We start from the raw sequence: 55,619 nt of genomic DNA, 5'->3' as shown, positions 1-55,619 counted from the left end.
CACGGTGAGCGACTCGGCCTCGCGCAGCGACGGCGCCCCGGCGGCGAACCGCTGGGAGAAGCCGCCCACGAGCTTGAAGTGCTTGGTGTCCAGGTCCACGAGCGGCGCGGGCGCCGTCGCGACGAGGCGGAAGTCGTCCGTGAGCTCGTACACGTCGGAACGGAGCACCAGCAGGTCGTTCGTCGTCTTGACGGGCAGGAACCGCTCCCGGCCCACCTCGATGGCGACTGCGCCGTCGAACACCGCCACGGCCGCGCCCATGGCGGACTCGATCTGGACCACCTTGGGCGACGACGGGTCGGCCGGGTCCACCGTCTTCTCGTTGCGGATGAGCGGCAGCTCCAGCACGCCGCCCGTGCGGTCGAGCTCGGCGGCCAGGGCCTCCAGGTCGAACCAGAGGTTGTTGGCGTGGAAGAACGGGTGCTTCGACGCGTCGAGCGCCGCCGCCATGTCGTCGGGATGCGTCTGCGCGGTCTCCCGCTGCACGATCCGTCCGTCCGACGTCCGCACCACGAGCTGCCCGCCCTTGACGTCCGCGGGTGTCTTGCGGCACAGCTCGGCGGCGTACGGGGCGCCGGAGGCGGCGAACCAGCCCGCGATCGCGGCGTCGGGCGCCGCGCCCAGGTTGTCCGAGTTGGACACCGAGGCGTACTTGAAACCCGCGTCGAGCAGCGCGCGGACCACGCCCGACGCGTGCAGCGCCGGGTACAGGTCGCCGTGACCCGGCGGGCACCACTCCAGCGACGGGTCGGCGGGCCAGGACACCGGCTCCAGGGTGTCCGCGAGCAGCTTGGGCTCCCGGTTCTGCAGGAAGTCGAGCGGCAGGCCGTCCACCGCGAGGTCCTCGTACGGGGCCAGGGCGGAGAGCGTGTCCTCCTGGGTGCGGAACGAGTTCATGAGGATGAGCGGCAGGCGCGCGCCCGTCGCCTCGCGCGCCGCCTGCACCTGCCCCACGATCACGTCGAGGAAGGTGAGCGTGCCGCCGTCGGCCACCTGGCGCACCGGCAGGAGCGACTTCGCCTGGTCCATCCCCATGGACGTGCCCAGGCCGCCGTTGAGCTTGATGATCGCGGTCCGGGCGAGCGCCGCGGCCGCCTCGGTCTCGTCGACGTCGAGGTCCGCGTGCCGCGGGATGTCGGTCAGGGGCTCCACGTCGCTCTCGCGCAGGAGGCCCGACTCGCCGGACTCCAGCAGCCCGTAGAACCGCGTGAACGTCTCGATCGCGGCAGGCGCCACGCCCGCGTCCGTCATCTTCTGGCGGGCCTGCTCGAGGCCCGTCGCCGAGGTCGTCATACCGCCCAGGCTACTGGTCCCGCCGGGCCCGCGACGTCCGTGCTCGCCCCACCGCCAGGCCCGCGCCCCGGCCCGGGCGAGGCGTTCGTCACTCGAACCGCGACGGGTCCCCGGCTCCCACCCGGACCACCTCCGGATAGCCGGCCGACCAGTCCACCACCGTCGACGGCTCCGCCCCCACCTCGCCCCCGTCCACGACAGCGTCGAGCACGTGGTCGAGCTCCTCCTTGATGGTCCACCCGTCCCTGAGCGGCTCGGACGCGCCCGGCAGGATCAGCGTCGACGACAGCAGCGGCTCGCCCAGCTCCCGCAGCAGCGCCTGCACCACCCGCGAGTCGGGGATCCGCACGCCCACCGTCTTCTTCTTCGGGTGCGCCAGCCGGCGCGGCACCTCCGACGTGGCCGGCAGGATGAACGTGTACGGCCCCGGCGTGGACGCCTTGATAGCCCGGAACGCCGCGTTGTCCAGCTTCACGAGCTGGCCCAGCTGGGCGAAGTCCGCGCACACCAGCGTGTAGTGGTGCTTGTCGTCCAGACGCCGGATCGCGCGGATCCGGTCCACCCCGGCGTGGTAGTCCATGCGGCACCCCAGCGCGTACGACGAGTCCGTCGGGTACGCGATCAGCGCGTCCTCACGGAGCATCGCGACGACCTGCCCCACCACGCGGGGCTGCGGGTCCACCGGGTGGACGTCGAAGTAGCGGGCCATGCTCGCGAGCCTATGCCCGGTTTGCCCCCAGCGCGGCCCGGACGGCGCCGGCGCGGCCCGCGAGTCCCGGCATCACGCGCCCAGGCAGCGGCGCAGCTCCGCCGCGCTCGCGTTCCCCCCCGGTACACACCACGCCCACCCGGCGCCCCGCGAACCGCTCCCGCTGCCCGACGACGGCCGCCAGGGCGGCAGCCCCCGCCCCCTCCGCGACCGTGCGCGCGGCCGTCAGGTACAACCGCTGTGCCCGGGCGATCTCCTCGTCCGTGACGAGCACGAAGTCGGCCAGCCGCCCCCGCATCACCTGCTGCGTCAGAGCGAAGCCCGTCCCCGTCGCCAGCCCTTCGGCCAGCGAGACGTTCGGCCGGGCAACGAGCTCCCCGGCCCGGAACGAGTCGTGAGCGGCCGGCGACGCCGCCGACTGCACCGCCACCACCTCCACCCCGGGCGACACAGCCTCCGCCACCAGGCACGCCGCCGCCGCACCGGAACCGCCACCCACCGGCACCACCAGCACATCGAGGCCCGGCGCCTGCAGGAACGTCTCCAGGTACAGCGTGCCCACGCCCGCCACGATCGCCGGCTCGTTCGCCGCCCCCACCAGCCGCGCCCCCGACCGCCCCGCCAGCCGCTCCGCGTACGCCCGCGCGTCGTCGAACGTCGCCCCGTGCAGCACCACCTCCGCCCCGAGGTCACGCACCGCCCGCTCCTTGACGGGGTTCGGGCCCTCCGGCATCACGATGGTGCAGCGCGTCCCCGTGTGCCGGGCCGCGTACGCCACACCCTGCGCGTGGTTCCCCGTCGAGTACGCCACCACCCCCGTGCGCCGCACCGCCTCGTCCAGCGTCAGCAGCAGGTTCAACGCCCCGCGCGCCTTGAAGGCCCCCGTACGCTGCAGGTTCTCGTGCTTCACCACCACGCTCGCACCCGCGACCCGGTCCAGCTCCGCGTACGACGCCACCGGCGTACGCTCGAGCAGCCCCGCCAGCCGGGCGCTCGCGGCCAGGACGTCGGCGATGCCGGGCTCGGGCCAGGGCGGGCTCGGCGCGGATGGCGCGGACGCGGCGGGGTGCGCGGTGCGGGTCGTCATGCCCACCAGCGTCGCCCGGCCACGACTCATCGGTCCAATGCCTGTTCTCGCTCACCGCGATCAACTGCATCGATGAGTTGGGCGTAGCCTGAGAACATGTCCGCAGAGCTCGACCTGACCCGCCTGCGTGTCCTGGCGGCCGTCGCCCGTACTGGCTCCGTGACGGCCGCCGCGCGCGATCTCCACTACGCCCAGCCGTCCGTGAGCCACCACCTGTCCCGCCTCGAGGCGGAGGCAGGGATCCCGCTCCTCCAGCGCGCCGGCCGCGGCGTGCGCCTCACCGAGGCGGGCAAGCTGCTCGCCAGCCGCGCCGAGGAGATCCTCGGCCGTGTCGAGGGCGCCCGCCGCGAGCTCGACGCCCTCGCCGGCCTCCGGGCCGGCCGCGCCCGGCTCGCCGCGTTCCCCTCCGCCCTGGCCACCCTCGTGCCCGAGGCCGTCCGCCTCCTCACGCGCGACCACCCCGGTCTCTCCGTCAGCCTCCTCGAGGCCGAGCCCCTCGAGGCGGTCGCCGCGCTCTCCGCGGGGGACGTCGACGTCGCCCTCGTCTTCGAGCACACCGACGTACGGCACACCCGCTCCGTCGAGGACCTCTCCCGCTTCCAGGTGACGCCCGTCATGGACGAGGCGGTGCACCTGGTGAGCGCGGCGGCGTCCGACCCTGCGGACGAGCACCCCACCCACGGGCTGTCCAGCACGCCTGCCGACCTGCCGCGTGCCCGCGACGCCGTCACCTACCCCGCCCAGGTCGACGGGCTCGCCGCCCTCGCGGACGCCGAGTGGATCGCCGGGTGCGAGCGGTGTCGCGCCGACCTCGTCGCGCGCTGCTCGGCCGCCGGGTTCGCCCCGCGCATCGCCTTCGAGACGGACGACTACGTGGCGGTCCAGGCCCTCGTCGCCGCCGGGACGGGCGTCAGCCTGCTCCCGGGCCTCACCCTGCGGGCCCACCGCAACCCGGGCATCACGACCCGGCCGCTCGACGGCGCCGTCCGGCAGATCCTGGCACTGACCCTCGGCGAGCCGTCCCCGCCCGCCCGCGAGCTGCTCGACCGCCTCGTCGCGGTGGGTCGCGAGGTGGGGGAGCAGCAGCAACCCGCGCCTGCCGACCCGGCGACCAGGTAGCTGTTCCCCGTCTCGGCCGCAGACGGGGAACAGCTACCTGGTCGGCGCCGGTGGCGGAACAGCTACCTGGTCGCCGGGTCGGCCGACCGGGGGGCAGCCCGGCGACCTACCAGCGTCCCCGCTAGCGTGGAAACATGCCCGACTGGCTCGGCTGGTGGTCCACCGCCGACTACGACGTGGCGCGCGAGGTGCTCCAGCGCGGGTTCGGCGCGCTGTACGCGCTCGCGTTCTGGGGCGCGCTGCGGCAGTTCCGGCCGCTGCTCGGCGAGCGGGGCCTCACCCCCGTCCCGCGGTTCGTCGCCCGCACCCGCTGGCTCGACGGGCCCTCCCTGTTCCGGTGGCGGTACTCCGACCGCCTGCTCGCCGTGTGCGCGTGGTGCGGGGTGCTGCTCGGGGCGAGCGCCGTCGTCGGGCTGCCGCAGGCCGGACCCTGGTGGGTGCCGATGCTCGTGTTCCTTGCGCTGTGGTGGCTCTACCTGTCGCTGGTCAACGTGGGCCAGACGTTCTACGGGTTCGGCTGGGAGACGCTGCTCTGCGAGGCAGGGTTCCTCGTCGCGCTCCTCGGTTCGCACGACGTGCCCGTGCCGTTCCTCGTCGTCCTCGCCGCCCGCTGGCTCCTCTTCCGCCTCGAGCTCGGCGCGGGCCTCATCAAGTGGCGCGGCGACCCCGCCTGGCGCGACCTCACCGCCCTCGACTACCACCACGAGACCCAGCCGCTGCCCGGCCCCTTCTCCTGGCACGCCCACCACCTGCCGCGCTGGTGGCACCGCACGGAGGTGGTCGGGAACCACGTGACACAGCTCGTGCTGCCGTGGTTCCTCCTCCTGCCCCAGCCGCTCCCGTCCGTGGCCGGGATCGCCGTCGCCCTCACGCAGGGCTGGCTCGTGGTCACCGGAAACTTCGCGTGGCTCAACTGGGCCACGATCCTCCTGGGCGTCGCCATGATCGACGACGGCACGTGGGCCTGGTTCGGCGGCCTGGCCGGGCTGCCCGACGACGTCCCGCCCGCCCCCGTGGCCACAGCCCCCGACGCCCCGCTCGCCTACGTGATCGTCGTGACCGCGGCGGTGCTCCTGCTCGCCGCCCTCTCCGTGCGGCCCGCGCTCAACCTCGCGTCGCGCCGGCAGAAGATGAACGCCAGCTTCGAGCCCTTCCGGCTCGTCAACGCCTACGGGGCGTTCGGCTCCGTGACCCGACGGCGCGACGAGATCGTCGTGGAGGGCACCCTCGCCGAGAACCCCGGACCCGACGACTGGGTCGAGTACCCGTTCCGCGGCAAGCCCGGCGCCCTCGACCGGCGCCCGCCCCAGGTCGCGCCGTACCATCTCCGTCTCGACTGGCTGATGTGGTTCCTGCCGCTCGGGCACCCGGCCGGCTGGTTCCAGGTCTTCCTCCGCCGCCTGCTGGAGGCCGACCCCGACACCCTCCGGCTCCTCGCCCGCGACCCCTTCGACGGGCAGCGGCCACGGGCCGTGCGCGCCCTGCTGTACCGGTACCGCTACACCACTCCCGACGAACGACGTCGCACCGGCCGCTGGTGGGCACGCGACCTCCTCGGCACGGCGGTGGACCCGGTCGAGCTCCCGCGCCGCTGAGGTCCCGTTGTGGGTATGGCTGTGGCGTGAATTCGGCCGGGAGTTCACGCCACAGCCATACCCACAACGGGGCGCCGGCTCAGCGCGCCGGCACGTCGACGATGCGCTCCGCGCCCACCACGGGGGCGAGGCTGCCCGCGGAGGCGGCCGCGACGTCGTCGTGCAGGGCGGCGAGCTGCCCGGGCGGGACGAGCAGGCGGAGGTGGGCGACGGCGTCGTACGCGGGGGTGCCCATGACCGCACCGTGGCTGCCCGCCCAGTCGCGCAGCACGTTGTCCAGGCGGCCGGCGTCCGCGTGGGGGACCGGGACCTCCACCTCGGTGAGGATCTCGCGGCGCAGGAGGAGGCCCTGGGCGTCGGCGACGTCGAGCGCCTCGGCGACCGCGCCGGAGTATGCGCGGACCAGGCCGCCCGCACCGAGGAGCACGCCGCCGAAGTAGCGGGTGACGACGGCGACGACGTCGGTCACGTGGCGGTGGCGCAGCACCTCCAGCATGGGCACGCCCGCGGTGGCGGAGGGCTCGCCGTCGTCGGTGGAGCGCTGCTGGTCGGCGTGCGGGCCCACGACGAGGGCCACGCAGTGGTGGCGGGCGTCCCAGAGCTGCTTGCGGAGGCGCGCGACGACGGCGTCGGCCTCCTCGACGCTGCCCACCGGGGCGACGTGGGCGAGGAAGCGGGACTTCTTCACGACGAGCTCGTGGTCGACCGGGGAGGCCAGGGTGCCGGGGAGGGAGCTCATCGCACGAGCCTACGGGGGACGACACGCCCGCCCGCTTCCCTCACGAATAGTGTGCCAAGCGCCAGACTTGACCGCATGACCGACCTGAGCCCCGCACCCGGCCCCGAGACAGAGGGGCCCGCTGCCACGCCGCCGGCTGACGAGCGTCCGGCCGACGGCGCCGCCCGTTACCCCCGACCGACCGTCTCGTTCGACGAGGCCGAGTGGATCTGGCGCGAGCTGTCCGTCGAGGCGCTACGGCCCGGGTCCAAGCCGGAGCTGGTGCGGCTCGCGGTGATCACCGGCCTCGTCCGGTCCACGGGCTCGCGGTACGGCGACCTGCTGCGGGTGCGCGTGGAGGACCTGGACCTGGGCCCCGTGGGGGCCCGGGCGGGGGAGGGGAGCGTCCTCGTGAAGCACGGGAAGCACCGGACGGAGCGCCGGCACCGGCTCCCCGCCGAGGTGGTGCTCGTGCTCAAGCACTGGATGACGGTCCGTGAGGAGCTCGCCGCCGACCTCGAGGGGTCGGTGCCGCGGGCGCTGCTGCTCACCGTGCACCACACGCACGACAACGGGACCACGGTGTCGAGCGGTCTGCCCATCACACGGCAGGGCCTGGTGCTGTCGTGGCGGCGCTTCGTGCACCGGACGAACGCCCGCTACGGCGCCCTCCGTCCGCCCCTGCCCACGAGGTTCGAGCAGGTGCGCCGGGTCTGGGCGGAGAGGCTGGCAGAGGACGAGACGACGACGTCGGCGGACTCGTCTTCTCCTGGGAAAAATAGTGTGCCAAGCGCGTAGAAACGCACCTCGAGGCCCGCGCAAACACGTCACCACAAAAGCCCGGAACAACGGCGTCAAGCGCGATCAGGCGATTGCGCAGCGATTCTGGCCGGAATCGCTGCGCAATCGCCTGATCGCGGGGACGGGCCGAGGGAAGGGGGGTGGGCGTCAGCTCGTCGTGATACCCAGCAGCGGTACGTCCTGGCGGTGCGACGGCAGCTCGACGAAGCCGTACCGGTCGTAGAAGGCGCGCGCGGCGACGTTGGCGGGGTCCATGCCGAGGTGCACCCCAGGCACGCCGCGCTCGGCAAGGGCTGCGCGGAGCGTGTCGAGGAGCCGGCTGCCGAGGCCCTGGCGTTGCGCGTCGGGGAGGAGGTCGATGTGCAGGTGCGCGGGGTAGGCGTCGAGCTCTTCGGCCGAGATCCCGGTGATCATGCGCGTGGGGTCGGCGCCGGACTTCACGAGCGCGGCCTCCGTGTACGCCGGGTTGTGCCCCGTGGGCGGCCCGGGCTCGGGGTGCCGGGCGACGAAGCCGGGTGCCCACTCGCGCTGCCACCACTCGACGAAGGCGCGGGTGTCGGCGACCCCGACGACGTAGCCGACGGCGCGGCCGTCCTCGACGAGCAGCCGCTCGTCGCCCGGCTCGACCGTGCCGCCGGGGACCACGACGGTCCATGCGAGGTCAGGTGCCGCGTCGACGTAGGGGAGGGCGTAGACCTCGGGCATGAGGTCGTCGGACGAGTAGATCCCGCGGCAGTCACCGCCGCCCGCGGCGGTGCGGACGCAGATCTCGGCGATGGCGTCGCGGTCGCCGAGGCGGTACGGGCGGATCACGGCAGGGGTGATAACGGTCACGCGGGAACGCTACCGCCCCCGTTCGCCGCTGTGGGTACGCAACTGGTCGCCGACTCGTGAGAATCGGTGACCAGCTGCGTACCCACAGCGAGATGCGGGAGGGTCAGTCGGTGGCCTTTGCGCCCTTCCGTGCTGCCTTCGCCGCGTCGAGCTCCGTCGCGGCCTCGCCGGTGGACAGCGCGCCCGACGCCGACTCCAGGTGCGCCCGCACGAACCAGTGGAACTGCTCGAGCTCGTGGAGGTGGCCGACGAGCAGGTCGTTGGTCACCGTGTCGAGCTTCTCGGTGTCCTCGGCGGCCTGGCGATGGTCGGTGATCACTCCCTCGTACACCTCGTCGAGCGCGCCCAGGTGCTCGATCGCGGTGGCGCGGCCCAGGTGGTAGTCCTCCCAGGTGCGGGCCGCTACGAGCGCGCCGGGCGTGCCCATCGGGGCGACGCCCAGGGTGGCGATGCGCTCGGCGATCGCGTCCACCATGAGGCGGACGGCGTCCACCTGCGGGTCGAGCATCTCGTGGACGCCGATGAAGTGCGGCCCCACCACGTTCCAGTGGATGTGCTTGAGGGTGAGGTGCAGGTCGTTGAGCGAGTGCAGCCGCTGCTGGAGGATCGCTGCGACCTGCCCGCCCTCGTCGATGGTGAGCGAGGGGACGGTGTAGCGCGGCGCGGGCGACGCGGACGCCTTCGACGACCCGGACTTCGACGGCGACTTCTTGTTCTGGGGCGGCATGGGGGAGCCTCCTCGCGGTAGACGGTCGATCAGTCCCGACCATCGTCACGTGCCGGGGCGGAGGTCGCCAGCGCGACCACCCACACGAGCACGACGAGCGCGAACCCGCCGACGAGCATGCCCACCCCGGTGGAGACGCCGGTGGAGACGAGTGCGAGGGCTCCCAGCAGGACGGTCGCGGCGAGGATCGTCGCGTCCCGCCGCCACCCGTGCACCAGCGCGGCCCGCTCGATCCGCGCGGTGAGCGGCACCCGGTCGGCGAACCACGCGAGGCGCACCACCACGTAGCCGAGCGGCGCGAGGAGCAGCACCCAGGGGTCGAACGGGGCGAGGGCCGACCCCGCGAGCAGCAGCCCCGACCCGACGAGCACCACGCCCGCCACGGCGGGCCGCGGCACGACCGCCAGGGTCACCACGGCGACCATGCCGACGGACACCACGAGCGCTGCGGTGAGCGCGTCGTTCCGCGCGGCTGCCCCCGCAAGGAGCGCGGCCGCGGTGAGCGCCAGGAGGGGCCGCAGGACCCAGCCGGGGAGGGTGGGGCCGGTGCCGACGCTCAGCGACGGGAGGGGCCGGTCGGCGGAGACGCGCTCGGCCCTCGGCGTGCGTACGACGGTGAGGACTACTCGGGCGAGGGTGCGCCAGGCGGTCGCGAGCCTGCGTCGTCCGCTGTCGAAGAGGGTCATCGCCGGAGCCGTTCGTCCTGGCGGGCGGCGGCTTCGAGCCGGGTCGCGGCCTGGGTGCGCTGGGATCCTGCCCACGGGATCACGGGGACTCCTTCGCGGCGGAGGGCGGCGAGGCGGTCGTCGCGCTCCATGCGGGCGATGCGCCAGCCGATGCGGAGGTGGGGCTCGGCGACGGCGTGCAGGTCGGGAAGGGTGTCGACGAGGACGACGGCGTGGCCGAGCTCGCGCCAGGTGCGGACGAGGCCGAGGGGCTCGTCGTCGAGCATGGTGGTGAAGAGGTAGACGATGGCGTCGGCGGGGACCTGGGGCGGTCGCACGCGGTGGAGTGTCGCGCGGTCCAGGGGGTGGGCCAGGGCGAGCGCGTGGAGCAGCCGGCGGAGGTGGCGCTGCCCGGCGGCGGGCGGCAGTGGCCGGCGCTGGAGCGCGAGGTCCTGGAATCCCACGCGGTCGCCGGCGCCGACCAGGGCGGTGGCGATGGAGGCAGCGGCGTTGCGTGCGAGGTCGAGCGACGTGGGCTCGTCGACGCGCTGGGTGCCGTAGCCGCGCCAGGTGCGCACGTCGGGGCCGACGTCGTCCCGCGAGTCGACCACGAGCATCGCCGTGGCTTCGGCGGTGGCGTACGTGCGCCGCACGTAGAGGGTGTCGAGCTCCGGGGAGCGGCGGGCGGTGGTGCGCCAGTCGATGCGGCGGAGGCGGTCGCCGGGGGCGAAGGGGTGCACGTCGCGGAGCTCGGCGCCGTCGCCGAGCCGGCGGGACGTGTGGGGGCCCGTGAGGCCGCGCAGCCGTCCGGGGAGGGGTAGGCGCCCGAGCGGGGAGGCGGCGGGCAGGACGAGCCGGCGCCGGCCGCGGGTCTCGTCGGGGAGCTGCTCCCAGACCCCGGCGGGCCCGTAGGCGCGGAGTCCTACGGTGAAGGTCTCCTGCGGCCCGGTCCGGACGGAGGCGAGGGTGAGCGGGATGCGTCGCTCGGGTCCGGCCGCCACGATGACCTGGGTCTCGCGGTGGCCGGGCGCGTTGATGCGCAGGTGCGCGAGGTCGGCCTCGGGGGGTGCGTCGACGACGACGATGGCGGTCACGTCCCCGGGGGCGGTGGGTCCGGCGGGCTCGTCGAGCCGCGCCTCGGCGAGCCACCGTGGGCGCGATCCGCGGGCCAGGGCGGCGGCGACGAGGCCGGGAGCGCCGAGCAGGGCGACGTCGGCCCGGCCGGTGATCAGGCCGAGGCCGAGGAGGACCACGCCGGCGACGACTGCGGCGTCGTACGCGGAGGTGGTGCGCCAGCGGACCTTCTCGGTGGGCCAGGGTCGCCCGGGGGCGCGGGTGCCGTCGGGGCGGAGGACGGGGGCGTCGGTCACTGAGCGCGCACCGTCGCCGGGGTCGGGACGGAGTCGAGGAGCTCGCGCACCACGGACTCGGGCCGCAGGGCGGAGGCCCAGGCGGTGGGAGTGAGCGTAAGGCGGTGGGCGAGCACGGGGACGGCGACGCGCTTGATGTCCTCAGGGAGCACGAAGTCGCGGCCGTCGAGCACGGCGACGGCGCGGCCGAGGAGGACGAGGGTCTGGGACCCGCGCGGGGAGGCGCCCACCTCGAGGGCGTTGTGGGTGCGGGTGGCCGCGGTGAGGTCGACGCAGTAGCGCACCACGTCGGGGTCCACGGGGACGGCCTCGACGCCGGCCTGCATGGCGAGGACGGTCGCGGCGTCGACGACCTGGCTGACGGGTGCGGCCTCCTGGCGGCGGGCCAGGCGGCGGAGGAGCACCTCGGCCTCCTGGCCGGGGTCGGGGTAGCCGACGGCGAGCCGCACCATGAACCGGTCGAGCTGCGCCTCGGGCAGCGGGTAGGTGCCTTCGTACTCGACGGGGTTGGATGTGGCGAGGACGTGGAAGGGGCGTGGCAGCGGGCGGCTGGTGCCTTCGATGGAGACCTGCCGCTCGGCCATGGCCTCGAGGAGCGCGGACTGCGTCTTGGGGGCGGTGCGGTTGATCTCGTCCGCGAGGAACAGGCCGGTGAACACGGGGCCGGGGCGGAACTCGAAGGTGCGGGTGGCCGGGTCGAACACGGACGAGCCGGTGATGTCGGCGGGCAGCAGGTCGGGCGTGCACTGGAGGCGTGCGAAGTCCAGGCCGAGGGCGGAGGCGAGCGACCGGGCGGCGAGGGTCTTGCCGAGGCCCGGCACGTCCTCGAACAGGACGTGCCCGCCCGCGAGGATGGTCGCGAGCGCCACCTCGAGCGCGTCGCGCATGCCGACGACGGCGGTGCCCACCTCGTCGAGGATGCTGCGGCCGAGCGCGGCGACCTCGGGGACGGGGAGGGGTGCGGGGGCGTTCATGCGTCGGTGCCTCTCTGGTTGGCGAGCCGGTCGATCGCGTCGAGCCAGGTCTGGAGGGTGCGGGCCGTGGGCGGGGTGCGGGAGCTGAGCCCGGCGACGACGGCGGGACCGAGGAGGCGTTCCACCTCGGTCTGCTGGGCGGGGTCGGAGGGGTCGACGCCGAGGACGCGCAGGCGCGCGACGGCGAGCTGTCGTACGCGGCCCACGACGCGGTCGGTGACGCGTCCGTCGCGGCCGAAGGTGGACCAGCCGAGGTCGGACACGTCGTGGCGGCCGCCGGCGCGCACCTCTTCGACGCGGCGGGGCCAGCGGGGGTCGTCCTCGCGCTGTTCGGTGCCCTTGACGAGGCCGGTGGCGGCTGTGACGACGCAGGCCCCGGCGAGGGCGTGCCAGGGGTCGAGCCACCCGAGGAGGGAGACGAGGACCGCGGCGGCGCCCGACACGGCGGCTGCGGTGACGACGGCGCGGATCCGGCGGCGGTGCTCGGCCTGCCGGTAGGCGGTCATGGTGCCCGGGCTCATGGGCGTACCCCCAGGGAGCGGGCGATCTCGCGGAGCGCGGCCCGGGCCTGCTCGCGCTGTTCCGCGGTGACGGTCCGGTCGGTGAAGCGTGCCACCTGGTAGAGGCGGCGGAGCGCGGTGACGGCGTCGGGCGTGGCGGGGGTGCGCTCCAGGACGGTGCTGGTGAACTCGGTCGGGGTCTGGGCCGGGTCGCGGACGGCGCCCTGGTCGGCGGCGGCGCGTTCGAGGGCCACCCAGGCGGCGACGACGGCGTCGCGCGGCTCGGTGTGGTCGTCGAGGCGGTCGAGGGCGTGGTTCGCTGCATCGGCCAGGGCGGGAAGGTCGACGCCCTCGGTGGTGCCGTCGCCGGTGCTGCCGGGCTCGAGGTCGTCGGTCTCGGGGTTCTCGTCGGGGCGGGCGAGGTGCTGGAGGCGCCGGACGGCCACCCAGACGATCAGGGCGAGGATGCCGCCGACGATCAGCGCGCCGATGAGCGCGAGCCACTCCCCGTCGTCCTGGGTGACCTCTTCCCAGTCCGGTTCGGGCGACTGCGAGGTGGGCGAGGTGCTGGGCAGCAGCTCGATCGCCGGGCCCCCGGTGGGCAGGGTCTCCGTGGGCAGGTCGAACCGCCACGGGGTGGCGGTCGCGGCCCCCAGGACCACGAGCCCCACGAGGACGAGGACGGTGGCGAGCCGTGCGCGTGGGGTCATGCGTGCGCGCCGAGCAGGTGGGCGGCGTGCGCGCCGGCGACTGCGGCCGCGACGAAGGCGGCGGGGTCGGCGTCGAGGTCGCGGCCCATGGTGCGCAGGGCGGCGGGCGAGGTGCGCAGGGCGGCGACCAGCCCGGCGTCGGCCACCACGTCCACCAGGCGGTGGCGGGCAGCGAGGGTGCTCGCCTGGGTGCGCACCCGTTCGGTGAGGGGCGCGCCCCAGGCGGGGAGGGCCTCGACGTCGGGCGTGGGACGGGGGACGGGGACGTCCGCCGCGGCGAGCGCGACACGGCCGTAGGCCGTGAGGGAGTGGTGGGAGACACCGAGGTGGCGGTCGCGCGGGTCGGCCCCGGAGACGCGGAGGGACGCGACGGCCCGGCCCGCGAGCGCCGCGGTGGCGTTGAGGGCTTCGCCGGCGGCGACGCCGGAGTAGCCCCAGGTGGTGCCGGTGCCGAGGTTGCCGGGTCCTTGGGTGATGATCGCGAGGTCTGCGTGGGTGACGTGGTGGGCGGCGAGGAGGCCGGTGTGGACGGTGACGGCTTCGAGGTCGCCGCCGTAGGCCTGGCCGACGGTGATGCAGGTGTCGATCCAGGTGGTGTCGCGGAGGGTGGCGACGGTCCGGGAGAAGGCGGCGGGGAGGGCGCCGCCGTCGGTCATGACGTAGGCGATTCTCGGGGCGGGGCGGCCGGCGAGGGTGGCGGCGTGGCGGGCTCCGGCGACGATGGCGGGGAGGGCGGAGTGGAGGTCGGCGACCACGACGGGCATGCCGTCGAGGGTGTCGGCGTCGCGGAGGGTGTGGTGGTGGGGGGATTCCTGCTCGTCGACGCCGAGGACGAGGGCCTGCAGGGGCGTGTAGCGGGCCTTGACGAGGTGGCCGGGGCCGGGGGCGGGGTCGGGAGGGAGGTTTGTGTCGGCGGGTCCGACGACGAGGGCGTACCCGCCGGTGCCGAGGCCGCGGGCGAGGGCGGAGACGTTGAGGAGGAGGCGGTCGCCGGGGGTGGGTTCGCCGACGAGGTCGGTGTAGGCGAGGGCGCGGACGTGCTGCCCGGTGGCGGGGTCGGGGGTGTGGCCGGGCAGGGGGCGGTCGAGCTCGACGGTGAGCTCTCTCGCGCCGGTCCAGCCTTTGCCGACGGCCTGGACGGTGCCGATTCGCCACGTGATCACACGGGGGAGGTTACCTGGCGATACCTTTGTCCCGATGCCAGAAGACCTCAACCCCGCCGAGCGGTTGCTCAACCTGGTCATCGCGCTCGTGAACACGAATGCGGCGATGACCAAGCAGCAGGTGCGCCAGGCTGTGGCCGGATACCAGGACGCCCCGAGCGACGACGCTTTCGAGCGGATGTTCGAGCGCGACAAGGACATGCTGCGTGAGCTCGGCATACCGATCGTGACGGTGGGGGGTGGTGGTCATACCGACGAGCTCGGGTACAAGATCGACCAGGACGCGTATGCGTTGCCGCCCGTCGATCTCACGCCGGCGGAGCTGGGGGTGCTGTCCCTGGCTGCGCAGTTCTGGGCGGACAAGACGTTGCGGACGGACATCGCGCGGGCGATGACGAAGCTGCGGGCGGCGGGGGCGGGTGATGCGGCGCAGGACGCTCTCGCGGGTCTCGCTCCCCGGGTGGGGGCGGTGGGTAGTGCCTACGGTCCGCTGCTGGAGGCGATCGAGGCGCGTCGGGCGGTGACGTTCACGTACCGGGCGGCGTCGACGGGGCAGGTGACGACGCGGCACGTGGAGCCGTGGCGTATCGCGGCCCGGGGTGGCGGCTGGTACCTCCTGGCGCACGACCGGGAGCGGGACGCCCCGCGGGTGTTCCGCCTGTCGCGGGTCGAGGGGCGGGTCAAGGTGTTCGGGCCTGCGCGGGCCTACGAGATCCCGGAGGACCTCGACACGGACGTGATGCTCGGCAAGGCAGCGGGGGAGACGCGGGTGGCGGTGCTGGCGGTGCGTCCTGAGCGGGCGGGCACGCTCCGCGCCCGGGGCAAGGTGCTGCCGGACTCCTCGTCCCGGGCCGGGGCTGGGATCGGGGCCGACGGCGTGGCTCGTGACCTGGTCGAGGTGCCGTTCCGCAGCCTGTACGGGCTGGCGGCCGAGATCACCGGGTACGGGGCGGCGGTGCTGGTGCTGGAACCGGCGGAGCTGCGCGACGAGGTGGTGCGGCGGCTGGAGGCAGCGGCGTCGCTGGCGCCTGCGGGGGCTTCGGTGACTTCTGCGCCGGGGGCGACCACGTCGTCGCCCCTACCCCACGAAGTCCTGGCTTCGCTGCGGAGCTTCGAGGGGGCCCCGGGGTCGGGCAGCGACGACGAGGGGGTGTCCCGTGGCTGAACGGGCGGACGACCGGCTGCTGCGCATGCTGGGCCTGGTGGCGTACCTGGACGGGGCGGGACCGGTGCCGGTCGAGGACCTGGCGCGCCGGTTCGGGGTGACGCCGCGGCAGATCCTCGCGGACGTGGATGCGCTGTGGGTGTCGGGCACGCCGGGGTACTGGCCCGACGACCTGCTCGACTTCGACGCGGAGTCCATCGACCGGGGCGTGGTGCACCTGACCGAGGCGCGCGGTATGACGCGGCCCCTGCGCCTCGGGACGCGGGAGGCCGTGGCGCTGGTCGCGGCGCTGCGGGCCATGGAGGCGTCCGGGCCGGTGCAGGCGGACCCGACCCGCGCCGCCGTCGTGCGGTCCGCGCTGGCGAAGCTGACCGAGGCCACCGGCGAGGCCGCGAGCGCCGTGGACGTGCGGCTGGCACCGGGCGGGGACCCGCAGGTGGTGGCGACGATCTCGTCGGCGCTGGCGGCGGGGCACCGGCTGCGGATCCGGTATGTGACGTCGGCGGACGTGGCGGGGGAGCGCGACGTCGACCCGGTGCGGCTGCAGACGCAGGACGAGTATGCGTACCTCGCGGCCTGGTGCCACCGGGCGGGCGGGCCGCGCACGTTCCGGGTGGACCGGATCGTGGAAGCGGTCGAGCTCGACGAGCCGGTGGGGGAGCACGAGGTGCCGGAGGTCGATTTCGCGGCGCTGTTCGCGAAGGGTGACGCGCCGGTCGCGACGCTGGTGCTCGGGTCGAGCGCGCGGTGGGTCGCCGAGGAGGTGCCTGTGGAGTCGGTGCGGAACCTGCCCGACGGGTCCTTCGAGGTGAGGCTTCGGGTCACCAACCGGGCATGGCTGCGGAGGCTGCTGCTGGAGATCGCACCGCACGTCCACTCGGTCGCTCCGGCGGACCTGGCGGAGGAGATCGCGGCCGCCGGACGGGAGGCGCTGGCCGCCTACGGGCGGTGAGCGCTTACCTCGTTCGCGGGGCCGTCGGGCGGGTCTGAGTTTGGTCACGATCTGTGGGCAAGCAGGAGCGTACGGGTGAGATCCGCCCTAGGCTTTGCCCCATGTGGTTCTGGGTGTGGACGCTGCTGGGGGTGGGCACGCTCGTAGGGGCGTTCTTTCTCGCCCGCGACCTGTGGCACAAGGCGAAGGGACTTTTGGGCGAGCTCGCCCGGGCGTCGGAGGTCGTGGGGCAGGCGACCGAGCGGATCGGTGAGGCCGCCGCGCGGGCGGCGGAGACCCCCGCACCGCTGCCCACGTTGTTCGACGACGTGACGGTCCACTACGAGCGGGTGGCCGCCCAGCGGGCAGCCAGAGGTGAGCGCCGCACGGCGCGCCGCGCACGCAACGAGGCGACGTGGCAGAAGTGGAAGCACTTCAACGACTGATCGCTCGGGCCGGCGGGTCCGCGACCAGGTAGCTGTTCCCGGTTCGTCGCCGACCAGGTAGCTGTTCCCCGTCCCGCGCTGGGACGGGGAAACGACTACCTGGTCGACGCGCAGCGATCGCAACCCGGACTCGTGACCCCTCGCTGAGAAGTTCACCCATCGGGCATTACGCGTTCATGGGACAACCCGTATAAATGGACCCGATCGAGTCAGGGTGACTCGACGGACCTTCGGGAGCGTCTCAATGAAGCAACGTCCGTTGCGTGTCCTTGCCGCCATCGCGGCTCTGAGCTTTACCACCGCTGCGCTGGTCGCGACGCCCGCCACCTCGTCGTACGCGGCCGGCGAGTCGTACGTCGCCCTCGGCGACTCCTACTCGTCCGGCACCGGCACGGGGACCTACATCAACGACGGGACCGAGTGCCTGCGCTCGACCTACGCCTACGCCAGCCTGACCGCAGCGGCCAAGGGGTACAGCCTCAACTTCCGGGCCTGCTCGGGCGCGGTCGTGGCCGACGTCGCGAGCACCCAGCTCGGCGCGCTCAGCTCGAGCACGAGGTACGTGACCATCTCGGTGGGCGGCAACGACGCCGGGTTCGCCGACGTGCTCACCGAGTGCGCGCTCCCGGCGTGGGCCAGCGACTGCGCCGGCGCCGTCGCCGGAGCGCGGACGTTCATCTCCAGCACCCTGCCGGGCCGCCTCAACACCCTCTACGCCTCCATCAAGGGCAGGGCGCCCGGCGCGAAGGTGGTCGTCGTCGGCTACCCGAAGATCTTCATGGGCGAGGACTGCGACTGGCTGACCTTCTTCAGCCCGGCCGACGAGACGGCGCTCAACGACGCCGTCGTGGCGATCAACTCCGTGATCGCGACGGCCGCCTCGGCCAAGGGGTTCACCTTCGTCAACCCGGTGAGCCGGTTCACCGGCCACGCCGTGTGCGACTCGACCGAGTGGATCAACGGTTACTCGAGCCCCATCGAGGAGTCGTACCACCCCAACCGGCTCGGCCACGCCAACGGCTACACCCCGTTGGTCAGCGGCGTCCTGACCGGTGCGAGCGTCGCCGCGACCAGCGCGGTGCTCGCCGAGGCGGAGGGTAGCGCCGAGGAGCAGGCCAAGCTCCAGCGGAAGTACGCCGACGGCGACCGCAAGATCAAGCCGAAGCTCTTCCAGGCCCCGACCAAGGCCGGCCTGGAGAAGCTGGCCAAGGAGAAGGGCATCGACTTCGACGCCTGGTGGGCCGAGGTGGAGCGGTCGGGCGCGACGTACTGACGCTCTGACGCCCGCGGCCAGGTAGCTGTTCCCCGTCTGGTGCTGGGACGGGGAACAGCTACCTGGCCGACGGGGTCAGGGGCTGGCAGCGGTCAGACGGTCACCGTGCGGTGCAGCCGACCGTGCCCGACGGTGGCGCGCTGCCCGTGCCCACCCAGCCGTACTGCGTGGAAGCGCCCGCGCCGAGCGCACCGTTCCAGGCGACGTTCGTCGCACTCACGTTGCCCGACGTCCCGGAGAACGTCGCGCTCCAGGACTGGCTCACGCTCGACGACCCCAGGTTGAGCGCCGTGCTCCACCCGCTGATCGCCGCACCGCCCGCCGTGACCGTGACGGTGGCCTGATAGCCGCCGCTCCACGAGTTGACGACGGACAGCGTCGCCGCACAGCTCCTCGTGCCACCCCCGGGCGGCGGGGTGGGGGGCGGGTTGGTCGGCGGAGGCGTGGTCGGCGGGGGAGTCGTCGGGTTGCCACCGCTGCCGGAGCTGACCGTGACCGTGGCCGAGCCGCTCGACTGGTACCCCTCGGTCGCCATGATCTGGTAGTAGTGCGACGACCCGAGCTGCAGCCCGAGCCGCTGCCAGCCGGCCACGTGGTTGGCGAACGTGATCGTGCCGCTCGTCTTCTTGCTCGTCCGGACGCTCCAGTACTGGTAGAACGTCGCGGTGCCGTCGATCGACGGCTGGTTGACCCGCTGGGTCCGGTAGACGTCGTAGGTGCCGCCGTCGCTCGTGAGCGTGCCGATCGGGCTGCCGCCCGGCGGGCGCCAGGAGCCCCACGACTCGACCACGTAGTACTCGATGAGCGCGTTACGCGTCCAGCCGTAGAGCGCCAGGTACGAGTTGCCGTTCGGGTTGTACGACGACGCGTTGTAGTTCACGACGCGGTTCGTGGTGCCGGGGTTCCAGCCCTTGCCGGCCACGACGTTGTTCGTGTTGTTCCAGCGGAGCGTGTAGCTGCCGCCGGAGCCCAGGTCCATCGACGTGGTGCCCTGGGAGTCGGTCCAGAACGAGTAGAAGTACCCGTCGTGGGTGCCCTCGCCGTTGACGTCGACCGCCGCGGCGGGCGTGGCCATCGGGACGACCAGCCCGACGGCAGCGGCGGCGCCCAGAAGCGCCCGGGTGAGCGTACGGCGCCACGGCGGTGCCGAAGGCGGCCTGGTAATCGTTTTCGACATGTGCGTTGCACTCCTTCGTGCCGATCCTGTCGAGCACCCGCCGACGGCGGGCGCGCTGCACGGACGGGGCCACGATGGGGGTGCCCGCCCCGGCCCCGCAAGGAGCGTGAAACGTTTACCCCGCCGACTCGCCGGGCGACGCGCGGACGTCGGCGTCGTGACATGCTTCGTCGGTGGAGCACGACATGCCGAGTCCGAGCAACGCCTACACGTTCACGGTGGGCGGCGACCAGTTCGTCATCCCCGAGGAGGGCTGGGCGGCGGCAGCCATGCCGATGCTCATCCGCATCGCCTGGCTGGTGCCCGACGACGACCCGCACGCCCCGTACCTGCTCGACGACACCGCCGTCGACGACCTGCGCGAGGCGATGACCCGCGTGCTCGCCTCGGGGACCGACCCGCGCGACCACGACGGTCTCATGGAGGTCCTGTCGTACGAGAAGACCGGGACGACCACGAGCAGCTTCGACCGCGACAAGGTGCGGGTCGCGCTGGACGCGCTGATCGAGGCCGGGATGCTCGCGGAGGGGCCGCAGCGGTTCGGGCTGCGGTCGGTGGTGCTGCGGGTCGACGGGTAGGTCGGCTACCCGAAGTGGCCGCGCTCGGCGGCCAGGCGGATCGAGGCCTTGTAGTCCTCCGGCATCGTCAGAGAACCGACCTCGTCGGGCGAGACCAGCACGAGCTCCTTGTGCTCATGGCTGTAGGCGGGCGGGGTGTCGCCGTCGTAGGTCGCCAGGAACGTGAGCACGAAGACGTGACGGTGCGGAAAGATCTGGTAGACCCACGCGTAGTACGGATCGCCGACGGCCGCGTCCCACGAGAGCTCCTCCTGGATCTCACGGGCCAGGCACGCGGCTGGATCCTCACCGAGGTCCAGCTTGCCGCCCGGGAGCTCCCACTCGTCGCGCTCGTTCCGCAGGAGCGGGAGCCGCCCTCGCCAGCTGATGACGGCCTTGACCGAGACCGGCAGCTGGTACTCGAAGTAGCCGGCGTTGCGTTCGACCAGGTACGGCTCCTCGGGGGAGCGGGTGTTGAGCATGAGGTCCCGTCAGGTGAGTTGAAGGAGAGAGACGCAAGCATCGTCGGACTTCTTGAAGAATTGAGCCGCTGGGTCGGTCGCATCCTCGTGGCGCCGGATCATCGCAATGACCTCTTCCGCTGACCGCTGCGCCACGAGGGCAGTGAGGTCCGCCCAAGAATCGGCAAGGTGGTAGTCGGTGACAGCGCGTGCAAAGCCATCGGTAGCGAGCAGCAGAAGATCTCCGGGCGCTGCCATCCAGGTGGCCGTCCGGGCTCCCGGACCGGCAGCCGGGTTGTCGCCCAGGACCCAGACGTCGTGCTGGCCTGCGAGGTACCCGCGTCGCCGCGCGACGATGCCGGCTACCCCGTCAGCGGCCTGCCCGGCCAGTCTTTGTGCTGCGACCGCTCGGTGCTCGTTGCTGCCGAACGCAGGGTTGGACAGCACGGCGTCCTCTCTGGCGTGATAGATGAAGACGTCGCCCACAAGAGCGGCTTCGACGTGGCCAGCCGCACATCGGACAATCCCGAGAGACGCGACGGGAGGGAGGCCACCATCAGGCACTCCCGCGATGCTGAGCTGGGCCGCGATGTGCGACGCCAGAGCGCCGATCAGGTGCGAGGGCCGGCCCTCGAGTCGGCGCGAGCGCAGCCAGGCGTCGCCGGCGTGGGCGATCCAGTAGGCGCCCGAGACGTTCGGGTCGGGCCGGAAAGTGTCAGGCATGTCGGTGGCGCCGTCGAACATCCAGGCGTACGACCCGGACGACCCGGCGAGATCCTCATTGAAGTCGCCGACGCCCTTGCTCGTCGCCGTGTCGAGCACGGTCAGACTGGTCACGGTCGTCGTCATCCGTCGGTTCCCGGTGTCGGAGTTGGGGGAGCGGCGCCAACCCAGGCGGCCAGGTCGACGAGTCCGACGAGGTGTGTGGCCGACAAGCACATCAGGAGACCGAGTACGAGGCCAGGGACCAATCGCCAGACCGACCGTACGCCACCGGCCCACATCAGGCAGGAGAAGGCGATGGTGATGGCGCCCGTCGCGGCGAGGATCAGCGGGACGCCGTCGGACACGTCGATACGTGTGGCGACCGTGACTGCCGTGGTAATCAGGGCGATGACCGCGGCGAGAACACCGAGCAACTGCACCTGGTCACCGCGCGAGGCGTCGAGCACAGCCTTCGTCTCGGCCATCTGCGTGAGCAGGTCAGTGCCCTGCCGGTCGATGAGGAGTCGCGAGCGAAGCGCCTCGTACCGGGCGAGCCGACGTACTCCGCCCGGGGTGCGGGCCTCCTGATGGTGGATCGCCACCTGGATCTCGGTCAAGGCCTCTGAGACGCGGCCGTCGAGGTGGAGCAGGCGGGCCCGCGTGAAGTGGAAGTTGGGGTTGTCACGCGTCGACGTGCGCAGGGCGGTGTCGACAGCTTCCAGGGCGAAGGCTAGCTCGGCCGGTGTGACCAGCTCTGGGGCCAGGTCGCCGAGGTCGGCGAACAAGGCGGCGTACTGGTGCCACACGCCTGGGCGGTCCTCCAGTGCCTTCATCGCCTGCCGGGAGTGCCGTAGTGCCTGGCGCAGGCGGGTGACGGAGGTGCCGTCGCCGACGGCGGCGATCGCTCGAAAGGTGCCGTAGTACGGGTTCGACCCGAACTCGCTCTCGTACCGCGTGACGAGGTCTCGGTACTCGACCTCGCGCTCCTCCCTGTTGAGATCCTGGAGGAGGGCGTAGAGGCACGTAAAGCGCTCATCAGCCGGGCGGGACTCGTCCGCGAGCGCCTCCGCCAGCTGTTCCGGGGACAGATTCCTGGCGAGCTGCTCGCGAACGTCCTCGGCGAAAGTCGGTGACGTCCAGGTGGGGATGGTCATCGTCACGGCTGGTGGGCCTCCGTCGGTTCGGGTGCATGGGCGAGGATCCGTAGCCCGGCCCGCGACGGGTCGGTGATCAGCGTGCGTCCGTGGGCGATCCGATGGTTGTCGAGGACGTACGCGTCGCCGCTGCGCAGCCAGTCGACGGTCTGGGTCACTTGGGTGACGCGGCGGCGCACCTCGGCCACGAGGGCGGCCGGTCCGGCGAGGTGAGCGTGGGCGTCGTCGCGGTACCGGTAGCCGCCGCCTGGTCCGAGGCGGAGGGGGAGCCGGGTGGCAGTGGTGCGGAACTCGATCGAGAGACTCATGATCTCCTGCACTTCTAGCCCGGCAGTGACGAGCTCGAGGTCCGCGAAGAGTGGAGATCCGCCGAAGGTCGGGCCCTGCTGGACCAGGTGCATCCCGAGGAACCGCGGTGGATCGGGGATCGAGGAACGATCCGTGTGCACCGGGAGCGCCGCCAAGGTAAAGCCCGCTCCAGGCTCACCGGTTCGACCGGTCGGGGTGATGGACGTGCGTCCGCGGTCGTCACCGTCGGGGTGCGCGTACACGGTGCCCAGGTCGGCCATCAGTCTCTCGAACTGCGTGGAGGAGATCTGCGGGAGGAGGACGACGCCACGCTCCCGTATCCGTGCTGCGACGTCGAACATCCCCGGACGGCCCCCTGACCATCGACCCTGTGATGCTGTGACCTGCGTGGACGCGGTCCAGCGTAGCCATCACCGGAGGTAGGGGACCGTACGGCGTGGGGTTTCACCCGACGGTCGACGGGCGGGCAGGGTCGGTGTTGCTCGGGTGAACTATCGATTCACCCCCGCGAATGGCGGCGCACGAAGCGCTCGCGACCACGGGCACGGCTAGCGTGTGCGTCTGTCCCCAGCCCGAAGGGGACCTTCGCGACAAAGGACCGCAGAGCATGTCTCAGCGCAGATGCCGCCGTATCAGTGGGCGCCGCAAGCGCCCCGCCCCCCGCAGAACAATCCGGCGGCGACTGCGAGCCTGGTTCTCGGCATCCTCTCCTTGGTTCTCAACCCCCTGTTTGCCACGAGCGTCCTGGCGTTCATCTTCGGGATGGTCGGCATCCGGCGGTCTGGCGAGATCTATCCGAGCAGAGGGCGCGGTGTCGCTTCGGCAGGCATCTTCCTGTCCTTCGTCGGCGCGGTGTTCGCGCTGCTGATCGGCGCTCTGATCGTCGAGGTGCTCTCAGACGACGACACCCCGATCCTCACGCTCCCCGGCATCGAACGGCCCGCTGGGGCTGACGCTTCGGATCACGCTGCGGCCGAGGCGGCGGGCAGCACGGAGGAACAGCACGTGGACCTTGCCACGTACGAGGTTGTCGACCCAGCCCGCTGGGAAACGATCGCGCGAGACCCCGACGCGGCCAGCGGGTCCAAGATCGTCGTCTTCGCCGAGGTCACCCAGTTTGACTCCGCGACCGGGCCTGAGACGCTGCGCGCCAACGTAGGAGCCACTCAGCCCGTCCAGACGTTCGAGCTTGTCACCAACGCGATGCTCACGGGCACAGTGGCCGCACTCGGCGAGATTGCGCAGGGCGACGTCCTCAAGGTGCACGCCACGGTAGTGGGTGCGCTCGAGTACAGCACGATGATCGGTGGAGCCACCGTCGCGCCGGAGCTGACGATCGAGAGCGTCGAGATCGTCGGGTTTCTCGACATCACGGGAGATGCTGTGCTGGGCCAGCACGTGACCGACGACTACGGTCTGACGACTGTCCCCGTCCGCGTCACCAACAGCGGTCTGGAGACCTACTCGTACATGGTCGAGGTGACGGCTCAGAGCGCTGACGGTTCGCAGAACTTCGGGACGACGAGCGTGCTCGTACAGAACCTCGCGCCCAGCCAGATCTCCGACCAGGGGGCGACGTTCTTCGACGGCCTCCCCGCCGACGTCGTCCTCAAGGTGTCGTCGGTTTCCCGCATGCCGTACTGACGGAAGCGGTTGGAGCAAGGAGGAGGCTCGATCCATGTCGCACGACACTCGACCGGACCACGTGCCCCGCACCTGGCCGGAGGTAGACGAAGGTCTCGTCGCGCAGGCCAGGGAACGGGCGCTGGAGGCTCTTGCAACCGACTCGCCGCGCCCGGCCCAGGACCGGCTCATCAGCTACTACGACCTGGAAGGCGACTTCGCGGGGTCCGCCTTTGTGCAGCTGCAACCAGTCGTTCGCGACGACATCGTCGCGGCGGACCTGCACGCGGTGACGCTGCTCTCGGTCGCCGTCGGACCAGGGGCGACCCGACGGCTGCTGGAACCGGGCCCCGCGCGTGACAAGGCACTGAGCGCCCTGAGCGCGCTTCCCGAGACGCACCTGCACGAGGCTTCGGGACCTGCGCTCGAGGCGATGGAGCGGTTCTACCTGGCGGTGCGACAGGCCCTGTCGGCGCCCTCGACCCAGAGCCCGAACGCATGGGTGACAGCCTCGAAGGTGTGCGCCCGCAAGCGGCCAGACCTGTTCCCGGTCCGGGACAACCAGGTGTGCAGGCTTCTCGGCCTGATCCCGTTGCGAGGGACGGGGAGCTATCGCATTGACTGGCTGGTCTTCCGCGCGCTGACCCGGGACACGGAGGTGACCGCCGCGGTCGACGAGGTCGCCACGCTGGTGCGTCAAGCCGCCGAGACGAGTGGGCGCCGGGTGAACCCGGACACCGGCCGGCTACGGCTGCTCGACGCCGCCTTGTGGACGTGGGCCACCAGCAAGGGCTGAAGGGGGACGACTGCTCCGTCGTCGGCCCGCATGCCTGGGCTCTCAATCCAGCAACCCGACCCCCATACCGATGAACATCGCCGCCACCAGCCCCACCACGAGCACCACCCCGAGGATCCACGCCCATGGCGTCCACGCCCGCGGCCCGTGCTCCTCGTGCCCCTGCGGGGCGCTCACCTGGTCCGACGCCGGTGGCGTCTCGCCCGGCTGGACGTTGCCGCTGAGCGGCTGAGTGCGGCCATCAGGCTCCGGGTCAGGGTTGCGTGGGGCGTCGTCGCCGGGGACGTTCGTCATCGGGGGCCTCCGCGCCGTCGTCGGTCCTCCACGGTAGGCACCCGCCCGCCCCGGTCGCGCGGCGACAGCCCGGCTGGGGCCCGGGCCGAGCCGGACCCCGGTGATCGCCCCTTGCCTCGTACCCCTACCCCCACGATCATGGATAGACGCCGCGGAGCGGACAAAGGCGACCAAGGGGGCTGGGTGGGTTCGGGGGATCGCAGCGTCAGAGAAGCCGTCGGGAAGGTGCTCCACAGCATCCTGCGGACCGCGTACCCCGAGCACGCGACCGGTCCGGATCGGGCCGTCCGCACGTTCCTCATGCTGGTGGGCCTGGCCGTGGTCGGCACGCTCGCGGCGACGGCGTGGGACTGGGTCCTCGCCGAGCCGACCGCCCGGCGCGACGCGCAGATCCAGGAGAAGCTCGAGCAAGAGATCGCGCGGCAGTCGCCGACGCCGCCCGTAGAGCCCACACCTGAGCCCACCCCTGACGACCCTTCGGAGCCCACGCCTGAGCCGTTCGACCCAGGCCTCTGGCACCGCGTGGACCAGGTGAACATCGAACCCGTCACGCCGTCGATCATGCTGCTGGACGACCTGACCGCCGAAGAGGTCGACTTCTACTCGGACGCGAGCCTCGAGGACCCTGAGCTCTTCGAGCACCTCACGTCACTCCACGAGCGGGGGACCGTGGCGGACCACACGTTCTCGGCGCAGGAGACGGGTCTCTCGTACCGCTGGACCCTCGACCTGAACAGCTCGAGCGCTACCGCGATCGCCATGACGGACGTCCAGCTCTCCGGGCTCGAGTGCGTCCCAGCTACCGCGAGCGCCGCTTTCCTCCTCCCGAACCAGGGCGAGGCGGACCGGAACGTGCTCTCGTTCTCGATGGAACGTCCCACGGTCGCGCGGCTCTACGAGATGGAGGAGTCCGGCCAGGCACCGGGCTGGGGCGAACCGTACTTCGAGCAGAAGTCCGTGTATCTCGGCGGCCCCGAGGAAGGAGTCGGGTTCGTGGTCGAGGTGGTGACCACCTACGAGGACTGCACGTGGGACGCGTTCGAGGTGGCCTGGGCGGGTGCGGAGAGCGAGGGCGTCTACGACGTCACGAACGACGACGGTTCGCCCTTCACCGCGCGAGGTGTGTCCCCCGACGCCGACACGTTCTTCGTGTACCCGATCGACGACGGCCCCGACATCTATTCCGACCCCCTCTGGTGACGGAATCGGAACCGGGAGAACCCGGCACGGCTGATCGCGTCGACAGCCTGCATCAGAGCCTCATGGGCCGGCTCGCCGGACGCGGACAGGTCGTCCTCGTCGGTGGGGACGTGGTGCAGAAACCTGCGTCACGGTCGACGGAGTCGGGGTACAGAGTGTCGGAGGCAATTCCCAGACTGCCCTAGTGTCGACGCCAGACGAACCGCAGAGAGTCTCGAAAGGTGGCTCATGCCTCAGCCTGTCCTGTACGTCGTGGTGTGTGCCGCGGGCGCCACGCAGTTCGTCTCATCGGGCTTGCTGCCGCCCGCCGCCGAGCGTGGCTGGGAGGTGCATGTCCTTGCGACGGAGCGTGCTGCGTCCGTCTTCCCGGACGCGATGAGCGAGATCTCCGAGGTCTTGAGGCGCCCTGTCCGGACCGATTTCCATACCTCGGTCGGCTACTCGCTGCCAGACCCCGACGCGATGATCGTGGCGCCGGCGACGTTCAACACGATCACGAAGTGGGCACTCGGGCTTGCGGACACGTACGTTCTCACACGCCTCGCAGAACAGACCGGCCGTGGCATCCCGATCGCCCTCGGTCCGTACATCAACGTCAGCTTCGCACGGCACCCCGCCTACCAGGCGAGCCTGGACCGGCTACGGTCCTGGGGGATCGACGTGGTGATCGGCCCGAACGAGCCGCACAGTTCCGGGACCGGCGCCGCAGAGACGTTCCCCTGGAAGGCGCTCCTTGACGCGGTCGGCGGAGACACGTCAGTGACACGTTGAAAACCCGGTCCCAAGACGCCGTTCGGTAGCGACTAAGGGCAGTCCGCCGAGTCAGCGGTTGATCGCCCGGACGACCATCTTCACCCACCCCCACAATTGGCCCACCACCTGCGACGTCGTTATCGTCACAGTGCCATAGCGGTAACGACGAGCTTCCGGCCGACCCGAGTCGGCTTCAGGACACGCTCCCCACCGCACGATTACTCGTGCCCCGGGAGCAGTGCCCTTGTCGGTCGTCCGGTATTCCGTGTCAGCGCTCGCGTCGTCCTTCGCCTCAGGCCCGTCCTCGGTGGAGGAGCACCTGGCCACCCAGCTGCGCTACCAGGGGGTGAGCGTGGGGGAGAGCGAGCGCCGTTCGTGGCGCAGCTCGCTGCCCGTGCTGACGAGCGATCTGCAGGAGGCGGGTCTCGACAAGGTCGAGGTGATCCTGGAGCACCGGCTGCCGTGGACGTCGAAGCGGACGGACGTGATTCTGGCGGGCGCCCACCCGCGTACCGGCGAGCCTTCGTTCGTGGTCGTCGAGCTCAAGCAGTGGAGCACCGCGCACCGGTCAGGCGGTGACAGCGACGTCCTCGTCGATCCGGAGGGCGCCCGCTACCGGGAGGTGCTCCACCCGAGCGAGCAGGTCAAGGGCTACCTCGAGTACCTCCGGGACTATGTGCGGTGGTTCGAGCACCGGCCACAAGCCGTGCAGGGCGTGGCCTACCTGCACAACGCGACCGACATGCTGGCCGGCGACCTGTTCGACGTGCCTGCCGTCGCGGAGGTCCCGCTCTTCACCGGACAGCGCCGCGCACGTCTGCGCGAGCACCTCCTGACCTTGCTCGACCCGTCGGCGCCCGGCGCGGAAGCTGCGGACCTCCTACTCGGGTCGGCGAAGGCGCCGTCGCGGAACCTTCTCTCGGTAGCGGCCGACATGGTGCGAGACCGGGACGTGTTCGTCCTGCTCGACGAGCAGCGCGTCGCCGTGGACCTGGTGCACCGAGCCGTCGAGGGGTCTCGCCGCGGGGATACCAAGGAGATCGTCCTGGTGTCGGGTGGACCAGGGTCGGGCAAGTCGGTGATCGCGCTGAGTCTGCTCGGTGAGCTGGCACGCGAAGGACGCACCGTGCTGCACGCGACCGGCTCGCGATCGTTCACCCAGACGCTCCGCAAGGTCGCGGGCAAGGGGTCCTCGCGAACCCAGAAGATGTTCCTCTATTTCAACAACTTCTCCGCGGCCGAGAAGAACGGCTTGGACGTTCTGATCCTCGACGAGGCACACCGCATCCGGGAGACGTCGGTCGACCGCTACACGAAGAAGGAGATCCGCGAGAAAGCTCGCCCGCAGGTGGACGAGCTGATCGACGCGGCGCGCGTGCCGGTGTTCCTGCTCGACGAGAACCAGGTCGTCCGGCCCGGTGAGATCGGCAACGTCGCAGACATCCGCGCTGCGGCCGAACGCAAGGGTCTTACCGTGCGGCAGGTCAACCTTGATGCGCAGTTCCGAGCCGGGGGCAGCCAGAAGTACATCGAGTGGGTCGAGACACTGCTCGGCCTGGACGGGCCGCCGTCGGGCACCGCCGAGACCTGGACCGGGGACGAAGCCTTCGCCGTCGACGTGGCCTCCTCCCCGGCCGAGCTCGAGGCGCGGCTGCGCACCTATCAGGAGCACGGCCACACCGCTCGCATGACCGCCGGATTCTGCTGGCCCTGGTCCAAGGAGCCCGGACCCGACGGCGCACTGGTGCGTGACGTCGTGGTCGGAGACTGGGCACGGCCCTGGAACGTCTACGGCGAGCGTGCCGTCAACGGAGCGCCGCCCGCCTCCCTCTGGGCGACCGACCCCGCCGGGTTCGACCAGGTTGGCTGCGTGTATACCGCCCAAGGCTTCGAGTACCAGTGGAACGGCGTCATCCTCGGCCCCGACCTCGTCTGGCGGGCGGCGGCGAACGGGGGAGCGGGCGGCTGGCTGGCGCGCCGTGAGTTCTCGAAGGACCCAGCCTTCACCAAGCGTGTGCCCGACGGCGACTACGACCGGCTCGTGCGCAACGTCTACAAGGTGCTGCTGACCCGTGGGATGAGCGGAACGCTGCTGTACTCCACGGACGGCGAGACGCAGGAGATGCTGGAACGGGTGGTGACGCCGAATCCGGCGATAGCACCGAGGGCCCGCGCCGGCGGGTCATGTCACACCCGCGCCCCCCATCTCGTCTCGGGGGCATGAGCACCCGAACCCACGTCCTCGTCGTCGGCGCCGGCTTCGCCGGCGGCATGGCCGCGGTCCGCCTCGCGGGCCGTTCGCACGGCCGTGTCGCCGTCACGGTGGTGAACCCGCGCCCAGCCTTCGTCAACCGCCTCCGCCTGCACCGGGCCGCCGTCGGGCAGCAGATCGCCCTGCCGAGCCTGCGGCAGATCCTCGGCCGCGACGTCACCTTCGTCGAGGGCTACGTCACCGCCCTCCACGTCGACACGGGCCAGGCGACCGTCGCCACCGACGGCTCCACCGTCACCATCCCGTTCGACCGCGTCGTCCTCGCCACCGGCAGCTCGACCGAGCCGGTGCCGGTCCCGGGCGGCGAGCACGCGTTCGCCGTCGGCGACCTGGAGGCCGCCCGGCGCCTGCGCCCCGCCTTCCGCGCCCTGCCCCAGGGCGCGCACGCCGCCGTGGTCGGCGGTGGCTTCACCGGCCTCGAGACTGTCGCCGAGCTCGCCGAGGCGCGTCCCGACCTCCGCGTCAGCCTTGTCACGGCGGGCGACGTCGGCGCCTGGTTCAGCCCGCGCGGCCGCGCCCACGTGCGGAGCACCCTCGCGAGGCTCGGCGTCGCCACCGCCGACAACGTCCGGGTCCAGGCGATCGAGCCCCACCGGCTCGTGCTCGACGACGGCGCCGAGGTGCCGTCCGACCTCACTGTCTGGTGCGGCGGCTTCGCCGTCCCGCCGCTCGCCCGGGAGGCCGGCCTCGCCGTCGACGCCCAGGGCGCCGTCCTCACCGACGCGTCCCTCCGGTCCGTCTCGCACCCGCAGGTCCTCGCCGTCGGCGACGCCGGGCACACGCCCGGCCCGGCTGGCGGCCGGTACAGCATGTCGTGCCAGTTCGCCTTCCCGTCGGCCGCTCACGCGGCGGACGCCCTGCGCGCGGAGAGCCTGGGCCTGGTGCCCGACGACGGCCGCCCCGCCGCCCTCGACCTCGGCTTCGTCGGCCGGAGCGTGAGCCTGGGCGGGCGGGACGGCGTCTTCCAGCGCACGGGGCCCGACGACGTCGCGGCCGGCCTCACGCTCACCGGCCGGGCCGGCGCGGCGATGAAGCGGGTCCAGCTGTTCAGCGTCGAACGCGCGACGGCGTGGGAGCGGCGCACGCCAGGCATGACGCGCTGGCCGGGTGCAGGCGACAAGACAGACGAGGCCGCGAGCGCCGCGCCCCGCGCCACCACCGACCGGATGGCAGGCTGATTCCGATGACCCGTACCGAGGAGTTCACGGAGCTGCGTCCGCTGCTGTTCGCGATCGCGTACCGCATCCTCGGCAGCGTGACGGAGGCGGAGGACGCGGTCCAGGAGACGTGGCTGCGTTACGAGTCGACGACGACGGAGCCGGTGTCGGTGAAGTCGTTCCTGTCGGCGGTGGTGACGCGGGTCTCGCTGGACGTGCTGCGGTCGGCGCGGGTGCGCCGGGAGGCGTACCCGGGGCCGTGGTTCCCGGAGCCGCTGGTGAACGACACGTTCCAGGTGCCGGAGCGCGCGGCGGAGCTTGCGGACTCGGTGTCGATGGCGGCGCTGGTCCTGCTGGAGCGGCTGAGCCCGCTGGAGCGGGCGGTGTTCGTGCTGCGGGAGGTGTTCGGGTTCAGCTTTGCGGAGGTGGCGGGCGCGGTGGAGCGGTCGGAGGCGGCGTGCCGGCAGCTTGCGGTGCGGGCGCGGCGGCACATGGACGAGGGTCGGCCGCGGTTCGAGGCCGACCGCCGGGAGCGGGAGGAGCTCGCGGCGCGGTTCTTCGACGCGCTGCGGGCGGGCGACGTGGACGGGCTGAAGGAGCTGCTCGCGGCGGACGTGCAGTCGGTCGCGGACGGTGGCGGCAAGGGCCCGGCCCTGACCCGGCCCGTGGTGGGCGCCGAGAACGTGGCGCGGGTGCTCGCCGCGTACTCGCCCGCGATGTTCGGCACGGGGATCACGCTCGAGGAGCTCGACGTCAACCAGCAGCCGGGCGCGATCCTCCACACGGCGGACGGGAGCATCCTGGCGATCCTGGCCCTGGACGTGCTCGACGGCCGGATCCAGACGGTTCGCGGCATCATCAACCCGGACAAGCTGGCCCACCTCGGCCCGGTCGCGGACGCGTGGGCGGCTCGTGACGCGGCCGTCGAGGCGCGTCGGGCCCGCCGGGAGGCCCGGGGCTGAGCGGGTCCGCGGGCGCCCGGCCCGGGACCGGGAGGGCTCAGTCCCGGTACCCGTCCACCCCGCTCGCGTCGGGGTCGAGCCCGAGCCGTGTTTCCGCCACGAGAGCGGCGGCGGCCGCCTGGAGCAGGTTGGGCACGCCCCAGTCGAGCCGGGCGGGCGCCCGGTGCACGGGGGTGAGGAGCCGCCGGTACATCCGCCCCTTGTCGGGGTCGACGGCGCGGGGGAGGAACGACGAGATCCGCGCCGCGTACCGGAGCTGGGCGAACGGGGGAGCGCCGTCGGACGGGGTCACGTGCTGGTACCCGAGGTACACGGGAGACTCGAGCACCACCTGGCACTCCTCCATCGCCTCCCGGTGGAGGGTCTCCTCCCGGGTCTCCCCGGGCTCGGGCTTGCCGCCCGGCATGCCGATCTTTCCGGCGTCGTCCCGCAGGAGGACGCGTCCGCACTCGGCGAAGCACCAGCCGTAGACCTGGGACACGGGCAGGGAGTCGGGGACGGGGGCCGCGAACCACCGGAAGGTCAGCACGCCCCGCAGCATCCCGCGCCGTCGGGCCGCTGGCCCCCCGACACGCCGTCGTCGCGGCACGCCCACAAACCCACGCAACCTTCCGTCCACCGGGACGCTACCTCCGCGCCCCTCAGGACTGACTAAGATCGGGCGTACCACCATCGTCCCGGAAGGGGATCACACCATGGGCGCCATGCAGTGGCAGCACTGGCTCATCGTATTTGTCATCGTCCTGCTGCTCTTCGGGTCCACCCGCCTGCCGGGCCTCGCCAAGAGCGTCGGCCAGTCGATGAAGATCTTCAAGAGCGAGATCAACGACCTGCGCGACGACAAGGGCAAGAAGGACGCCCCTGCCAACGACACCAAGGTCGACGCCACCCCGAACACCTCCAGCACCCCCACCACCGCTGCCACGGCGCAGTCGGTCGTGAAGGACGACGAGAGCCCCAAGGCATAGCCTGTGCCTGTCCGTACCAAGCGACCGGCCGACGGCCGCATGTCGCTTCTCGAGCATCTGCTCGAGCTCCGGAAGCGGTTCGTCCTGGTCGCTGTCGGCCTGGTGCTGGGCGCTGTCCTCGGCTGGTATGCGTACGACCCGCTGATGCAGCTCCTGCAGGCGCCGCTCAAGGCGGCGTCGGAGGCCCGTGACATCCCGGTCACGCTGAACTTCACGGGCCTCACGGCGGCCCTGGACACCAAGATCAAGGTGTCGCTGTTCCTGGCCGTGTTCGTCACGTGCCCGTGGTGGCTGTACCAGCTGTGGGCGTTCGTCACGCCGGGTCTCACGTCGAAGGAGCGGCGCTACGCGTTCGGCTTCGTGGGCGCCGCGGTGCCGCTGTTCCTCGCGGGCGCCTACATGGCGTGGCTGGTGCTGCCGCACGCGGTGGGGATCCTCACGGGCTTCGTGCCCGACGACACGTCGAACCTCAACAACGCACAGGAGTACCTGAGCTTCGTGATGCGGCTCATCCTGGCGTTCGGGCTGTCGTTCGTGTCGCCGGTGGTGCTGGTGGGGCTGAACTTCGCGGGGATCGTCCAGGGCACGAGCCTCCTGGCGGGCTGGCGGTGGGCGGTGCTCATCGCATTCACCTTCGCGGCGATCATCACCCCCACCCCGGACGCGCTCACGATGATCCTGGTGGCGCTGCCCATCTGCCTGCTCTACTTCGCCGCGGTGGGCATCGCGATCATGCACGACCGGCAGGTCGAACGCCGCTACGCTGACGTGGCGTGAGCACCTCCTCCACGACGCCCGGGCGACGACGCCTGGGCGTCGTCGTGAACCCGTCCGCCGGCAAGGGACGCGGTCGCGTCGCCGGTCAGGCCGTCATCGACTACCTCCATACCGCCGGGCACGACGTCTGGGACCTCTCCGGGCGCAGCGCCGCCCTCGCCTCCGAGCGGGCGCAGCGCGCCCTGCAGCAGAAGCTCGACGCCCTCGTCGTGGTGGGCGGCGACGGCATGGTCCACCTCGGCCTCCAGGTCGTGGCCGGGACGGACGTCCCGCTCGGCATCGTCCCGGTCGGCACCGGCAACGACTTCGCCACCGCGCTCGGCCTGCCCTCCCTCACCACCCGGCACGCCTGCGACGCGCTCCACGCGTACCTCGCCGAGGGCGCGTCGGGCGTCCGCGCCGTGGACGCGGTCCACGTCACGGGCCGCGTCGCCCGCGCGGGGGCCGACGGCGGCACGTGGTACGCCGGGGCCCTCTCCGCCGGGCTCGACGCCGCCGTCAACGCCCGCGCCAACGCGATGGTGCACCCGCGCGGCCGCTCCCGGTACACGGTTGCCGCCCTCGGCGCCCTCGCGACCTACACCCGCTACGGGTACCGCCTCACGTTCGAGGGCGTGCCGCACGAGGACCGCGTGACCCTGCCCGGCGCGCTCCCGGCCGTCCAGCGCGGCCCCGTGGGCCGCACGGTCGCCTGGAGCGGCGACGCCGCGATCGTCACCTGCGCCAACAGCCCCCGCATCGGCGGCGGCATGCTCGTCGCCCCGGGCGCACGGACCGACGACGGCCTGCTCGACGTCGTCGTCGCCGCCGGCCTCGACCGGACCGGTGCCGCGCTGCTGTTCCCGCGCCTGCTCGCGAACGGCCGGCACCTGTCGCACCCGGCGGTGCACGTGGTGCGGTGCCGGGCGGTGACGGTGGAGGCGAGGCCCGCGGCCGACGTCGGGCACCCGCCGGCCGCGTACGCCGACGGTGAGCTGCTCGGGGCGTTGCCCCTGCGTGCGGAGGTGCGGCCCGGGGCGCTGCGCGTTCTGGCGGGGGGTGTGGGCGGTCGCCCGTAGGCTGGGCGTATGACGCAGCTCAGCCCCGCCGAGCGGTTCGCCGCCGCCCAGGCCCGCGCAGCGGCCGAGAAGCAGGCGAACACCGGCGAGCTCGCGAAGTTCCGCGAGATCCTCGGCTTCACGCTCGACGACTTCCAGGTCCGCGCCTGCACGGCGCTCGAGGAGGGCCGCGGCGTGCTCGTCGCCGCGCCCACCGGCGCCGGCAAGACCGTGGTGGGCGAGTTCGCCGTGCACCTGGCGCTGGCCAGCGGACGCAAGGCGTTCTACACCACGCCCATCAAGGCCCTCTCGAACCAGAAGTACGGCGACCTCGTGCGCCGTCACGGCGCCGACAACGTCGGTCTCCTCACGGGCGACTCCACGATCAACGGCGACGCGCCCATCGTGGTCATGACCACCGAGGTGCTGCGCAACATGCTCTACGCGGGCTCGTCCACGCTGGACGGCCTGGCGTACGTGGTGATGGACGAGGTGCACTACCTCGCCGACCGCTTCCGCGGCCCGGTGTGGGAAGAGGTCATCATCCACCTGTCCGACGACGTGCAGCTCGTGTCGCTGTCGGCCACGGTGTCCAACGCCGAGGAGTTCGGCGACTGGCTCGAGATGGTCCGCGGCGACACGGCGGTCGTGGTGAGCGAGCACCGCCCCGTGCCGCTGTGGCAGCACGTGCTGCTGTCGTCACCCGAGCCGCGGGGCGTGCCCCGCCTGCTCGACCTGTACGGCGGGCACGTGGACGTCACCGACCCCGGCGTGACGCCGCCCATCAACCCCGACCTGCTGGCCGCCTTCCGGGGCGGGCATGGTGGCGACCGGGACGAGCGCGGTGGCCGCGGGCGCGGCTATCGGGGCCGCGGCGACCGGGGCTACCGCGGCCCGGGCGGGCGCCGCACCGGCCCCGGTGGTCCCGGCGGACCGGCAGGCGGCAACCAGGGCGTGCCCAGCCGCCGCACCCCGCCGCGCTTCGTCGTCATCGACGCCCTGGCGCACGACGACCTGCTGCCCGCCATCTACTTCATCTTCTCGCGCGCCGGCTGCGAGGCGGCCGTGGAGCAGTGCCTGAAGGCGGGCCTCAAGCTCACCTCCGCGCAGGAGGAGGCGGAGATCCGCCAGCTCGCCGAGCAGCGCACCGCGGCGATCCCGCCGGAGGACCTCGACGTGCTCGGGTACTGGTCCTGGTCGCAGGCGCTGGCGCGCGGCATCGCCTCGCACCACGCGGGCATGCTGCCCGTGTTCAAGGAGACCGTCGAGGAGCTGTTCTCGCGCGGCCTCGTCAAGGTCGTGTTCGCCACCGAGACCCTGGCGCTGGGCATCAACATGCCCGCGCGGTCCGTGGTGCTCGACAAGCTGGTCAAGTGGGACGGCTCCGCGCACGTCCCGGTCACGCCGGGGGAGTACACCCAGCTCACCGGCCGGGCCGGGCGCCGCGGGATCGACGTCGAGGGGCACGCCGTCGTCGTCGACCACGGGGCGCTCGACCCCGTTGCGCTGGCCGGCCTCGCGTCCAAGCGCCTGTACCCGCTGCGCTCCAGCTTCCGCCCCACGTACAACATGGCGGTCAACCTCGTGGCCCAGGTGGGCCGCGACCGGGCGCGCGAGGTGCTGGAGACGTCGTTCGCCCAGTTCCAGGCTGACCGCGGCGTGGTGGGGCTCGCCAAGCAGGCCCAGGCCCACGCCGAGGCCCTCGAGGGCTACGCCGAGGCGATGACGTGCGACGTCGGCGACTTCGCCGAGTACATGGCCATCCGGACCGCCATCGGCGACCGCGAGAAGGAGCTCTCCCGCGCCGAGGCCGGCACACAGCGCGCCCAGGTCATCGCGGCGCTCGAGAAGCTGCGACGGGGAGACGTGGTCGAGGTCCCGTCAGGCCGTCGCCGCGGCTACGTGCTCGTGCTCGACCCCGGCGAGCCGGGTGGCTTCGACGGTCCCCGCCCCACCGTGCTCACCCAGGAGCGGCAGGTGAAGAAGCTCACGCTGGCCGACGCGCCCGGCGGCCTGCGCACCGTCACCACCGTGCGCGTCCCCAAGACGTTCAACGCCCGCCAGCCCGCCGCCCGGCGCGACCTCGTGTCGTCGATGCGGGCGGCCCTGGGCGCCGTCTCCGACCCGCGGGACCGGGGTGCCCGCTCGGGCCGGCCCTCCGGCGGCAGCGACGCGGCGAGCGACGCCGAGCTGTCACGCCTGCGCAAGCAGCTGCGCGCCCACCCCTGCCACGCCTGCCCCGACCGGGACGACCACGCCCGCTGGGCCGAGCGGTGGAGCCGCCTCAAGAAGGAGCACGACCAGCTCGTGCGCCGCGTCGAGGGCCGCACCGGCTCGATCGCGCGCGTGTTCGACAAGACGTGCGACGTGCTCCTCGAGCTCGGCTACCTCGACCGCAGCGCCAAGGCCGGGCTCCGCGTGACCGACGACGGCCGCTGGCTGCGCCGCCTCTACGCCGAGAACGACCTGCTCCTCGCGGAGTGCCTGCGCCGTGGCGTGTGGGACGGGCTCGACGCCCCCGGCCTCGCCGCCGCCGTGTCGACCGTGGTGTACCAGGGCCGGCGCGACGACCCGGTGGAGCCATACCTGCCGGGCGGGCCCACCGGCCGCCTCGCGCGGGCGCTGGACGCCACCACCCGGGTCTGGTCCGAGGTGGACGACCTGGAGCAGGCGCACGGCATCTCGTCGACGGGCCCGCTCGACGACGGGATGGTCGCCGCCGTGCACCGCTGGGCGTCCGGCAAGGGCCTGGACGCCGTCCTCAAGGGCTCCGACCTCGCGGCGGGTGACTTCGTGCGCTGGTGCAAGCAGGTCGTCGACGTGCTGGACCAGCTCGCCGGCGCCGCGCCGTCGCCCGTGCTGCGGACCACCGCCCGCAAGGCACAGGACCAAGTTCTTCGAGGTGTGGTGGCGTACTCCAGCCTGTAATCACATAGAGTCCCACCGTGAGTCAGCCAGCACGTTCGATCCTGTACCGGGGTGGCGTCGTCCACTCGTCCGTCGACCCCTTCGCCGAGGCCATCCTCGTGGATGACGGCGTGGTCGCCTGGCTGGGCTCCGACGACACCGCTGCCGGGCTCGCCGCCCGCGCCGACCGCGTCATCGACCTCGACGGCGCGCTCGTGGCCCCGGGGTTCGTCGACGCCCACGTGCACACGCTCGAGACCGGGCTCTCCTCCCAGGCGGTGGACCTCTCCGCGGGCGCCGGCGTGCGCTCCCTGGCGGACGCGCTCGCCGCGCTGCACCTGGGCGCACGCAAGCTCGCCGCGGAGGACCCGGCGGGCGAGGAGGTGCTGCTCGCGTTCGGGTGGGACGAGCAGACGTGGCCGGAGGGCCGGGCGTTCTCCCGGTCGGAGCTGGACGCGGCGTGCGGTGGTCGTGCGGTGTACGCGGCGCGGGTGGACGTGCACTCGGCGGTCATCTCGACGTCGCTGGTGGAGCGGGCGGGCCTGAGCGGGACGCCGGGTCTGGCCGAGGACGGCACGGTGACGGGTGAGGCGCACCACGTGGCGCGCGACCTGGCGCAGGACGTCACGCCGGCGCGCCGCACGCGCGCGTACCGGCGAGCGCTGGAGGGCTGGGCCCGGCAGGGCATCGTGGGCGTGCACGAGATGAGCGCACCCCACGTGGACACGCGGGCGGGCCTGGCCGAGCTGATGGCGCTGACGGCGGACCCCGCGAACGGCCTGCCGCACGTCGCCGCGTACCGGGGTGAGCTGTGCGAGACGGCGGACGACGCGCGCTCCCTCCTGGCGGAGCTCCCCTGGCTCACGGGCATCGGCGGGGACCTGAACGTGGACGGGTCGCTGGGGTCGCGCACGGCCGCGCTGCGGACCCCATACTCGGACCTCATGTCGGGTCCGGCGGGGGAGGCCTGGTACGGCGAGCTGTACCTGTCGGCCGAGGAGGTCGCGAACCACCTGTCGGCGGTGACGGCGGTGGGCAAGCAGGCCGGGTTCCACGTCATCGGCGACCGGGCGATGGACGAGGTCGTGCTCGGCCTGCAGGTGGCGGCGGAGGTGGACGGGCCGGGCGCGCTGCGGGCGGCGCACCACCGGATCGAGCACGCGCTGTTCGTGGACGCGAACGCACTGGGGGTGCTGCTGCTGCACGGGGTGAGCCTGTCGCTGCAGCCGGCGTTCGGTGCCGCCTGGGGTGGTTCCTCGGGCATGTACGCGTCGCGCCTGGGCGCGGTGCGGGCGGGTTCGCTCCTGCCGTTCGCCGACCTTGCCGGGGCGGGCGTGCCGGTGGCGTACGGGTCGGACACGCCGGTGACCCCGGCCGACCCGTGGGCCGGGGTCCGGGCGGCGACCAGCCACGAGGACCCGGACCAGCGGGTGTCGGCGCGGGCGGCGTTCCGGGCGCACACCCGCGCCGGGTGGCGTCTGGCAGGCCTGGACCACACGGGGGCGGGCGAGCTGCGCGTGGGCGCGCCGGCGCACCTGGCGGTGTGGCGGGCGGAGCGTCTGGGCGTGCAGAGCGTCCCGGGACGGCTGAGCTCGTGGAGCGAGGAGGCGCGCGCCGGTTCGCCCCTGCTGCCCGACCTCGCCCCGGACGCCGCCACCCCCGAGTGCCTCCACACGCTGCGCGACGGGGTGGTCCTGTTCGACACGTTCGAGTGAGCGGGACCTCCAGGTTTACTGGCTAGGCTTGCGCCCGTGATCCACCGCGAGCCGTCCCGGCTGCTGACCCTCTTCCTCGCGCCGGTCGGTGGGCTCGCCCTCTGGGCGGCCTTTCCCGACGTCGCCTTCTGGCCCGCCGCGTTCGTCGCGGTAGCCCTCCTCTGGTTCGTCCTCGGACGGCGAGGAGCCTGGTGGAACCTGTTCGTCGGCCTGATCTTCGGCCTGGCGTTCTTCCTCACCCACCTCTGGTGGTCCAACGTCTCCACGGACGCCGTGCCCTGGATCGCTGTGAGCCTCCTGCAGGCTTCGTTCTTCGCGGTGCTCGGCCTCCTCTGGTCGTGGGTGCGCCGGGCGCTGGACACCTGGCTGCCTCAGCGCGCCTGGTCCGGGCTCGCCCGGGCGGCGGCGTTCGCGCTGCTGTTCGCCGCGGTGGAGCAGTGGCGGTCCGAGGTGCCGTTCGGCGGGTTCCCGTGGGGGCGCCTGGCCTGGGCCATGGTCGACGCACCCCTGGGCAGGGCCGCCTGGCTCGGCGGCGCGGTGCTCGTGACGTTCCTCGTGGTGCTGGTGAGCGCGCTCGTGGCGCAGCTCGCCGGCGCCGGGCTCCGTGCGCTGCTCGGGCTCCGTCACTCTGCGTCAACCGTGTCGACGCAGAGTGACGACGCTGGTGGAGCGCAGGGTGCCCGGACGCCCGCAGCCGGGTGGGGCGCCGCGGCGGGAGCCGTGGTGCTGGGAGCCGCGATCGTCGTCGGCCCGCTGGCTCTGCCGTTGCCTTCGCCCGACGACCCCACGGACGAGGTGCTGCAGGTGGGCGCCGTGCAGGGCAACGTGGGGGAGCCGGGGCTCGGGTCGTTCGCCAACCGTGCCGAGGTGCTGAACAACCACCTGGACGGGACGCGCGCGCTGCTCGACCAGGTCGGGCCCGGCGACCTGGACGTGGTGCTGTGGCCGGAGAACGGGTCGGACCTGGACCCGCAGACCACCCGCGACGTGGCCCGCGACATCGACGAGGCCGCCGTGGACGTCGCGGCGCCCATCCTCGTGGGCGCGCAGGAGTGGCCGGAGACGGGCGGCCGGTACAACGTGCTGCTGCTCTGGCAGCCCGGGGAGGGTGTCACCCAGCGGTACGCCAAGCAGCACCCCGTGCCGTTCGGCGAGTACATCCCCATCCGGTCGTTCGCGCGGATGTTCTCCGCCCAGGTGGACCGGGTGCAGACCGACATGCTCCCCGGTTCCGACCCCGGGATCATCGACCTGCCCGTCGAACGGCTGGGGCGCGACGTGCGGCTCGGCACGGTGATCTGCTTCGAGGTGGCGTACGAGGAGATCGTGCGCGACTCCGTCGAACGGGGCGCGGAGGTGCTCATCGTGCCGACGAACAACGCCTCGTTCGGGTTCACGCCGGAGTCGACGCAGCAGCTCGCCATCTCGCGCATGCAGGCCATCACGACGGGCCGTTCGACCGTGCAGATCTCGACCGTGGGCGTCAGCGGCATCATCGCCGCCGACGGGACGCTGCTCGAGTCCACCTCGCTGTTCACCGCCGACCAGCTGCTCGCCGACCTGCCGCTGCGCACCGAGCTCACGCCGGCGGTCCGCGTCGGGTACTGGCTCGGCTGGACGACCAGCGCCCTGGCCGCGCTGCTGGTGATCGGCGGCATCGTGACGAACGCGCGGTCGAGGTCAAGGGCGCGCACCGCCTGACCCACGACCAGCCCACCCGCCCGCCTCGCTGTGGGTACACGTATGGCCGCCCTTCCCGACGGAGGAGCGGCCATACGTGTACCCGCGAGCAGTGCCCGGCCCGGCGCGGGCCCGGAGGCGTCAGGCGCTGCGGCGCAGCTTGCCAGCGCGGAGCAGCTCGAGGCGCTCGTCGAGAAGCTCCTCGAGCTCCTTCACCGTGCGACGCTCCAGCAGCATGTCCCAGTGCGTACGAGCCGGCTTGGTGGCCTTGGGCTCGGGACGCTCACCGTCACGCAGGAGCGCCTCCTCGCCGCAGCGGCACTCCCACACCGCGGGAACCTCGGCGTCGGTCGAGAACGGGAGGATGATGGTGTGCCCGTTGGGGCAGTCGTAGTACGCCTGGAACCGCGGGGCGAAGTCCACGCCCTCGTCGGACTCCATGCTCTTGGCACCGATGCTCATTCCTCGCAGGGAGCGGTCAGCCATGTCGTCCTCCAGGGTCTCGGGAAAAGGTCCGTAGTGCCAACGCCGGGACCCTCGTCAAATGTTCCGGATAATTGCTCCGGCGACCTGAGACGGTCCGTGGGATCGGTGCTGGTGTGGCCCGTAACGGCTCCGGCTCCCGTTTTCGTGGGACGCTGGTGCTGCGGCGGGCGGTCCTGCGGCGGGACTTCTTCCCGTCCGCGAGCGCCTGACCAGGCTACGCGCCGTGCCCGCACACGGCCAACGCGAACTCAGGCAAAGCGGACTCATTGTGCCCGATCTCACGCGTTCCCGCCGGGAACATCCGGGGCCGCCGCGGGGTTGAGGCGCATGTACATGCAAAAGCATGAACAGAGGGGGCGGCCGACCGGCCGCAAGCCAGCCGCAGGAGCTCATCATGCAGTTCGGGATCTTCACCGTCAGCGACGTCACCACCGACCCGACCACGGGTCACACTCCGGACGACACCGAGCGGGTCCGCAGCATCCTCGCGATCGCCAAGCATGCCGACGAGGCCGGGCTCGACGTCTTCGCCACGGGGGAGCACCACAACCCGCCGTTCGTCGCGTCCTCGCCGACGACGATGCTGGGCTACCTCGCCGGCGTCACCAAGAACATCACGCTGTCGACGGCGACGACGCTCATCACCACGAACGACCCGGTCCGCCTGGCCGAGGAGTACGCCATGCTCCAGGTGATCAGCGACGGCCGCATGGACCTCATGATGGGCCGCGGCAACACGGGGCCGGTGTACCCGTGGTTCGGGCAGGACATCCGCCAGGGCATCCCGCTGGCCATCGAGAACTACGCGCTGCTGCGCCGCCTCTGGACCGAGGACGTCGTCGACTGGGAGGGTAAGTTCCGCACTCCGCTGCAGGGCTTCACCTCGACCCCGCGTCCTCTCGACGGCGTGCCGCCGTTCGTGTGGCACGGCTCCATCCGGAGCCCCGAGATCGCCGAGCAGGCCGCGTACTACGGCGACGGGTTCCTGCACAACAACATCTTCTGGCCCATGAGCCACACCAAGCAGATGGTGACGTTCTACCGCGAGCGCTACGAGCACTACGGCCACGGCCGCGCCGACCAGGCGATCGTGGGCCTCGGCGGCCAGGTGTTCATGCGCAAGAGCTCGCAGGCGGCGTGGGACGAGTTCCGCCCGTACTTCGACAACGCCCCGGTGTACGGCCACGGGCCGTCGATGGAGGACTTCACGCGCGAGACCCCGCTCACCGTCGGCTCCCCGCAGCAGGTCATCGACCGTTACGGCGCCTTCGTGGACGAGGTGGGCTACTACCAGCGTCAGCTCTTCCTCATCGACCACGCGGGGCTGCCGCTCACGACGGTGCTCGACCAGATCGACCTGCTGGCCGGGGAGGTCGTGCCGGAGCTGCGCAAGATCGTCGAGGCCAAGCGTCCCGAGGGCGTGCCGGCCAACCCGCCCACGCACGCCGAGCGCGTCGCCCGCGCCCAGGCTGCCGGTGAGGCCGGCGCCGGACACGTCGGCGGAACAGAGGACACGTGGACCGGTCGCCGTGCCGAGGAGGGCTCTCCCGAGTCCCAGCAGGCCGCGTCGGGCAAGGCTTTCGGTCTCTGAGGCCGATCCAGACTCCCAGGGAGGAACCCGCACCATGAGCGAACGCACGATCGTCGTCGTCTCCGCCGGGCTGTCGCAGCCGTCGTCGACCCGCCTGCTCGCCGACCGCCTCGCGGGGGCGACGGCGCGCGAGCTGGAGGCCCTCGGCCACACCGTCGACGTCGAGACCATCGAGCTGCGTGACCACGCGCACGCCGTCGTCGACGCCATGCTCACCGGGTTCGCCACCGGCGAGCTGGCCCGGGCGATCGACATCCTGACCAAGGCCGACGGGCTCATCCTCGTCACGCCGCTGTTCACGACCACGTACTCCGGGCTGTTCAAGTCGTTCATCGACATCCTCGACAAGGACTCGATCACCGGCATGCCCGTGCTGCTCGGGGCGACCGGCGGAACCTCCCGCCACTCGCTGGCCCTGGACTACTCGGTGCGGCCGCTGCTCACATACCTCCGGGCCGACGTGATCCCCACCTCCGTGTTCGCGGCCACCGACGACTGGGCCACCTCCGGCGGCACCCCCGCGGAGAGCAAGCACGACGACGTCAACCCCCTGCCCCAGCGCATCGAACGGGCGGGCAAGGCGCTGGCTGCGCGGGCGTCGGCCCGGGAGAACGAGGGCCCGGCCGACCCGTTCGCCAGCACGCCGAGCTTCCTGGACCTGCTGGGCAAGAACTGACAGGTCGGCGGAGCAGGTCCCCTGGGCGATCTTGACCGGGAGTTTCCCCAGGCTTGCCGTCCCGTCGCGGCATGAGGGACGATACGGGCACGACGGCGTCACCGGTCACCGTCGCGCTCAGCCGGACGAGGGGAGTGGTCACGATGGCGGAGAAAGACGACGCCTCGCGCACGAGCACCGGCGAGGTCGGCCGGATCATCGCCATGCTGAAGGCGAACCTGCCCGAGCCCGACGCCGCCCACGCCCCCGTCCCGCCGCCCCCGGGGGAGGAGCCGGCCCTCCCGCCCGTCCCGCCGCCCCCCGCGGTTGAGCCCGCGGCGGAGGACGCCCAGCCCGCGGCGCCGGAACCTGCCCGCGCCCCCCGGCGCGAGCCCGTCGGCGTCCAGCTCCAGATCGACCTCGCCCCGCCGGACCCCGCGCACCGGTGGAACCCGGGCGCCCGCTACCGCGCCTCCCGGCTCGCCGCGCTGCGCGAGGCCGAGGCGGCGGTCGTCGCCGCCCGTCGCAGCCAGGCGGAGGCGAACGTGACGGGCCCCGTGATCGTCGTCGGCCCGGGTGGTGCCCCGAAGACCGGGGCGCAGCCCGTGCTGGCGGGTCGCCTGTACCGGGGACCGGCGCGGCGGGTGCGCGTCTTCGACCGGGAGATCTGGACCGCGGCGGGCCGGTCGAACCGGGCGCCGCGCGACATCAGCGAGGCCCTCACCGCCGCCGTCGAGCGCTACCGCAAGGGCGCGATCAACACGACCGGCCTGGTGCGCGCCATCGGCCACGCGCTCGCCGCCTGACCGACCCCGCGCCGAGCGATCGGCCCGGCAGGTTCTCGGCGGGCGCCGCCTCAGGAACTCGTGAGCACCACCAGCTCCCGCGTGGCTCGCGTCATCGCCACGTAGCGGTCCACCGCACCCTCGGTCCCGGACCCGAACGTCTCGGGGTCCACCAGCACGACCAGGTCGAACTCGAGGCCCTTCGACAGCTCGGGCGTCAGCGAGCGGACCCGCGGCCGCGCCGCCAGCACCTCGTCCACCTCGGCGAGCGCTCCGTCAGCGCCGATGACGCATGCCGTCCCCTCGGCGTGACCCGCCAGCCACGCGTCGAGCACGGAGGCGAGCGACGCGACGGACCCGTGCACCACCGGAACGCCGCCGCGCCGCACCGACGTCGGCACGTTGGCGTCCGGCAGCGCCGCCCGAATGACCGCCTCGGCCTCCGTCATGACCTCCTCGGGCGTCCGGTAGTTGATCGTCAGGGAGGCCACCTCCACCCGGTCGAGCCCCACGCGGGCGAGCCGCTCCTCCCAGGACCCGGCGAACCCGTGCCGGGCCTGCGCCCGGTCGCCGACGATCGTCAGGCTCCGCGACGGGCAGCGGAGCAGCAGCATCTGCCACTCGGCGTCGGTGAGCTCCTGCGCCTCGTCCGCGACGACGTGCGCGAACGGGCCGGCGAGCGCGTCCGGGCCGGCGACGTCCGGCATCGCGGCGCCGTCGACGAGCGCCCCGCGCAGGTCCTGGCCGCGCAGCATCTGCATCACGCCCATGTCGGAGTCGTCCGTGGCGACGAGGTCGTCCACGACGTCGGCCATCCGTGCCCGCTCGGCCGCGGCGGCAGCCTCCTGCCGACGGCGCCGCCGTGACGCCTCGGGGTCGCCGAGGCGCTGCCGCGCCGCGTCGAGGAGCGGCAGGTCGGACACGGTCCACGCCTGGGGTTCCGCGCGCTGCAGCGCCTCGATCTCCTCAGGTGTCAGCCAGGGGGCGCACCGGCGCAGGTACGCGGGCACCTCCCACAGGTCGCCGACGAGGTCGGTCGGGTGAAGCAGCGGCCACGCCCGGCCGAACGCCCGGGTGAGCTCCCGGTCGGCCGCGAGCGCCGTGCGGAGCGCCGCCGCTGGGACCTCACCGCCGCCGCGGCCGTAGGCGTCGAACTCGTCGTCCTCGCCGGGAACGGCCTCGCCGTACGGGTCCCCGCCGAGCCCGTCGTCGAGCGCGGCGTACGCGTCGTCGGGTCCGGCGTCCGGGTCGTCGGCCTGAAGGAGCTTGTCGACGAGGATCGTCACGAGCGCTTCCCACACCTGGTCGCGGGCGTCGTTGTGCGGGGTGCCCGGCTCGGCGGCCTCGAACGCCTCGGCCCAGTCGGCGCTGCTGAGCCAGGCGTCGCCCCAGGGGGTCTCGACCTCCAGGCCCTGGGTGGGTGGCGTCTCGTAGAGCCGCACGGCGGGCTCGACGGCCGCGACCATGCGCGCGTCGGCCTTGAGCCGCGCCACCTCGGGGTCGGTCTCGGGCACGGCGGCGGCGCCCTCCGGCACGAGGTCGCGCAGCGTGCAGGTCCGCACACCTTCTTCGCCGAGGCTGGGCAGCACGTCGGCGACGTAGGCGAGGTAGGGCTGGTGCGGGCCGACGAACAGCACGCCGCCCCGCCGGTGCCCCAGGCGCGGGTCGGAGTAGAGGAGGTAGGCGGTGCGGTGCAGGGCGACGACGGTCTTGCCGGTGCCCGGTCCGCCGTCGACGACGAGGGCGCCGCGGGACCCGGCGCGGATGATGGCGTCCTGGTCGGCCTGGATGGTGCCGAGAACGTCGCGCATCCGGTCGGACCGCTCGCTGCCGAGGCTGGCGATGAACGCGGACTGGTCGTCGAGCGCGGCGTTCCCCTCGAGGCCGTCGGGGGTGAAGACCTCGTCCCAGTAGTCGCTGATCCGGCCGTCGGTCCAGCGGTAGCGGCGTCGGCTCGCCAGGCCCATGGGGTGGGCGTGGGTGGCGCCGAAGAACGGTTCGGCCGCGGGGGAGCGCCAGTCGACGAGCAGGCGCCGCCCGCCCGCGTCGGTGAGACCGAGCCGTCCCACGTACACCGGGTCCGACCCGTCCGTGGCCACCATGCGGCCGAGGCACAGGTCGAGGCCGAACCGCTGCAGGATCCGGAGGCGGGCGGTGAGGCGGTGGACCTCCTGGTCGCGGTCGAACGCCGCCTGCCCGCCGCCGGCCGGTGCCCTGCGGGCGGCGTCCAGGCGGTCGGTCAGTTCGGCGACCGACTCCTGGAGGGTTGCCGCGAGGTCGGCGAAGTGCTGCTCGTCGACCGCGACGAGCGCCGGCTCGGCCTTGGCCGCCAGCTGTTCGGGCAGGTCGAAGACGTGGGTGGTGAGGGGGTGCATGGCGTCCCGTCGTCGCAGTTTCGGCTGAGGTCGCCGATTCTGCGCCGGGGAGGGGGTCTTGCGGCAAGACCCCCTGTGTGTTATACGTTGGTTGTGGCAGGGAGTGAGAAGTCTTCACTCCCTGCCTTTCACGTCCGGGTCTCCCCGGTACGGGCCTCCCGCGTCTCGGCGCTGCGTGCAGCCTCTGCCGCGACCGCCCGCACGGCCACCAGCTCCTCCCGGGCCCGCTCCGCGACCTCGCGCTCGCGCCGCGCGGTCTCCCGGGCCTCGCTGAGCATCTCGCGCGCGGCCGCGACCTCGGCCTCCGCCCGGGCCGACGACGCCGCGGCCGCCGCCCGCTCCGCCTCCGCCGCTCCCCGGGCCGCCTGAGCCTCGGCCGCCTGGGCGCGTGCTGCCTCCAGGGAGGTGCGGGCGTCGGCCAGCGACTCCCGAAGGCCCGCAGCCGCCCCTTCCGCCTGGGCGCGTGCCGCCTCGGCCTCGGCCCGGGCGCTCTCCGCGGCCGACCTGCTCTGCTCGGCGTCGGCCAGGCTCGCGCGTGCCTTCTCCAGCTCGGTGCGCAGGATGCCGATCGCGTCGTGGGCCGTGGCCAGCTCGCCCTCGAGCCGCGCTTGCGCTGCCTGGGCGGCCGCACGCTCGGACTCGACGGCAGCGCGGGCGGCCTCGAGCGCCTCGGCCTGCTCCCGGACCACCGCCAGCGTGGCACGGGCCTCACCCAGGTCGGCCTCGGCGGCGTCGGCCCGGCGGGCGAGCTCGTCGGCCTCGCCCGACAGCGCCTCGTGGGTGGACCGGGCTGCGGTGAGCTCGCTCGCGTGGGTGGCCCGCGCCGCCTCGACGGCCGCAGCCCACAGCCCCTTCACGCCGCGGTCGACCAGCAGCGCCACGGGTGCCGGGATCTCGGGGAGGGCCTGTGCACCGGCCTGCTCGGCGGCGCGCGTCTCGCGCCACTCGCGCAGATAACGGGTCGCCGTCGCGTTGGAGCAGCCGGCGCGCTCACGCACGGCGGTCACTGTGGGGGAGGCGCCCTCGGCCAGCAGGGCGTCGGCGGCCTCGAAGACCCGTTCCTTGTCGCGCACTGGGATCGTCCGTTCGTCGTTCGTTCGCGGTTGAGGGGGAGTAGTAGGAGGAGTAGTGCGATACTACTACGACTTTTCACGGCAAACAGTACACACCCGCTTTCCTTAAGCGGGTGTGGGATGGTGGCTGATCGGCTAGATCTCGCGGATTGCTGGCCACTGGGCCGACCCAAGAGAGGTCGTAATGAGCACATAGTGAGCATCGGGTGTCATCTCACCCGCGCGGGGGATACGGATCACCCCCGGACGGGAGCCCCCGGGACCCCGGGCGCAGCAGGCTGGCCGACATGGACCCGAGGACGTTCCCGACCGCACTCTCCCAGGCCCCTACCTCGCCCCGTGCCGCGGCGCTGCGCTGGGTGGTCACCCTCGCCTGCCTGCTGGCCGGCGGGGCGCTCAGTGCCATCGAGCTGGCCGGGCTCGCCGACCCCGTCGAGATGCCCACCACACCACGCTGGTTCGCCGCAGGGATGGCGGTGGCCACCGCCCTGCTCACGCTGCCCACCGGACGACCCGCCCCGCGGTGGCGTGCGGTCCTGGCCGCGGCCACGGGGGCCGGGATGCTGAGCGGCAGCCTGCTGGCCGTGCCGCACTCCATCCTGATGCTCGTCATCGGGGTGCTGAGCCGGCTCACCGGGGCCGAAGGACCCTTCGAGGTCGGGATCCCCTGGGCGACGGCGGGAACGCACCTGCTCGTCGTCACCGCGGGCATGCTCCTGCTCGCCTGGTCGGTGGTGCAGGGCCGGCTGCGCCGGGGTACGTGCCCGTGGTGCGGGCGGGTCGAGGCCGAGGCGCCCGCCGTCAGCGGGGGCACCCGGCGCGCGCTGCGCCGGCTCGCGTTCGCCGCCGTGCTGGCAGCGGTGCCCTACACCGCGCTCAAGCTCGCCTGGGGGCTGGGCTCGAGGATCGGCACCCGTGGCGACTCGTTCGACAACGTGACCCTTGCCTCCCCGGGGTACGGCGACACCGTCGTGATGGGTCTGGTGGCCATCGTCGTCACCCTGGTGATGGGGGCGGGCGCGATCCCGGTCACCACCCGGCAGAGAGTGCTGCACGCCGTCAGCGCGACGTTCGGCGTCATCGGTTCGCTCATGCTGCTGCCGGTCAGCGTGACGGGCGTGGTGCTGATGGTCTTCGCTCCGCCGGCGGCGGGCGGCGAGCTCGCTCCGTGGGTCTTCTACCTGGTCTACGGCTGCTTCCTCGCCTGGGGGCTCACGCTGGCCCCGCTCACCGCCCTGTACCTGCGCGCGACCCGCCGGGACTGCCGGCAGCACCGGCCGGCAGCTCGTGCCGCGGCGCGAGCCTGAGCGGGTCAGCCCGTCGCCCAGGCGCGCGCCGGGCCGATCGAGGTGACGCCCGCACGGGTGCCCGGTCCCGTCCCGGCGGCGCTCGCCTCGAAGGCGGCCGACATCGAGTCCCCGAGGCGGTCGAGGTCGTCCTCGAACAGGCCGGCATAGGTGGCGAGCGTGAGGATCGGCGACTCGTGCCCGAGCATCCGCTGCACCGCCTTGACCGTGGCCCCGCCGGCGATGGCCAAGGAGGCGGCGGTGTGCCGGAGGTCGTGCAGGGTCAGGTCGGCGAAGTCCTCGGCGCCCGGGCCGAGGGTGGTGCGCCCGAGCTGCGTCAGCAGGCGGGTGCGGCGCACCTTCTCGCCCTGGGAGAGCCTGTCGCGCACCGGGTCGGCGGCCACGAGCACCGCCCAGGTCGCGGGGTCGGACACCCCGGTGCCCGGCAGGCCGTTGGCCGTCTGGGCGCGGCGCACCCAGGCGAGCGTGACGTCGTCGTACAGGCCGGTGACCAGGGGCAGGCCGAGGAGGCCCTGGAGGGTGGTGACCGCGGAGCCGGCGGCGGCGACAGCGGGCCGGAAGGCCGAGCGGTCGAAGCTCTCGCGGCGCAGCGGTGTGCCGGTCGCGCTGGGGAAGAGGAGGTCGCCGGGGCGCCGCCCGGCGGCGAGGTCGGCGAGGGCGGTCGCGAGGGTGGTGGGCAGGGGGACCTCGCGGCGCGCGTGCGTCTTGGTGTCGCCGAGGAGGAGGGTGCCGTCGTCGAGGCGGGTGTAGGCCTTGGTGACGTGGACGCGGCGGCGCAGCGGGTCGACGTCGGCCACCGTGAGGGCGCTGACCTCGCCCCAGCGCAGGCCGGTGAGGCCGGTGAGCAGGATGAGGGTGCGGGCGGCGCCGCCCGCGGCGGGCCCGGCGGCGTCGGCCACGCGGCGCAGCTGCTCGTGCCCGAGGTAGCGGTGCGCCTTGGTCTTGGTGGCGCGCGGCAGGGACGGGACGCGCCCTGAGGGGGTGCGGGCGGGGTTGGCGGGCAGGCGCCGGGCGTCGACCGCGGCGTCGAGCAGCGCGACGAGCAGTCGGACGGCGTCACGCCGCCGGGCCGGGGACGCCACGGCGCCGGTGGTGGGCGCCGGCATGGTCGACGCCCAGCGAGCGACGTCCTCGTGCGAGATGCGGCGCAGCGACGTGGCGCCGAACACCGGCTCGACGAGGGACCGGAACCGCTCCCGCTCGGCCTCGAGGGTACGGGGCGCGCGGTCGGCGCGACTGGCCTGCCACGTCTCGAACCACTCCGTGAGGGTGACCCGCGAGCCTGCGGGGTCCACCCACTGGGAGGTGCGGCCCGCGTCCTCCTGCCGGCGCGCCTCGGCGAGGGCCTCGCGGCGGGCGGTGAACGTGCGGGTGCTGCGGAGGCGTCCGTCGACCCGGAACCGCCCGATCCAGACGCTCCGCCCCTGCCTGTCGGTCCGCTGCTCGGTGTACGCCACCGCAGCAGGGTATATGCGTCGTTCGTCCTGGGGCAGGGGTCCGGGGCGATCCGGCGCCCGGTAGGTTGTGCCCATGCGCGTCCTCGTCACCGGCGGTGCCGGCTACATCGGATCCCACACCGTCCTCTCCCTCCTGTCCGCGGGCCACGACGTCGTCGTCGCGGACAACTACTCGAACAGCAAGCCCAGCGTGGTCGGGCGGCTCGAGGAGCTGTCCGGCCGGTCCGTGCCCGCCCACGCGATCGACCTGACCGACGCGGCGGCGACCGACCGCCTCTTCGCCACCGAGCAGCTCGACGCCGTCATCCACTTCGCCGCCCTGAAGGCCGTGGGGGAGTCGGTGGACAAGCCCCTCGAGTACTACCGCAACAACCTCGACAGCACGTTCTCCCTGGCCGCGGCGATGAAGAACCATGGCGTGACACGGTTCGTGTTCTCGTCGTCGGCGACGGTGTACGGGGAGAAGGCGCCCGTCCCGTACCGCGAGGAGTACGAGCACCTGTCGGCGTCGTCGCCGTACGGGCAGTCGAAGGTGATGATCGAGCGCGTCCTGGGTGACGTGGCGCAGGTGACCGACGGGTGGAAGGTCGCGCTGCTGCGCTACTTCAACCCGGTGGGCGCGCACGAGTCGGGCCAGCTCGGCGAGGACCCGCAGGGCGTCCCGAACAACCTCATGCCGTACCTGGCGCAGGTGGCGGTGGGCCGGCGCGAGCACCTGACGGTGTTCGGCGGCGACTACCCGACGGCGGACGGCACGTGCGAGCGCGACTACATCCACGTGATGGACCTCGCCGAGGGGCACGTGGCGGCGCTGGAGCACCTGGACGCCATGACCGAGCCCGTGCGGCCGTTCAACCTCGGCACGGGGACGGGCACGTCGGTGCTGGAGCTCCTGCACTCGTTCGAGCGTGCTGTCGGCCGGGAGCTGCCGTACGTCGTCGGGCCGCGGCGGGCGGGCGACCTGCCGGCCTTCTGGGCCGACGCGACCCGTGCACAGCAGGAGCTCGGCTGGACCGCGACGCGGACCCTCGACGAGATGTGCGCCGACACCTGGCGCTGGCAGTCCCAGAACCCGCAGGGCTTCCCGGACGCCTGATCTCCTGAGCACCTGAGCCGAGAGAGTGCGTCGGGGGGGGGGGGGGGGGGGGCGGGGGGCCCGCCCCCCCCCCCCCCCACCCCCGCGGGGTGGGGGGGGGGGGGGCGGGGGCGGGGGCCCCGGGCGGCCCCCCCCCCCCCCCCCCGACGCACTCGGCGTTCGGGGCGTCAGCCCCAGTGCCGCCCGCCGGACTGGTACTGCGCCTGGGCCTGCAGGTGCGCCTGGACCCTGGCCTGCTGCGCCTCGAACGCCTCGTCGAACCGGCGCACCACCGACCACGGGATCTTCTCGTGCGGCTCGATGTCGTACCCGTTCGCGGCGGCCCACGCCCGGATCTGCGACGGCCGGGAACCCTCGGTGGAGATCGGCACGTGGCTGCCCTCCTCCTCGAGCGGCGGGAACTCCAGGGGGGTGGCCTGCCGGATGAGGTTCAGGACCACCTCCTCGCCCACGTCGAGGAGCCGGGACGCCGCGTACAGGTCCTGCCGCTCCTCCTGGGAGTACTCGTCGTCGTGGATCGCACGCTGGACCATCGCCACGACGAGGTTCCTGCGGATCTGCGCCGCCTGGGCGGGCTCGAGACGGAACGCGCGCGCGACGTCGTCGGCCCCGGCCGCACCGGGGCGCACCAGGCGGCCCTCCGCGACAGCCTCGGCGAGCAGCTCGGCGTACGCGTGCGCGGCCGAGCCGGGCGCCGCCACCGAGCCGCCGAGGTCCAGGCCGGCGAGCTGGTGCGCGAGCCGGGGAGTCACGGTCCAGGGGCGCCCGTCCTCCCCGACCTCCGGGGTGAGGGGCTGCGCGAGGAGCGACGGCGGGATCGCGTGGCGCACGGGCTCGTGCGGCCACGGCACCACCCACGCGTAGACGGGCACGTGCGCGAGCTCCTGGAGCACCGGCACCTCCCAGCCGCCGCTGAGGAAACGCTCCATGAGGCCCGCCAGAGCCCGGGCCTCGCCGAGGGCGCTGCGCACGTCCATGAACGGCACGGTCGCCGCCGCGCAGCAGTCCGCGAGACGACGACGCGTCAGGTGCGGCAGGTAGTGGAAGCTGGCCTGGAAGGTGCTGACCGTCGCCAGCGCCGGCAGGTCCCAACCCGCCCGGGCGTACTCGACGCGCAGCACCTCGGACGTGTGGGTGGGGTGGTGCGCCACGAGCGCCATCCGCGCGAGCCGTTCGCGCAGCACGTACGCGACGTCGGTGAAACCCGCGTCGGGGTCCGGCATCATGGTCCACTCGTCGACCACGCCGCCGCGCTCGTCCAGCCGGACCACCGCGATCTCCCGGATGCGGTCGCGGTCGGGCTGGATGCCCGTCGTCCGAATTCCCACGGTCGCGAAGACCGGGCGGCCGACCGGTGCCGCACTCGAGGTGACAGGGCTCCACACGGGCGTCCGTGACATGGCACGGGAAACGCCGGGCACATCCGTAGCGGACATCGTTCCCCTTCCGATCAGCTGGCGGGCTCCACTGCCCGCATGCCGGAGAAGAATGCCACCTTCGCGCCAGATGGCAAAGGCGCCTGACGGGTGAACAGTCCGTGAACTTGGACGGACGTCCATGTCCGGTTGGAGATCGCTTACCCCGGCGCGTCGCCCGGCGTGCCGTTCAGGGCCTCGGCGCGTCGCTCCCGCGTCGCCCCGGCGGGTCGCGTGGGAGGATGCCCGCGTGTCCCGCAGAGAGCTCGTCGTGCTCGGCACCGCCAGCCAGGTCCCCACCCGCACCCGGAACCACAACGGCTACGTGCTGCACTGGGACGGCGAGGCGATCCTGTTCGACCCCGGCGAGGGCACCCAGCGGCAGATGCTCCACGCCGGCGTCTCCGCCACCGACCTGACCCGCATCGCCCTCACCCACCTCCACGGCGACCACAGCCTCGGCCTCGCGGGAGTGTTCCAGCGGATCAGCCTCGACGGCGTCCCCCACGTGGTCCCGGTCTCGTTCCCGGCGTCGGGCGAGGCCTGGGTACGGAACCTGTGCGACTCCACGTCCTTCTACCACCGCGAGCGCCTCGTGCTGCAAGGCCTCGGCTCGGACGGGCCGGTGCCGCGCGTCCCGGGAGAGGTCCACGGCACCGCCACGCTGCGCGCCGCCCGCCTCGACCACACCCTCGAAGCGTTCGGCTACCGCCTCGACGAGCCCGACGGGCGCAGCCTCGACCCGGGCCGGCTCGCGGCGGCCGGCATCGCGGGGCCCGACGCCGGCCGCCTCCTGCGGGACGGGACGCTCACCACGGCCCGCGGCCGGGTCACGGTCGAGGACGTCAGCGTCCCCCGTCCCGGCCAGAGCGCCGCCTTCGTCATGGACACCCGCCTCTGCGACGCCGTCCACGACCTCGCGCACGGCGTCGACCTCCTCGTCATCGAGTCCACGTTCCTCGACCGGGACCGGGCGCTCGCGGAGGAGCACGGGCACCTGACGGCGCGGCAGGCGGCCCAGGTCGCGGCCGACGCCGGCGCGCGGACGCTGGTCCTCACGCACTTCTCCCAGCGGTACACGGACCCGGGGGAGTTCGAGGCGGAGGCCCGGGCGGTGTTTCCCGGGACTCTGCACATCGCCGCGGACCTGGACCGGGTGGCCGTGCCGCGTCGGCGCGCCGTAGGCGACACGCCTGTGTGACATCACGGCGGGGGATGGTGGTTCGCCTGCTCTTCTCCGACACTTGGACCACAAGGTGCTTAACGGACATAGCCCTGAGGGGTGTTGGGACGGACGAGGGGGGTCCTGTGGCGGTGAAGGTGACGATCGTCGACTGGCGTGCGGCCGGGGCGCTGGCCTTCGCGTTGCCGTACCTGGCGTACCGCACGGTGATCACCGAGCAGGTGCAGCCCGCGCTGTCGGTGCTACGGGCCGGGGGCGACTGGTCGGTCGAGGTGCCGTTGCTGTTCGTCACCCTCGGGATGCTCCTCGCGGGCGCGGCCCTGGCCCTGCAGCCGGCGATCGGGTCCCAGCGCTACCCGGTGCTCAACCTGCTGGTGGCGGGCGGGCTCCTCGCCGGGTTCGTGTACCTGGGCTTCCTCACGGGGCGCGACCAGCTGGGCTGCTCGGTGCTGAGCCTGACGTGGTGCGGGTGAGGGGCTGACCGAGGCTTCCGCTTGCCCGCCCGGCTGACCAAGCCTAGAGTGGTCCACGAAAGCCAGGGCAGGTCTCCTGGTTATAGTTGGGCCGCGGCCCCGCCGGTTTCACCGGCGGCGCCGTTTGGCATTTCTAGGCCTTTTTGCGCACGACGCCTGTGACGCGCTGCATCGAGACGAGCCAGCGCTCCACCGCCGGATCGATGTCGAGAAGGACGTGCCGCGCTGCAGCCAGGTGCGGCAGGGTAAGTCCCGCTGGCAGGAGCGGCTCCAGGTGGGCAATGCGGTTGCGCAGCCGGTACAGCCCGTCGACGTCGCGCACCAGCTCCTGAACGGGTCGCCGCATCGCCGGGAACCCTGCCCGTATCGCGTCGTCCCAGAGGCGCTGACGGCCGGCGTCCCGGTCGGGCAGAAGGAAACGCCAGGTCCCCATCGAGAGCTGAGCGACGACGTCGTCGTGCGTCACGGCACGGGTGCTGTTGCCCGACTGCCCCACAGCGATGCGGGCCCGGCGGACTGCCTCGTCCAGGTGTGCGCCGACGAGCCGGCGTAGCAGGCGGGACGGGTCCAACGTCCACCCAGGCCCATGGAGCAGTCCAGTGCGGGGGTTCTTCTGGGTGGAGTTCCACTGGCGCACTTGAACATCGATGGCATTGCGCAGCGTGACCTCGACGACGTGCAGCACCTCGTAGAACGCGGCCGAGACGGCGATGTTCGACTGGTACAGCCTGAGCGCCGCGACGATGTCGCCGTGCGAGGCCCGCAGGAACGGGGCAAGTCGCGCGGGACTGACGAGCGTGGCGATCACCTTGTGGTGCGGGGTGGTCGGAGCAACGGTCGCAGACATCGTATTCAGGTCCTCCAGGCAGGTGTGGGGTCGGGCAATCGTCCCAGTCTGACGGCCGTTACGCATCAGATGGCATCAGTTGTTGCATGTACGCAACCCCCTTGACCTTCCCCCTGGGGCAACGCCGAGGGTCGTCCTGCCGGTGACCGTCACCGGCGGACGAGGATGACGCCATGGAGCACCTGAGCATCGGGGACTTTGCCCGCGCGAGCGGGCTGACGCCCAAGGCCCTGCGCCTGTACGACGAGCTCGGCCTGCTCCGGCCCCACCACGTGGACCCGTTCACGGGCTA

54 protein-coding genes and 1 pseudogene (3 of these 55 running past the window's edge) are annotated in these 55,619 nt (G+C 72.8%); 29 read left to right on the top strand and 26 right to left on the bottom strand.

Translation table 11 applies throughout. The annotated features are described in order from the left end of the window. The 3 genes from AC060K_RS08915 to AC060K_RS08905 form a co-directional block, all read right to left on the bottom strand. On the bottom strand, positions 1 to 1,293 hold the 5' portion of the coding sequence (locus AC060K_RS08915) for a UTP--glucose-1-phosphate uridylyltransferase (protein ID WP_483765072.1). Its footprint begins 123 nt before the window's first position; only the first 1,293 of its 1,416 coding nucleotides appear in the window; it begins with the start codon at positions 1,291 to 1,293; its stop codon lies off the left edge, out of view. A gap of 88 nt (positions 1,294 to 1,381) precedes the next feature. Further along, a complete protein-coding gene (locus AC060K_RS08910) occupies positions 1,382 to 2,002 on the bottom strand; it encodes an L-threonylcarbamoyladenylate synthase (RefSeq protein WP_483765071.1) in 621 nt (206 codons plus the stop codon). Between the two features lie 10 nt (positions 2,003 to 2,012). Then, complete coding sequence (locus tag AC060K_RS08905) at positions 2,013 to 3,089, bottom strand: threonine ammonia-lyase (RefSeq protein WP_483765070.1); 1,077 nt, start codon at positions 3,087 to 3,089, stop codon at positions 2,013 to 2,015. A 96-nt stretch (positions 3,090 to 3,185) separates the two neighbouring features. Between AC060K_RS08905 and AC060K_RS08900 the strand changes: the two genes are divergently transcribed. Both AC060K_RS08900 and AC060K_RS08895 read left to right on the top strand, forming a co-directional pair. Continuing rightward, a complete protein-coding gene (locus AC060K_RS08900; protein ID WP_483765069.1) occupies positions 3,186 to 4,208 on the top strand; it encodes a LysR family transcriptional regulator in 1,023 nt (340 codons plus the stop codon). 134 nt (positions 4,209 to 4,342) lie between these two features. Further along, positions 4,343 to 5,803, top strand: coding sequence for a lipase maturation factor family protein (locus tag AC060K_RS08895; RefSeq protein WP_483765068.1), 1,461 nt, complete (start codon positions 4,343 to 4,345; stop codon positions 5,801 to 5,803). Positions 5,804 to 5,882: 79 nt separating this feature from the next. Here AC060K_RS08895 and AC060K_RS08890 read toward each other — a convergent pair whose 3' ends face one another. Then, on the bottom strand, positions 5,883 to 6,542 hold the full coding sequence (locus tag AC060K_RS08890) for an IMPACT family protein (RefSeq protein WP_483765067.1): 660 nt from the start codon (positions 6,540 to 6,542) through the stop codon (positions 5,883 to 5,885). A gap of 75 nt (positions 6,543 to 6,617) precedes the next feature. Here AC060K_RS08890 and AC060K_RS08885 point away from each other — a divergent pair, with 75 nt between their 5' ends. Further along, positions 6,618 to 7,319, top strand: coding sequence for a tyrosine-type recombinase/integrase (locus AC060K_RS08885; RefSeq protein ID WP_483765066.1), 702 nt, complete (start codon positions 6,618 to 6,620; stop codon positions 7,317 to 7,319). Positions 7,320 to 7,469: 150 nt separating this feature from the next. On the opposite strand, the gene AC060K_RS08880 is transcribed toward AC060K_RS08885, so the two are convergent. From AC060K_RS08880 to AC060K_RS08845, 8 genes are all read right to left on the bottom strand, one after another. After that, positions 7,470 to 8,156, bottom strand: coding sequence for a GNAT family N-acetyltransferase (locus AC060K_RS08880; protein WP_483765065.1), 687 nt, complete (start codon positions 8,154 to 8,156; stop codon positions 7,470 to 7,472). A 103-nt stretch (positions 8,157 to 8,259) separates the two neighbouring features. Continuing rightward, on the bottom strand, positions 8,260 to 8,883 hold the full coding sequence (locus tag AC060K_RS08875) for a Dps family protein (RefSeq protein WP_483765064.1): 624 nt from the start codon (positions 8,881 to 8,883) through the stop codon (positions 8,260 to 8,262). 29 nt (positions 8,884 to 8,912) lie between these two features. Beyond that, on the bottom strand, positions 8,913 to 9,569 hold the full coding sequence (locus tag AC060K_RS08870) for a hypothetical protein (protein ID WP_483765063.1): 657 nt from the start codon (positions 9,567 to 9,569) through the stop codon (positions 8,913 to 8,915). After that, positions 9,566 to 10,918, bottom strand: a complete 1,353-nt coding sequence (locus tag AC060K_RS08865; RefSeq protein WP_483765062.1) for a DUF58 domain-containing protein — start codon at positions 10,916 to 10,918, stop codon at positions 9,566 to 9,568. The genes AC060K_RS08870 and AC060K_RS08865 overlap by 4 nt, the downstream gene beginning before the upstream one ends. Next, on the bottom strand, positions 10,915 to 11,892 hold the full coding sequence (locus AC060K_RS08860) for an AAA family ATPase (RefSeq protein WP_483765061.1): 978 nt from the start codon (positions 11,890 to 11,892) through the stop codon (positions 10,915 to 10,917). The genes AC060K_RS08865 and AC060K_RS08860 overlap by 4 nt, the downstream gene beginning before the upstream one ends. Beyond that, positions 11,889 to 12,413 (bottom strand): hypothetical protein, encoded by a 525-nt coding sequence (locus tag AC060K_RS08855; protein ID WP_483765060.1) that lies wholly within the window; start codon positions 12,411 to 12,413, stop codon positions 11,889 to 11,891. Before AC060K_RS08855 ends, AC060K_RS08860 begins: the two co-directional genes overlap by 4 nt. Further along, positions 12,410 to 13,102 (bottom strand): DUF4129 domain-containing protein, encoded by a 693-nt coding sequence (locus AC060K_RS08850; RefSeq protein WP_483765059.1) that lies wholly within the window; start codon positions 13,100 to 13,102, stop codon positions 12,410 to 12,412. Before AC060K_RS08850 ends, AC060K_RS08855 begins: the two co-directional genes overlap by 4 nt. Continuing rightward, positions 13,099 to 14,265, bottom strand: coding sequence for a DUF3866 family protein (locus tag AC060K_RS08845; protein WP_483765058.1), 1,167 nt, complete (start codon positions 14,263 to 14,265; stop codon positions 13,099 to 13,101). The genes AC060K_RS08850 and AC060K_RS08845 overlap by 4 nt, the downstream gene beginning before the upstream one ends. 34 nt (positions 14,266 to 14,299) lie before the next feature. Between AC060K_RS08845 and AC060K_RS08840 the strand changes: the two genes are divergently transcribed. From AC060K_RS08840 to AC060K_RS08825, 4 genes are all read left to right on the top strand, one after another. Further along, positions 14,300 to 15,430 (top strand): helix-turn-helix transcriptional regulator, encoded by a 1,131-nt coding sequence (locus AC060K_RS08840; protein WP_483765057.1) that lies wholly within the window; start codon positions 14,300 to 14,302, stop codon positions 15,428 to 15,430. After that, a complete protein-coding gene (locus AC060K_RS08835) occupies positions 15,423 to 16,382 on the top strand; it encodes a helix-turn-helix transcriptional regulator (protein ID WP_483765056.1) in 960 nt (319 codons plus the stop codon). The genes AC060K_RS08840 and AC060K_RS08835 overlap by 8 nt, the downstream gene beginning before the upstream one ends. A 101-nt stretch (positions 16,383 to 16,483) precedes the next feature. After that, positions 16,484 to 16,807 carry a hypothetical protein gene (locus AC060K_RS08830; RefSeq protein ID WP_483765055.1) on the top strand — a complete coding sequence of 108 codons (324 nt, stop codon included), beginning with the start codon at positions 16,484 to 16,486 and terminating at the stop codon, positions 16,805 to 16,807. Positions 16,808 to 17,051: 244 nt separating this feature from the next. Continuing rightward, complete coding sequence (locus AC060K_RS08825; RefSeq protein WP_483765054.1) at positions 17,052 to 18,080, top strand: SGNH/GDSL hydrolase family protein; 1,029 nt, start codon at positions 17,052 to 17,054, stop codon at positions 18,078 to 18,080. 100 nt (positions 18,081 to 18,180) lie between these two features. Here AC060K_RS08825 and AC060K_RS08820 read toward each other — a convergent pair whose 3' ends face one another. Next, positions 18,181 to 19,257: a glycoside hydrolase family 11 protein gene (locus AC060K_RS08820; RefSeq protein ID WP_483765053.1), complete on the bottom strand. Its 1,077-nt coding sequence runs from the start codon at positions 19,255 to 19,257 to the stop codon at positions 18,181 to 18,183. A 185-nt stretch (positions 19,258 to 19,442) separates the two neighbouring features. Here AC060K_RS08820 and AC060K_RS08815 point away from each other — a divergent pair, with 185 nt between their 5' ends. Next, positions 19,443 to 19,835 carry a hypothetical protein gene (locus AC060K_RS08815; protein WP_483765052.1) on the top strand — a complete coding sequence of 131 codons (393 nt, stop codon included), beginning with the start codon at positions 19,443 to 19,445 and terminating at the stop codon, positions 19,833 to 19,835. 5 nt (positions 19,836 to 19,840) lie between these two features. On the opposite strand, the gene AC060K_RS08810 is transcribed toward AC060K_RS08815, so the two are convergent. Genes AC060K_RS08810 through AC060K_RS08795 form a run of 4 tightly spaced genes read right to left on the bottom strand, consistent with a single transcriptional unit; the run spans position 19,841 to position 22,784 of the window. Further along, positions 19,841 to 20,296 (bottom strand): NUDIX hydrolase, encoded by a 456-nt coding sequence (locus AC060K_RS08810; RefSeq protein ID WP_483765051.1) that lies wholly within the window; start codon positions 20,294 to 20,296, stop codon positions 19,841 to 19,843. Positions 20,297 to 20,305: 9 nt separating this feature from the next. Next, the gene (locus AC060K_RS08805; RefSeq protein ID WP_483765050.1) at positions 20,306 to 21,124 is read right to left on the bottom strand and encodes a hypothetical protein; all 819 of its coding nucleotides are present in this window, start codon (positions 21,122 to 21,124) and stop codon (positions 20,306 to 20,308) included. After that, entirely contained in the window at positions 21,121 to 22,134 is a 1,014-nt protein-coding gene (locus AC060K_RS08800; RefSeq protein WP_483765049.1) for a hypothetical protein, read from the bottom strand. Before AC060K_RS08800 ends, AC060K_RS08805 begins: the two co-directional genes overlap by 4 nt. 2 nt (positions 22,135 to 22,136) lie before the next feature. Continuing rightward, positions 22,137 to 22,784 carry a TauD/TfdA family dioxygenase gene (locus AC060K_RS08795; RefSeq protein WP_483765048.1) on the bottom strand — a complete coding sequence of 216 codons (648 nt, stop codon included), beginning with the start codon at positions 22,782 to 22,784 and terminating at the stop codon, positions 22,137 to 22,139. A gap of 280 nt (positions 22,785 to 23,064) precedes the next feature. On the opposite strand from AC060K_RS08795, the gene AC060K_RS08790 reads away from it, so the two are divergent. Further along, complete coding sequence (locus tag AC060K_RS08790) at positions 23,065 to 24,087, top strand: DUF4190 domain-containing protein (protein WP_483765100.1); 1,023 nt, start codon at positions 23,065 to 23,067, stop codon at positions 24,085 to 24,087. Positions 24,088 to 24,148: 61 nt separating this feature from the next. After that, entirely contained in the window at positions 24,149 to 24,862 is a 714-nt protein-coding gene (locus AC060K_RS08785; RefSeq protein WP_483765047.1) for a DUF6308 family protein, read from the top strand. Positions 24,863 to 24,904: 42 nt separating this feature from the next. On the opposite strand, the gene AC060K_RS08780 is transcribed toward AC060K_RS08785, so the two are convergent. Beyond that, positions 24,905 to 25,156 carry a DUF6480 family protein gene (locus tag AC060K_RS08780; protein WP_483765046.1) on the bottom strand — a complete coding sequence of 84 codons (252 nt, stop codon included), beginning with the start codon at positions 25,154 to 25,156 and terminating at the stop codon, positions 24,905 to 24,907. 225 nt (positions 25,157 to 25,381) lie between these two features. On the opposite strand from AC060K_RS08780, the gene AC060K_RS08775 reads away from it, so the two are divergent. The 5 genes from AC060K_RS08775 to AC060K_RS08755 all read left to right on the top strand — a co-directional run bounded on the left by AC060K_RS08775 (position 25,382) and on the right by AC060K_RS08755 (position 31,500). After that, the gene (locus AC060K_RS08775; protein WP_483765045.1) at positions 25,382 to 26,356 is read left to right on the top strand and encodes a hypothetical protein; all 975 of its coding nucleotides are present in this window, start codon (positions 25,382 to 25,384) and stop codon (positions 26,354 to 26,356) included. 228 nt (positions 26,357 to 26,584) lie between these two features. Next, positions 26,585 to 27,127, top strand: coding sequence for a flavoprotein (locus AC060K_RS08770; RefSeq protein WP_483765044.1), 543 nt, complete (start codon positions 26,585 to 26,587; stop codon positions 27,125 to 27,127). Positions 27,128 to 27,353: 226 nt separating this feature from the next. Next, a complete protein-coding gene (locus AC060K_RS08765; RefSeq protein WP_483765043.1) occupies positions 27,354 to 29,333 on the top strand; it encodes a DNA/RNA helicase domain-containing protein in 1,980 nt (659 codons plus the stop codon). Continuing rightward, positions 29,330 to 30,559 carry an NAD(P)/FAD-dependent oxidoreductase gene (locus AC060K_RS08760; RefSeq protein WP_483765042.1) on the top strand — a complete coding sequence of 410 codons (1,230 nt, stop codon included), beginning with the start codon at positions 29,330 to 29,332 and terminating at the stop codon, positions 30,557 to 30,559. The genes AC060K_RS08765 and AC060K_RS08760 overlap by 4 nt, the downstream gene beginning before the upstream one ends. 5 nt (positions 30,560 to 30,564) lie before the next feature. Beyond that, on the top strand, positions 30,565 to 31,500 hold the full coding sequence (locus AC060K_RS08755) for an RNA polymerase sigma-70 factor (RefSeq protein ID WP_483765041.1): 936 nt from the start codon (positions 30,565 to 30,567) through the stop codon (positions 31,498 to 31,500). A gap of 37 nt (positions 31,501 to 31,537) precedes the next feature. Here AC060K_RS08755 and AC060K_RS08750 read toward each other — a convergent pair whose 3' ends face one another. Then, complete coding sequence (locus AC060K_RS08750; RefSeq protein WP_483765040.1) at positions 31,538 to 32,029, bottom strand: NUDIX hydrolase; 492 nt, start codon at positions 32,027 to 32,029, stop codon at positions 31,538 to 31,540. Between the two features lie 166 nt (positions 32,030 to 32,195). Here AC060K_RS08750 and tatA point away from each other — a divergent pair, with 166 nt between their 5' ends. From tatA to lnt, 6 genes are read left to right on the top strand one after another with little or no spacing between them, the layout of a single operon-like run. Next, entirely contained in the window at positions 32,196 to 32,468 is a 273-nt protein-coding gene (gene tatA, locus AC060K_RS08745) for a Sec-independent protein translocase subunit TatA (protein ID WP_483765039.1), read from the top strand. A gap of 3 nt (positions 32,469 to 32,471) precedes the next feature. Then, positions 32,472 to 33,245, top strand: coding sequence for a twin-arginine translocase subunit TatC (gene tatC, locus AC060K_RS08740; RefSeq protein ID WP_483765038.1), 774 nt, complete (start codon positions 32,472 to 32,474; stop codon positions 33,243 to 33,245). Further along, on the top strand, positions 33,242 to 34,303 hold the full coding sequence (locus tag AC060K_RS08735) for a diacylglycerol/lipid kinase family protein (RefSeq protein ID WP_483765037.1): 1,062 nt from the start codon (positions 33,242 to 33,244) through the stop codon (positions 34,301 to 34,303). The genes tatC and AC060K_RS08735 overlap by 4 nt, the downstream gene beginning before the upstream one ends. A 9-nt stretch (positions 34,304 to 34,312) precedes the next feature. Continuing rightward, on the top strand, positions 34,313 to 37,210 hold the full coding sequence (locus AC060K_RS08730; protein WP_483765036.1) for a DEAD/DEAH box helicase: 2,898 nt from the start codon (positions 34,313 to 34,315) through the stop codon (positions 37,208 to 37,210). A gap of 17 nt (positions 37,211 to 37,227) precedes the next feature. Further along, entirely contained in the window at positions 37,228 to 38,904 is a 1,677-nt protein-coding gene (locus tag AC060K_RS08725) for an amidohydrolase (RefSeq protein WP_483765035.1), read from the top strand. Positions 38,905 to 38,940: 36 nt separating this feature from the next. Then, a complete protein-coding gene (gene lnt / locus AC060K_RS08720; RefSeq protein ID WP_483765034.1) occupies positions 38,941 to 40,605 on the top strand; it encodes an apolipoprotein N-acyltransferase in 1,665 nt (554 codons plus the stop codon). A gap of 120 nt (positions 40,606 to 40,725) precedes the next feature. On the opposite strand, the gene AC060K_RS08715 is transcribed toward lnt, so the two are convergent. Then, entirely contained in the window at positions 40,726 to 41,070 is a 345-nt protein-coding gene (locus AC060K_RS08715; protein WP_125775937.1) for an RNA polymerase-binding protein RbpA, read from the bottom strand. Positions 41,071 to 41,464: 394 nt separating this feature from the next. On the opposite strand from AC060K_RS08715, the gene AC060K_RS08710 reads away from it, so the two are divergent. The 3 genes from AC060K_RS08710 (at position 41,465) to AC060K_RS08700 (ending at position 44,122) form a co-directional block, all read left to right on the top strand. Further along, positions 41,465 to 42,661: an LLM class flavin-dependent oxidoreductase gene (locus tag AC060K_RS08710; protein WP_483765033.1), complete on the top strand. Its 1,197-nt coding sequence runs from the start codon at positions 41,465 to 41,467 to the stop codon at positions 42,659 to 42,661. Between the two features lie 34 nt (positions 42,662 to 42,695). Next, positions 42,696 to 43,337 (top strand): FMN reductase, encoded by a 642-nt coding sequence (locus AC060K_RS08705; protein WP_483765032.1) that lies wholly within the window; start codon positions 42,696 to 42,698, stop codon positions 43,335 to 43,337. 71 nt (positions 43,338 to 43,408) lie between these two features. Then, positions 43,409 to 44,122: a hypothetical protein gene (locus AC060K_RS08700; protein WP_483765031.1), complete on the top strand. Its 714-nt coding sequence runs from the start codon at positions 43,409 to 43,411 to the stop codon at positions 44,120 to 44,122. A 50-nt stretch (positions 44,123 to 44,172) separates the two neighbouring features. Here AC060K_RS08700 and AC060K_RS08695 read toward each other — a convergent pair whose 3' ends face one another. Together AC060K_RS08695 and AC060K_RS08690 are read right to left on the bottom strand one after the other, a co-directional pair. Further along, positions 44,173 to 46,476 carry a HelD family protein gene (locus tag AC060K_RS08695; protein WP_483765030.1) on the bottom strand — a complete coding sequence of 768 codons (2,304 nt, stop codon included), beginning with the start codon at positions 46,474 to 46,476 and terminating at the stop codon, positions 44,173 to 44,175. A gap of 128 nt (positions 46,477 to 46,604) precedes the next feature. Continuing rightward, a complete protein-coding gene (locus tag AC060K_RS08690; RefSeq protein ID WP_483765029.1) occupies positions 46,605 to 47,549 on the bottom strand; it encodes a DNA-binding protein in 945 nt (314 codons plus the stop codon). Positions 47,550 to 47,836: 287 nt separating this feature from the next. On the opposite strand from AC060K_RS08690, the gene AC060K_RS08685 reads away from it, so the two are divergent. Next, positions 47,837 to 48,856 (top strand): hypothetical protein, encoded by a 1,020-nt coding sequence (locus AC060K_RS08685; RefSeq protein WP_483765028.1) that lies wholly within the window; start codon positions 47,837 to 47,839, stop codon positions 48,854 to 48,856. 5 nt (positions 48,857 to 48,861) lie between these two features. On the opposite strand, the gene AC060K_RS08680 is transcribed toward AC060K_RS08685, so the two are convergent. Continuing rightward, complete coding sequence (locus AC060K_RS08680) at positions 48,862 to 50,313, bottom strand: tyrosine-type recombinase/integrase (protein ID WP_483765027.1); 1,452 nt, start codon at positions 50,311 to 50,313, stop codon at positions 48,862 to 48,864. 73 nt (positions 50,314 to 50,386) lie between these two features. Between AC060K_RS08680 and galE the strand changes: the two genes are divergently transcribed. Beyond that, positions 50,387 to 51,409, top strand: a complete 1,023-nt coding sequence (galE, locus tag AC060K_RS08675; RefSeq protein WP_483765026.1) for a UDP-glucose 4-epimerase GalE — start codon at positions 50,387 to 50,389, stop codon at positions 51,407 to 51,409. A gap of 167 nt (positions 51,410 to 51,576) precedes the next feature. Here the strand turns inward: galE and AC060K_RS08670 are convergent, their stop codons facing one another. Then, a complete protein-coding gene (locus AC060K_RS08670; protein WP_483765025.1) occupies positions 51,577 to 52,737 on the bottom strand; it encodes a 3'-5' exonuclease in 1,161 nt (386 codons plus the stop codon). Between the two features lie 337 nt (positions 52,738 to 53,074). Here AC060K_RS08670 and AC060K_RS08665 point away from each other — a divergent pair, with 337 nt between their 5' ends. Both AC060K_RS08665 and AC060K_RS08660 read left to right on the top strand, forming a co-directional pair. Next, positions 53,075 to 54,025: a ribonuclease Z gene (locus tag AC060K_RS08665; protein WP_483765024.1), complete on the top strand. Its 951-nt coding sequence runs from the start codon at positions 53,075 to 53,077 to the stop codon at positions 54,023 to 54,025. 107 nt (positions 54,026 to 54,132) lie between these two features. Beyond that, a complete protein-coding gene (locus AC060K_RS08660) occupies positions 54,133 to 54,480 on the top strand; it encodes a hypothetical protein (RefSeq protein WP_483765023.1) in 348 nt (115 codons plus the stop codon). A gap of 133 nt (positions 54,481 to 54,613) precedes the next feature. On the opposite strand, the gene AC060K_RS08655 is transcribed toward AC060K_RS08660, so the two are convergent. Then, entirely contained in the window at positions 54,614 to 55,327 is a 714-nt protein-coding gene (locus AC060K_RS08655) for a hypothetical protein (RefSeq protein WP_483765022.1), read from the bottom strand. Positions 55,328 to 55,500: 173 nt separating this feature from the next. Here AC060K_RS08655 and AC060K_RS08650 point away from each other — a divergent pair. Continuing rightward, positions 55,501 to 55,619: pseudogene (locus AC060K_RS08650) on the top strand (MerR family DNA-binding transcriptional regulator); its annotated part runs 34 nt beyond the window's last position; the annotation flags it as partial. Beyond that, positions 55,617 to 55,619: the end of a hypothetical protein gene (locus AC060K_RS08645; RefSeq protein ID WP_483765021.1), read on the bottom strand. It continues 222 nt past the right edge of the window; the window shows 3 of its 225 coding nt (coding positions 223-225); its start codon lies beyond the right edge, outside the window; the stop codon is at positions 55,617 to 55,619. The pseudogene AC060K_RS08650 and the gene AC060K_RS08645 sit on opposite strands and share 37 nt — an antisense overlap.

This window comes from Antribacter sp. NEAU-D49 (assembly GCF_057158775.1).
Note: the sequence above shows the minus strand (reverse complement) of the source record. Positions and strands in the feature narration are given on the sequence as shown.

Excerpts from the sequence above, each read along its gene's own strand:
- AC060K_RS08730 (WP_483765036.1), top strand. The coding sequence starts at position 34,313 with ATGACGCAGCTCAGCCCCGCCGAGCGGTTCGCCGCCGCCCAGGCCCGC.
- AC060K_RS08910 (WP_483765071.1), bottom strand. The coding sequence starts at position 2,002 with ATGGCCCGCTACTTCGACGTCCACCCGGTGGACCCGCAGCCCCGCGTG.
- AC060K_RS08875 (WP_483765064.1), bottom strand. The coding sequence starts at position 8,883 with ATGCCGCCCCAGAACAAGAAGTCGCCGTCGAAGTCCGGGTCGTCGAAG.
- AC060K_RS08755 (WP_483765041.1), top strand. The coding sequence starts at position 30,565 with ATGACCCGTACCGAGGAGTTCACGGAGCTGCGTCCGCTGCTGTTCGCG.
- AC060K_RS08715 (WP_125775937.1), bottom strand. The coding sequence starts at position 41,070 with ATGGCTGACCGCTCCCTGCGAGGAATGAGCATCGGTGCCAAGAGCATG.
- AC060K_RS08900 (WP_483765069.1), top strand. The coding sequence starts at position 3,186 with ATGTCCGCAGAGCTCGACCTGACCCGCCTGCGTGTCCTGGCGGCCGTC.
- AC060K_RS08760 (WP_483765042.1), top strand. The coding sequence starts at position 29,330 with ATGAGCACCCGAACCCACGTCCTCGTCGTCGGCGCCGGCTTCGCCGGC.
- AC060K_RS08870 (WP_483765063.1), bottom strand. The coding sequence starts at position 9,569 with ATGACCCTCTTCGACAGCGGACGACGCAGGCTCGCGACCGCCTGGCGC.
- AC060K_RS08655 (WP_483765022.1), bottom strand. The coding sequence starts at position 55,327 with ATGTCTGCGACCGTTGCTCCGACCACCCCGCACCACAAGGTGATCGCC.
- AC060K_RS08905 (WP_483765070.1), bottom strand. The coding sequence starts at position 3,089 with ATGACGACCCGCACCGCGCACCCCGCCGCGTCCGCGCCATCCGCGCCG.
- AC060K_RS08705 (WP_483765032.1), top strand. The coding sequence starts at position 42,696 with ATGAGCGAACGCACGATCGTCGTCGTCTCCGCCGGGCTGTCGCAGCCG.
- AC060K_RS08815 (WP_483765052.1), top strand. The coding sequence starts at position 19,443 with ATGCCGAGTCCGAGCAACGCCTACACGTTCACGGTGGGCGGCGACCAG.
- AC060K_RS08780 (WP_483765046.1), bottom strand. The coding sequence starts at position 25,156 with ATGACGAACGTCCCCGGCGACGACGCCCCACGCAACCCTGACCCGGAG.
- AC060K_RS08710 (WP_483765033.1), top strand. The coding sequence starts at position 41,465 with ATGCAGTTCGGGATCTTCACCGTCAGCGACGTCACCACCGACCCGACC.
- AC060K_RS08860 (WP_483765061.1), bottom strand. The coding sequence starts at position 11,892 with ATGAACGCCCCCGCACCCCTCCCCGTCCCCGAGGTCGCCGCGCTCGGC.
- galE (WP_483765026.1), top strand. The coding sequence starts at position 50,387 with ATGCGCGTCCTCGTCACCGGCGGTGCCGGCTACATCGGATCCCACACC.
- AC060K_RS08805 (WP_483765050.1), bottom strand. The coding sequence starts at position 21,124 with ATGACGACGACCGTGACCAGTCTGACCGTGCTCGACACGGCGACGAGC.
- AC060K_RS08700 (WP_483765031.1), top strand. The coding sequence starts at position 43,409 with ATGAGGGACGATACGGGCACGACGGCGTCACCGGTCACCGTCGCGCTC.
- AC060K_RS08810 (WP_483765051.1), bottom strand. The coding sequence starts at position 20,296 with ATGCTCAACACCCGCTCCCCCGAGGAGCCGTACCTGGTCGAACGCAAC.
- AC060K_RS08855 (WP_483765060.1), bottom strand. The coding sequence starts at position 12,413 with ATGAGCCCGGGCACCATGACCGCCTACCGGCAGGCCGAGCACCGCCGC.
- AC060K_RS08895 (WP_483765068.1), top strand. The coding sequence starts at position 4,343 with ATGCCCGACTGGCTCGGCTGGTGGTCCACCGCCGACTACGACGTGGCG.
- AC060K_RS08800 (WP_483765049.1), bottom strand. The coding sequence starts at position 22,134 with ATGACCATCCCCACCTGGACGTCACCGACTTTCGCCGAGGACGTTCGC.
- AC060K_RS08850 (WP_483765059.1), bottom strand. The coding sequence starts at position 13,102 with ATGACCCCACGCGCACGGCTCGCCACCGTCCTCGTCCTCGTGGGGCTC.
- AC060K_RS08840 (WP_483765057.1), top strand. The coding sequence starts at position 14,300 with ATGCCAGAAGACCTCAACCCCGCCGAGCGGTTGCTCAACCTGGTCATC.
- AC060K_RS08890 (WP_483765067.1), bottom strand. The coding sequence starts at position 6,542 with ATGAGCTCCCTCCCCGGCACCCTGGCCTCCCCGGTCGACCACGAGCTC.
- AC060K_RS08695 (WP_483765030.1), bottom strand. The coding sequence starts at position 46,476 with ATGCACCCCCTCACCACCCACGTCTTCGACCTGCCCGAACAGCTGGCG.
- AC060K_RS08825 (WP_483765054.1), top strand. The coding sequence starts at position 17,052 with ATGAAGCAACGTCCGTTGCGTGTCCTTGCCGCCATCGCGGCTCTGAGC.
- AC060K_RS08790 (WP_483765100.1), top strand. The coding sequence starts at position 23,065 with ATGCCGCCGTATCAGTGGGCGCCGCAAGCGCCCCGCCCCCCGCAGAAC.
- AC060K_RS08685 (WP_483765028.1), top strand. The coding sequence starts at position 47,837 with ATGGACCCGAGGACGTTCCCGACCGCACTCTCCCAGGCCCCTACCTCG.
- AC060K_RS08830 (WP_483765055.1), top strand. The coding sequence starts at position 16,484 with ATGTGGTTCTGGGTGTGGACGCTGCTGGGGGTGGGCACGCTCGTAGGG.
- AC060K_RS08820 (WP_483765053.1), bottom strand. The coding sequence starts at position 19,257 with ATGTCGAAAACGATTACCAGGCCGCCTTCGGCACCGCCGTGGCGCCGT.
- AC060K_RS08885 (WP_483765066.1), top strand. The coding sequence starts at position 6,618 with ATGACCGACCTGAGCCCCGCACCCGGCCCCGAGACAGAGGGGCCCGCT.
- AC060K_RS08770 (WP_483765044.1), top strand. The coding sequence starts at position 26,585 with ATGCCTCAGCCTGTCCTGTACGTCGTGGTGTGTGCCGCGGGCGCCACG.
- AC060K_RS08795 (WP_483765048.1), bottom strand. The coding sequence starts at position 22,784 with ATGTTCGACGTCGCAGCACGGATACGGGAGCGTGGCGTCGTCCTCCTC.
- tatA (WP_483765039.1), top strand. The coding sequence starts at position 32,196 with ATGGGCGCCATGCAGTGGCAGCACTGGCTCATCGTATTTGTCATCGTC.